Source organism: Longimonas sp., assembly GCF_040409695.1.
In the GTDB taxonomy this organism is placed as follows: Bacteria; Bacteroidota; Rhodothermia; order Rhodothermales; family Salinibacteraceae; genus Longimonas.
On record NZ_JARWGJ010000045.1, the window covers coordinates 1 to 48,871 of the forward strand.

At 60.4% G+C, this 48,871-nt stretch carries 33 protein-coding genes, 1 tRNA gene, 1 pseudogene and 2 riboswitches; of the genes and pseudogenes, 17 read left to right on the forward strand and 18 right to left on the reverse strand.

What is annotated here, in order from left to right; genetic code table 11:
* Nucleotides 1-165 precede the first annotated feature (165 nt).
* From PPP56_RS02435 to PPP56_RS02475, 9 genes are all read right to left on the reverse strand, one after another.
* Nucleotides 166-924, reverse strand: a complete 759-nt coding sequence (locus tag PPP56_RS02435) for a hypothetical protein (protein WP_353562438.1) — start codon at nucleotides 922-924, stop codon at nucleotides 166-168.
* 138 nt (nucleotides 925-1,062) lie between these two features.
* A complete protein-coding gene (locus PPP56_RS02440) occupies nucleotides 1,063-2,325 on the reverse strand; it encodes a hypothetical protein (RefSeq protein ID WP_353562440.1) in 1,263 nt (420 codons plus the stop codon).
* A gap of 75 nt (nucleotides 2,326-2,400) precedes the next feature.
* On the reverse strand, nucleotides 2,401-3,039 hold the full coding sequence (locus PPP56_RS02445) for a c-type cytochrome (RefSeq protein WP_353562442.1): 639 nt from the start codon (nucleotides 3,037-3,039) through the stop codon (nucleotides 2,401-2,403).
* Between the two features lie 55 nt (nucleotides 3,040-3,094).
* A complete protein-coding gene (locus PPP56_RS02450; RefSeq protein ID WP_353562443.1) occupies nucleotides 3,095-3,694 on the reverse strand; it encodes a DUF3341 domain-containing protein in 600 nt (199 codons plus the stop codon).
* Nucleotides 3,695-3,746: 52 nt separating this feature from the next.
* Nucleotides 3,747-5,186 (reverse strand): NrfD/PsrC family molybdoenzyme membrane anchor subunit, encoded by a 1,440-nt coding sequence (nrfD, locus tag PPP56_RS02455; protein ID WP_502912541.1) that lies wholly within the window; start codon nucleotides 5,184-5,186, stop codon nucleotides 3,747-3,749.
* Nucleotides 5,187-5,330: 144 nt separating this feature from the next.
* Nucleotides 5,331-8,486 carry a 4Fe-4S dicluster domain-containing protein gene (locus PPP56_RS02460; RefSeq protein ID WP_353562445.1) on the reverse strand — a complete coding sequence of 1,052 codons (3,156 nt, stop codon included), beginning with the start codon at nucleotides 8,484-8,486 and terminating at the stop codon, nucleotides 5,331-5,333.
* Nucleotides 8,487-8,629: 143 nt separating this feature from the next.
* The gene (locus PPP56_RS02465) at nucleotides 8,630-9,277 is read right to left on the reverse strand and encodes a cytochrome c3 family protein (RefSeq protein WP_353562446.1); all 648 of its coding nucleotides are present in this window, start codon (nucleotides 9,275-9,277) and stop codon (nucleotides 8,630-8,632) included.
* Between the two features lie 406 nt (nucleotides 9,278-9,683).
* The gene (locus PPP56_RS02470) at nucleotides 9,684-10,913 is read right to left on the reverse strand and encodes an FHA domain-containing protein (protein ID WP_353562447.1); all 1,230 of its coding nucleotides are present in this window, start codon (nucleotides 10,911-10,913) and stop codon (nucleotides 9,684-9,686) included.
* A 233-nt stretch (nucleotides 10,914-11,146) separates the two neighbouring features.
* Nucleotides 11,147-12,538, reverse strand: coding sequence for an MATE family efflux transporter (locus tag PPP56_RS02475; RefSeq protein ID WP_353562448.1), 1,392 nt, complete (start codon nucleotides 12,536-12,538; stop codon nucleotides 11,147-11,149).
* Nucleotides 12,539-12,982: 444 nt separating this feature from the next.
* Here PPP56_RS02475 and PPP56_RS02480 point away from each other — a divergent pair, with 444 nt between their 5' ends.
* The 7 genes from PPP56_RS02480 to tenA all read left to right on the forward strand — a co-directional run bounded on the left by PPP56_RS02480 (nucleotide 12,983) and on the right by tenA (nucleotide 21,272).
* Nucleotides 12,983-14,005 carry an acetyl-CoA carboxylase carboxyltransferase subunit alpha gene (locus PPP56_RS02480; protein WP_353562449.1) on the forward strand — a complete coding sequence of 341 codons (1,023 nt, stop codon included), beginning with the start codon at nucleotides 12,983-12,985 and terminating at the stop codon, nucleotides 14,003-14,005.
* Nucleotides 14,006-14,067: 62 nt separating this feature from the next.
* Complete coding sequence (locus PPP56_RS02485) at nucleotides 14,068-14,493, forward strand: acyl-CoA thioesterase (RefSeq protein WP_353562451.1); 426 nt, start codon at nucleotides 14,068-14,070, stop codon at nucleotides 14,491-14,493.
* A 42-nt stretch (nucleotides 14,494-14,535) separates the two neighbouring features.
* On the forward strand, nucleotides 14,536-15,432 hold the full coding sequence (nadC, locus tag PPP56_RS02490; protein WP_353562452.1) for a carboxylating nicotinate-nucleotide diphosphorylase: 897 nt from the start codon (nucleotides 14,536-14,538) through the stop codon (nucleotides 15,430-15,432).
* Nucleotides 15,433-15,613: 181 nt separating this feature from the next.
* Nucleotides 15,614-16,264, forward strand: a complete 651-nt coding sequence (locus PPP56_RS02495; protein WP_353562454.1) for a CBS and ACT domain-containing protein — start codon at nucleotides 15,614-15,616, stop codon at nucleotides 16,262-16,264.
* Nucleotides 16,265-16,317: 53 nt separating this feature from the next.
* Nucleotides 16,318-17,451: an acetoin utilization protein AcuC gene (locus PPP56_RS02500; RefSeq protein WP_353562455.1), complete on the forward strand. Its 1,134-nt coding sequence runs from the start codon at nucleotides 16,318-16,320 to the stop codon at nucleotides 17,449-17,451.
* Between the two features lie 356 nt (nucleotides 17,452-17,807).
* Complete coding sequence (locus PPP56_RS02505) at nucleotides 17,808-20,276, forward strand: S49 family peptidase (RefSeq protein WP_353562457.1); 2,469 nt, start codon at nucleotides 17,808-17,810, stop codon at nucleotides 20,274-20,276.
* Nucleotides 20,277-20,332: 56 nt separating this feature from the next.
* A riboswitch (TPP riboswitch) is annotated at nucleotides 20,333-20,466 on the forward strand.
* 74 nt (nucleotides 20,467-20,540) lie between these two features.
* Complete coding sequence (tenA, locus tag PPP56_RS02510; RefSeq protein ID WP_353562458.1) at nucleotides 20,541-21,272, forward strand: thiaminase II; 732 nt, start codon at nucleotides 20,541-20,543, stop codon at nucleotides 21,270-21,272.
* Nucleotides 21,273-21,384: 112 nt separating this feature from the next.
* Here the strand turns inward: tenA and PPP56_RS02515 are convergent, their stop codons facing one another.
* Entirely contained in the window at nucleotides 21,385-22,239 is an 855-nt protein-coding gene (locus PPP56_RS02515) for a M50 family metallopeptidase (protein WP_353562459.1), read from the reverse strand.
* Between the two features lie 811 nt (nucleotides 22,240-23,050).
* On the opposite strand from PPP56_RS02515, the gene PPP56_RS02520 reads away from it, so the two are divergent.
* The 3 genes from PPP56_RS02520 (at nucleotide 23,051) to PPP56_RS02530 (ending at nucleotide 27,798) form a co-directional block, all read left to right on the forward strand.
* Nucleotides 23,051-25,057: an ATP-binding cassette domain-containing protein gene (locus PPP56_RS02520; protein WP_353562460.1), complete on the forward strand. Its 2,007-nt coding sequence runs from the start codon at nucleotides 23,051-23,053 to the stop codon at nucleotides 25,055-25,057.
* Nucleotides 25,058-25,079: 22 nt separating this feature from the next.
* Complete coding sequence (locus PPP56_RS02525) at nucleotides 25,080-26,294, forward strand: FG-GAP repeat protein (RefSeq protein ID WP_353562461.1); 1,215 nt, start codon at nucleotides 25,080-25,082, stop codon at nucleotides 26,292-26,294.
* A gap of 460 nt (nucleotides 26,295-26,754) precedes the next feature.
* A complete protein-coding gene (locus PPP56_RS02530; protein ID WP_353562462.1) occupies nucleotides 26,755-27,798 on the forward strand; it encodes a peptidylprolyl isomerase in 1,044 nt (347 codons plus the stop codon).
* Between the two features lie 66 nt (nucleotides 27,799-27,864).
* Here the strand turns inward: PPP56_RS02530 and PPP56_RS02535 are convergent, their stop codons facing one another.
* Complete coding sequence (locus tag PPP56_RS02535; protein ID WP_353562463.1) at nucleotides 27,865-28,368, reverse strand: GNAT family N-acetyltransferase; 504 nt, start codon at nucleotides 28,366-28,368, stop codon at nucleotides 27,865-27,867.
* A gap of 282 nt (nucleotides 28,369-28,650) precedes the next feature.
* Between PPP56_RS02535 and PPP56_RS02540 the strand changes: the two genes are divergently transcribed.
* The 3 genes and pseudogenes from PPP56_RS02540 to PPP56_RS02550 all read left to right on the forward strand — a co-directional run bounded on the left by PPP56_RS02540 (nucleotide 28,651) and on the right by PPP56_RS02550 (nucleotide 32,189).
* Nucleotides 28,651-31,185 carry a TonB-dependent receptor domain-containing protein gene (locus PPP56_RS02540; RefSeq protein ID WP_353562464.1) on the forward strand — a complete coding sequence of 845 codons (2,535 nt, stop codon included), beginning with the start codon at nucleotides 28,651-28,653 and terminating at the stop codon, nucleotides 31,183-31,185.
* A 264-nt stretch (nucleotides 31,186-31,449) separates the two neighbouring features.
* A pseudogene (locus PPP56_RS02545) lies at nucleotides 31,450-31,707 on the forward strand (patatin-like phospholipase family protein); the annotation flags it as partial.
* An 83-nt stretch (nucleotides 31,708-31,790) separates the two neighbouring features.
* Nucleotides 31,791-32,189: a hypothetical protein gene (locus PPP56_RS02550; RefSeq protein WP_353562465.1), complete on the forward strand. Its 399-nt coding sequence runs from the start codon at nucleotides 31,791-31,793 to the stop codon at nucleotides 32,187-32,189.
* 210 nt (nucleotides 32,190-32,399) lie between these two features.
* Here the strand turns inward: PPP56_RS02550 and PPP56_RS02555 are convergent.
* Nucleotides 32,400-32,472: transfer RNA gene (locus PPP56_RS02555), tRNA-Gln, on the reverse strand.
* A gap of 262 nt (nucleotides 32,473-32,734) precedes the next feature.
* A riboswitch (SAM riboswitch) is annotated at nucleotides 32,735-32,848 on the forward strand.
* Between the two features lie 180 nt (nucleotides 32,849-33,028).
* Between PPP56_RS02555 and PPP56_RS02560 the strand changes: the two genes are divergently transcribed.
* The 3 genes from PPP56_RS02560 (at nucleotide 33,029) to PPP56_RS02570 (ending at nucleotide 36,675) form a co-directional block, all read left to right on the forward strand.
* Nucleotides 33,029-34,390, forward strand: coding sequence for an O-acetylhomoserine aminocarboxypropyltransferase/cysteine synthase family protein (locus PPP56_RS02560; protein ID WP_353562475.1), 1,362 nt, complete (start codon nucleotides 33,029-33,031; stop codon nucleotides 34,388-34,390).
* A gap of 88 nt (nucleotides 34,391-34,478) precedes the next feature.
* Entirely contained in the window at nucleotides 34,479-35,543 is a 1,065-nt protein-coding gene (metX, locus tag PPP56_RS02565) for a homoserine O-acetyltransferase MetX (RefSeq protein ID WP_353562466.1), read from the forward strand.
* A gap of 31 nt (nucleotides 35,544-35,574) precedes the next feature.
* Entirely contained in the window at nucleotides 35,575-36,675 is a 1,101-nt protein-coding gene (locus PPP56_RS02570; protein WP_353562467.1) for a homoserine dehydrogenase family protein, read from the forward strand.
* A 67-nt stretch (nucleotides 36,676-36,742) separates the two neighbouring features.
* Here PPP56_RS02570 and PPP56_RS02575 read toward each other — a convergent pair whose 3' ends face one another.
* The 3 genes from PPP56_RS02575 to PPP56_RS02585 form a co-directional block, all read right to left on the reverse strand.
* Nucleotides 36,743-39,247: a cation:proton antiporter domain-containing protein gene (locus tag PPP56_RS02575; RefSeq protein WP_353562468.1), complete on the reverse strand. Its 2,505-nt coding sequence runs from the start codon at nucleotides 39,245-39,247 to the stop codon at nucleotides 36,743-36,745.
* Between the two features lie 350 nt (nucleotides 39,248-39,597).
* Nucleotides 39,598-40,356, reverse strand: coding sequence for a flavodoxin family protein (locus tag PPP56_RS02580; RefSeq protein WP_353562469.1), 759 nt, complete (start codon nucleotides 40,354-40,356; stop codon nucleotides 39,598-39,600).
* Nucleotides 40,357-40,438: 82 nt separating this feature from the next.
* A complete protein-coding gene (locus PPP56_RS02585; protein WP_353562470.1) occupies nucleotides 40,439-41,332 on the reverse strand; it encodes a class II glutamine amidotransferase in 894 nt (297 codons plus the stop codon).
* 205 nt (nucleotides 41,333-41,537) lie between these two features.
* On the opposite strand from PPP56_RS02585, the gene PPP56_RS02590 reads away from it, so the two are divergent.
* A complete protein-coding gene (locus tag PPP56_RS02590; RefSeq protein ID WP_353562471.1) occupies nucleotides 41,538-42,194 on the forward strand; it encodes a CCDC90 family protein in 657 nt (218 codons plus the stop codon).
* 52 nt (nucleotides 42,195-42,246) lie between these two features.
* Here PPP56_RS02590 and PPP56_RS02595 read toward each other — a convergent pair whose 3' ends face one another.
* The 3 genes from PPP56_RS02595 to PPP56_RS02605 all read right to left on the reverse strand — a co-directional run.
* Nucleotides 42,247-45,537 carry an efflux RND transporter permease subunit gene (locus PPP56_RS02595; RefSeq protein WP_353562472.1) on the reverse strand — a complete coding sequence of 1,097 codons (3,291 nt, stop codon included), beginning with the start codon at nucleotides 45,535-45,537 and terminating at the stop codon, nucleotides 42,247-42,249.
* Between the two features lie 17 nt (nucleotides 45,538-45,554).
* Nucleotides 45,555-46,706 carry an efflux RND transporter periplasmic adaptor subunit gene (locus PPP56_RS02600; RefSeq protein WP_353562473.1) on the reverse strand — a complete coding sequence of 384 codons (1,152 nt, stop codon included), beginning with the start codon at nucleotides 46,704-46,706 and terminating at the stop codon, nucleotides 45,555-45,557.
* Between the two features lie 176 nt (nucleotides 46,707-46,882).
* A partial coding sequence (locus PPP56_RS02605; RefSeq protein ID WP_353562474.1) for a GWxTD domain-containing protein occupies nucleotides 46,883-48,871 on the reverse strand: 1,989 nt, incomplete at its 5' end.

Genomic DNA, 48,871 nt, shown 5'->3' on the forward strand with positions numbered 1-48,871 from the left:
AACAAAGAGCAACAAAGAGCAACAAAGCATTGACAGACGACCTTGGACGTCGGAGCGCCTCTGTAGCGAAGTGGGAGGATCTGTTTACTCAGCACGTGGCACCGAGTTGGCCCGAGCAAGCGATGCGGCCATTGAATTCCGGATAGCTACACACAGCTACCGGGTTTACGATCCATCCTCATCATTTTGCTCCTGAGTATGTTCCTCAACAACAATGTCGATAGCCCGGTCTATCGGGATGCGATACCGTCCTTCTTCTTCGTCGATCACCTCATATCTTGAGATCTGGCGGCGGCCTTCCACGTTTGTCTGTTCAGCCACAGACGACTGTGTTGCCACTGCTGCTTGCCGGGCCTGCTGCTGCTCTACGTTTGTCCAGGCGAAAAGAACAAACACAGCAATAGTAATCACGACAATGATCGCTACAGCGATGCCTGCAATCTGTCCAGCAGCAATGCCTTCTTCTGCAACCCCCACTTCGCGCTCACGCTCAAACTGCGCTTCGGGTGACACAACGCGTTGGGGAATCTCTTCTTTTGCGGAGCGCACCAGCTCTACAGCTGGGCCCATATCTTCCTCTTTTTCGGGAAGCCCCCCGTATGCACGGGCAGTTTCCGCGTCAGCCGCTACGAAGCTCTCTACACGATCTCCGGTTGTTATCGTATCGCCTTCAATAGTGAGGATACGCCAAAAGAACGTCTCTTCGTTGGTAGGAAAAAAGTCTGCGACCCGGACTGCCGTATGGGTGCCGGTTTCTTCTTCCAGAACAATGGCGTCAAATCGTGCAGACTCAGCTACCTGGAGAATGTATCCATCGGCTTCACCTTCTGCATCCCATTCGAAACGAACGTTATTTCCATCCACAACCGCTGCTTCGCGGGGCGTAATAAGCACAGGGGCGCCGGATGAAGGTTGAGTACTCATTGTATAATAAGGGGGCTTTTCAGCATATCAGGATTATCTGATACGGCATTATTTACTACAAGGTCGAAAGCAAACACGAAGATAAAAACAAAGTAGCTGGCTTGAATCGGGGCAGCCACCTATTTGCCCCCTTCCAGGCTACACGTTTTCAAAATGCATCGACTCGCGCAAGTAAGGGTGCTTGTGAGGCACAAGTGCGTGACGGCTAAGCCGGTAGAGGGCAGCAGCCAGGAAGAGCCCAAGCAGCCCCAGCCAGGTTGTAAAGTCAAGCCAGTGGAAGCCCCCTGCATCGTTTACGTAAGGCACACTCAGCCAGTGCAGGTCAAACCAGTGCATCCCGAAGAGCCATACGGCCATGATGCCAAGCAATACAGGAATGCGCTTTGTGATGCGCGGAAGCAAAATCAAGAAGGGGATGACGAAGTGCATAAGCAGAAGCATCGCGCTGTGCCACTCCCATCCGTATTCCAGCCGGATGCGATAGAATATCGTCACTTCCGGAATGCCCGCATACCAGATTAGCAGGTACTGGCTGTATGCAATATACGCCCAGAAGACAGTGAACCCGAAAAGATATTTCCCAAGGTCATGATAGTGCTCTGGCGTGATTACATCCTTGAGCATACCGCTGCGCTGCAAGCTCGTCGCCGTAATGATCGTGAGTGCGAGGAAAGCCAGCATCCCCCCTGCAAAGATATAAACGCCGAATATGGTGGAGTACCAGTGCGCATCCATCGACATCAGGATGTCGTAGCTTGCAAAGGCGGTGATTACAGCTGTTAGCGGCAGCCCCCATGCGCTTGTAAAGCGGAGATCTTTGACCAGGCTGGCGTCGCCGGTCACGTCTTGCTTGACAGAAGTTGCGTACAGCTTGTACGACAGCAGCGACAGGAGCAAGAAGTAGGAGACCATCCGGATCGACCAGAACGTCATGTTCAGGTAGGCCTCCTTACCTGCAATGATTTCGTCATAGTTTGGATGCCCTTCGATAAAGCGCTCAGGCTGTGCCCAATTGTAGAGCTCCTCCATCCCAAAGAGGATAGGGATGAACAAGATCGCCAGCATTGGGAAAGCCCATAGCAATGACTCATTGATTCGGTTTACGACAATGCTCCACCCTGCCTTTGTGAGATGGTTGAAGTAGAGGAAGAAAAGCGCACCGATGCTGATCGTGAAGCAGAACGTCCAACCAGCCAGGTACGAAACGTAGAACTGCTCGGGATTGACCAGCCACCCAAGGGCACTGATCGCAAGTAGCACCAGCCCAATTGCGGCTGGAGCCAGCCAAACGCGTCGGTCTCCCGTAAACTGAAACTCGGGAGGGGCCGATTCGGAGGTAGAACGCAGCGGATCAATGAGCCACGTGAGCAAAGAGGATGAGCGCGATTCAGGGTCTGACATAACGTAGCGGTCTGGGGTTCGACGGAGGGGCCGCGATCTATGGGGTGAGCGTGAAGCGAGACACAGTAGTGCGAGTTAGTCGACGTTGATGTTCGCACTTCGTCCAGCAGCAATCTGCTGCAAGGCGCTCTCGCTCAAGTCGCCTTCGCGCGCATCTTGGCTACGCTGCAGGGCACGCATGTACGAGACGATTGCCCAGCGATCTTTTACAGCAATCTGTTGCGCATAGCCAGGCATGCTGCGCACGCCATTCGCCACGACATCATACATGTAGCCATCGGGCTCTTCATCGCGAAGACGGTCGCTATGAAAAGTGGGGGCGGGCGTATACCCGTAATCACCCGTCATGATGATGCCCTGACCATCACCCGCAATGCCATGACATACCGAGCAGTAGATCTCGTAGCGCTCTTTACCTCGCTCGAGAAGCGCCCGCGTCACATTTACTGGAGTCGTTTCAACGAATGTGCCTTCCTCATCGCGACCGGTGTAGAGGACAGAGTTTTCGCGCAGGAACCCGCGGGCCACCGTTCCGGGCACAGGCTTCCGCATCGCGGCATTATCAGCAAAGAAAGGATTCGCCTCTTGCGCATTAAAACGCTCCTGGTAGTCCATGTCCAGGTTCGGGTGAATCGGCGGCTTATCCGATTCCATACCCCGGCATCCCGTAAGGATGAGCGCAAGGGCAGCTAAGGAAAGAAGGAGGGTACGCATACGACTGTGCAGGTTAGGGTCAGCCATGAAGGAGGGCGAGGGCGCCAGCGTTGTCTTACGCCTCGACAGCCTCGTCATCATATATGATTTCAATGTATTCAGCTCCGAGATCACGCAGCAGGGCTGCGGTCTCCTCTTCATCAAACTGCTCATCGCTTGCGGCAATGTGCAGGAAGAAGCGGTCGTCGGTCACCTTGCTGAAGCGCTCTGAATAGAACAAGGGGTTGTACGGGCGTGGCAGGCCATTCAGTGCCAACATGGCTCCTACGGTAGCTACAGCAGCTACCACAATAGTCAGCTCAAACATAATGGGCACAGAGGGCTCCAACGAAAAGAAGGGCTTTCCGCTGATGTTGAGCGGATAGTCAACAGCGCTCATCCACCACATCATAAGGTAGCCGCCTGCGCATCCGGTGAGTCCGCCCACAAACGTAAAGTAGCCCACTTTGGAGTTCCCGAGCCCCATAGCGTCGTCCATGCCGTGGATAGGGAACGGGCTGTGCGTATCGAACTGCCGATACCCAGCCTCACGCGTCGCCTCAGCAGCATGCAGAAGCACGCCAGGGTTTGGAAATTCGGCGAGCATTCCGTATGGACCCTCTTCGGCACCATCGTAGATGCCCATTGAGGCCTTGATTTCCTGGATCAGTGTCATGGTAAGAGGGTGTTCAGTTCATCAGTAGAGCAGAGCACGGAGCCGTTCTGCTTTAGGTGCCGCCGTTTGTTGTACCGTCATCGGGCGTATCGTCTCCGTTTTGCTTACCGCCACGGTAGTTACGATAGCCTTGCGAAGGCTTGATGTACGGCGTGTCGTCCTGCGCAGCCGGGGCGTGTCCATCGCCTTCGGCGTCGTAGTAGTGTGGGTCTGACTCGGGCATTGCCGTCTTGACCTCAGCCATAGCTACGATCGGGATGAAGCGGAGGAACAGCAGGAAGAGCGTGAAGAACAGCCCGAAGGTTCCTACAAAGGTGAGGACGTCAATCATTGTGGGTGTGTAGTAGCCCCACGAGCTCGGCAGGAAATCGCGGTGAAGCGACGTAATCGTAATCACGAAGCGCTCGAACCACATCCCGATATTCACAAGGATAGAGAGCCCAAACATGACCGGGATAGACCGGCGCAGCTTCTTGAACCAGAAGAGCTGGGGTGAGATCAGGTTACACGTCATCATGATCCAGTATGCCCACGCATAGGGCCCGAAGGCACGGTTCAAAAATGCGTACTGTTCGTACTCAAGCTGCGAGTACCAGGCAATGAAGAACTCCGTGATGTAAGCAAACCCAACAATCGTACCCGTCACCAAGATGATGATGTTCATCTTTTCGAGGTGGTCGAGTGTAATCAGATTTTCCAGGCTGTAGATCTTTCGAGCAATGACGAGCAAGGTTACTACCATTGCAAACCCGGAGAAGATAGCCCCTGCTACAAAGTAGGGCGGGAAGATCGTAGTATGCCACCCTGGTAGAATCGACACAGCGAAGTCAAACGAGACAACGGAGTGTACCGACAGCACGAGCGGTGTAGCGAGACCGGCAAGCAGCAAATATGCTTTCTCATAGTTGCGCCAGTGGCGGTTTGCCCCCGTCCATCCAAGCGACAGGAAGCCAAGGATACGCTTGCGGAAGAACCCTTTCGCGCGGTCGCGGAAGGTGGCCAGGTCGGGCACCATTCCTACGTACCAGAAGACCAGCGATACGAGAAAGTAGCTCGACACAGCGAACACATCCCACAGCAGTGGACTCTTGAACTGCGGCCACATCTCCATCTGATTAGGGATGGGCAGCGTCCAGTAGATAGCCCATACGCGACCGACGTGGAACGTCGGAAAGATGAGCGCACACATCACCGCGAAGATCGTCATCGCCTCCGCAGCGCGGTTGATTGAGGTACGCCACTGCTGTCGGAAGAGAAAGAGGATCGCCGAAATAAGCGTTCCGGCGTGCCCAATACCGACCCAGAAGACAAAGTTCACAATGGGCCACCCCCAGGCAATAGGCTGGTTGTTGCCCCAGACGCCGACGCCGTTATAGACCTGATAGGCCAGCATGGCGATCAGCATCATGGCTCCGGTTGAAGCCACGGCAAAGGCAGCGTACCAGGCCGTCGGCGTTTTCCGCTCGGCATGGTACGAAACCAGCTCGGTCACATCGCTGAAGGAGAGACCGCCCTTTACGAGCCGGGGCCGCTCGTGAAAATTCTCGCTGCCTTCGGCAGGCCCCTCACTATGTTCGGTACGCTTGTCCACGGATTTCTACGCTTGATTCGACAGGGTGAGCGTGGAGGCCGGAGGTTACGCCGTTTCGGCAGGTGCGTCTGCATCTGCCAGTCGCGGGTTTGGATTCCGGACGCGCCCCAGATAGGAGAGGCGCGGTTTTACATTCAGGTAGTCGAGCATTTCGTAGCGTCGGCTGTTGTCGCGCTTCTGCACGAGCTCGCTTTCGGGATCATTCAGATCGCCGAAGGTAATTGCGTTGGTTGGGCAGGCCTGCTGGCACGCCGTCTGGACCTCGTCGGTCTGCATCGGACGATCTTCGTTGCGCGCCTGGCGCTGCGTAGACCGCACGCGGTGGATGCAGAAGGTGCACTTCTCCATCACGCCACGCGAACGAACCGTTACACGCGGGTTCTGCGCCATCTGCACCTGCGTAGGCAGCGTACCTACCCAGTTGTAGTAGTTGAAGCGACGCACCTTGTACGGACAGTTGTTTGAGCAGTAGCGCGTGCCGATGCAACGGTTATAGACCATCTGGTTTGTGCCATCCGGCGAGTGAACCGTTGCTGCCACCGGACATACAGCCTCGCACGGCGCATTCTCGCAGTGCTGACAGGTTACCGGCTGCATAACCATCTCTGGACTCTCGTCATTCGCATCCTCACTCACATAGTAGCGATCCATGCGCATCCAGTACATGTGGCGGCCGTTGCCCACTTCTTCTTTGCCAACTACCTGCACGTTGTTTTCGCTTGTGCAGGCAATGACGCAGGCATTACAGCCGGTGCAGGTGTTGAGGTCGACGACCATGCCCCACTGGTTATCATAGTACCAGTTGTCCTTCATCTCGGGCTGCTCAGACGGGTGGTTGTCTGCCCACAGCTCGGGGTATTCTTCGTAGGAGTCTTCGCGGTAGCCGGGCACCGGCTCGCCCATCTCGCGGATGCGCTCAGGGTCGTTGCGATGCTCTTCAAGCGTCGACCAGCGCGCAATCGGGCGCCCTTCCATGGAGCCATGCTCCTGAGTCGACACAATCTTATAGCCGGAGTCCACCTTTGTAACTGTGGCGCCCGAAGCAACGCGGCCATTGTTGCTTCGAATTGGTGATACGTTGGTTCCAACCGGCGTGTAGGGCGTGCCGTCTTCGTTTACGCCTCCGGCCAGTGGGCCATCGCCATAAATATCGGTGTACTCGTCGGTATTCCAGAACGGGGTGCGGCGCTTCGAGCGGCGCGTAGAGAGCGAACGACCATACCCCAGTGTAACTCCTATGGAGCCATCGGGAAAACCGGGCTGAATCCAAATAGGGATCGTAACCGATGCGCCGTTGGCTTCAATCGCAATACGATCGGCGCGAAACACACCGGCGTCGTACGTGACCTCTACGTCGAGGTCTTCGGCAGTCGCCGGGCTCATGAGCGCCACGTTGTCCCACACAATTTTTGTTGTCGGGTCGGGCAGCTCCTGCATCCACGCGTTGTTCGAGAAGCGCCCATCCAACAAAGTGGGGTCGAGGCGGAAGACGACCTCGTAGCCGTCTTCGCTATAGGTATCGACAGACTCGGGGAGCGACACATCTGCTGGAACCACCGAAGCGTACTGGCTATCTGCCAGATACCCGTCGTGCAGTGCCCGGCGCCACGTGCGCTCAAAGTCGCTTTCTACGCGCCCACGCCACACGTCGCGCACCAGGTCGTACCCGGCGGCGTCGGTACCCGTTGCGAGCGCATTTACAATCTCGAGAAGGGAGTGTGCATCTTCGTAGAGCGGATCGATGAGCGGCTGGATGATGGAAAGCGTGCCGTCGTAGCTACGCCCATCGCTCCAGGCTTCGAGGTAGTGGGCCTGTGGCACGTGCCAGTCGGCAGCACGCGCTGTTTCGTCGACATGCAGTCCAGCATGCACAACTGTACCCACACGCTCTGCCGCTTCCGCAAAGCCAAGCGAAGCCGGAGCGTTGTACATCGGGTTCACGCCCAGCATAATGAGCGTATCGATGTCGCGGTTATTCATGTCTGCCACCAGCGCGTCGAGCGCTTCGCTCTGTAGCGTGGGGGCTTCGTCCTCTGTGTCGAAGAACGAAACGGTTTCGCCAAGGCTACCGAGCTGCTCGTTAATGGCCATAGCGAGCGCGTGGATCTCGGGCGACTGCGTCTCGCCGGCCACCACAACGCTCTGCGGACCCGCTTCCTGCAGGTCGCGCGCAATTTCTTGAACGTAGCGCTGCTCGTTCGCTGTAAGGCTGCCTGTGGGGGCTACATTCACGCCAAGCTCTGCAGCCAGCGCCGTCGCAAAATGAGGGATTCGGCGCGCTTGCATTCGCAGGCGGTTGTCGGCCATGCCGCCGGTGATGCTATATGCACTCTCGACCGCATACAGACGGCTCATATCGTCGCTCGGGTCTTCTACGCGACGATGCTCCGCAAACGACTGGCTGTTGTGGAGGAAGTTGGGCGCGGTGCCATCAAGAAAGTCAGCATCCAGGCTGAGAATGACATCGGCGGCTCCGAAGTCGTACTCAGGACGCAGCGGTTGGCCAAACGCCAACTGCATGCCCTGGGCAACGGCATCGTCGCCTTCAGCAGCGTATGTTACCCACTGCAGGTTGGGGAAACGGCTCTCCATGCGCTCTCGCATCGCCTGCATGGTTGGCGACGACGTAGGCGGCGCCATGACGGCAACAGACTGCGTATCCGCCCGGTCGCCGAGCGAACGACAGAAGCTCATGAAATCGCTCCATGATGCGTTGCTCCCATCCTCAAGCACGCGGCGCGAACGGTCGGGGTCATACAGGTTGAGCACCGACGCAATTTCGTACGGACTCGTGGCCCCCTGACTGTACGGATGATCGGGGTTGCCGTCGACCTTTGTGGGGCGCCCGTCGCTACTTTTTACGAGAAGCGGCCGCACGATCCCACGGAACGGCATCGCGCTGGCATATTCGTTCGGAACGCCCGGGATCACCTCCTCAGGCTTTCGTGCATAGGGAAGAATCTTCTCGACCGGGCGGCGGCACGCGGTCAATCCGCCCATGGCCATAGCAGCCCCCATAAGCTGGAGAAACTGCCGGCGCGAGGCGCCGTCGGGGGGCGAACTCATGCCATCGCGAAACTCATCGCCCGAGTTGGAGCCCGTGGGCGCATCCATCTGTACCGGACTCCGCCAAAAATGGGGACCCGACTCTTCATCGCGAGACTTCGCCGAATGATCGTTTAAGACGTCAAGCTCGATCATGGAAATCGATGGGGTAAAACCGTTCGTAAAGAAAAGTGGCAAAGCGCGTAAGAGGCGCCTCAGTTATCGGACAGCTCCGCTACCGGCGGATCCGTTATGGGCACAGCGGCCTACAGCTTGCCAGTTCGAGGGTGCCAGCCGGTTTAGTAGTGACAGGCCGAGCAGTTTGTAGGCGGCTGAATCCCTTCGCGGCGCACCTTCTCAAGGTTGCGGTCCACAAAGTCAGCTGGCTGCACGTAGCCCATGGTCGTCACCTCCTCGGTAGGGCGCAGGTAGAGCTCAGGCTGCCGGTGGCACTCCAGACACCAGCCCATAGAGAGCGGCTCTGTCTGCGCAACTACTTCCATCTGGTCAATACGACCATGGCACGTCTCACAGCCCACCCCTGCTTTCACGTGCGAAGCATGGCTAAAGTGTGCATAGTCTGGAAGATGGTGCACCTTCACCCACTGAATCGGGACGTCGTTCTCCCAGCTATCACGCACCGTCTGAAGCTGCGGCGAGTCTGTCTTGATCTGATTGTGGCAGTTCATGCAGGTTTGCGTGGCTGGCACGTTAGAGTGCGAGGCTTCCTCGACCCAGTTGTGACAATACCGGCAGTCCATTTCGAGCTGACCAGCATGAAACTCATGGCTGAACTCTACGGGCTGCTCAGGGCGATACCCGACATCCGTAAACTCAGGCGAGAAGTAATACCACACGAGAAATACCACGACGACAAACCCAAAAACCGATGCCCCGAGAGACAACAGCGGGAGTGCGTTTGCTTGTTTTGGAAATATCTGTGCCATAACTACGGTATATGCAAGGGACTACCGGAGCGCCGTAGGAGATCGTGCACATCTACAATGCAATCGTACAATGCAAATGCAATCGCACAATGTGATAGGCCCGACTCCTTTAACGTATGAGGTTTGACTGTAACGCGATATGCCTTTCAGGGAAAGTTGCTCAAAGGATACGTAGCGTTCGCGTCAAACGGATACGTAACATACATCGTAGCTTCTCCGAACGCCACCGCTCTGCAAGACTTTCCACCAAACTTAACCTGATTTCGGAAAGGCTTCACGGTAAACTGCGAGTGAGTGTTAAAATGATGTTCTAAACAAATGCGTTACAAGTATACTTTGTTTCTCGTCTTTCTCCTTCTCTGCAGGACGCCTGCGCGGAAGCGTACCTGCTATTCGCCCCTGCTGGTTAGGACGCGTTTTCTTGTTCATCAGTCTTTTTATCTTTATCGCGGCACAACGGCGACGTTAGCGCATCCCGGGGGGCCTGCATATGCGCCTGGTACGTGCTCAGAAAAGCAGGTCGAAACAGCTTTTGCTCTACATGCCCCCAGTCGCTATGGTAGAGCTTGCGCCACTGTCGCTCCAGCCGCTCCCATCCCACATCGCTGTCTTTGCCCCCAAATACGCGCATGAAGACCCCCGTTTTGCCTGGATTCGGAACGGATTCGCGCGGACTGATCCGTCGCAGCAGCGCCTGCCCCCCTTCTTCGATGCTATCCTGGTACCCGTGCAGCAGCGCATAGTGGTGTACAACCACGTATTGCAACGCGCGGCATAGCTGCATGAATAGCTCATCGCCCCCGTGCTCCCTACGCTCTTCCAGCGCGCTGCGCACCCCATCGGGCGTGGATGCGCGCAGGAAGATGTTATCCTGCACAGGGGGCGGCGTATCGAGATGCTCCCAGAGCACAGACGGAAGCGAAAGCACGTCGTCCATAATCGATGGCAACGCGCCCCACGCGTCTTGCTCAGGCTCTTGCCCAGCTTCCCGTTCAGAACCCTCTCCGCCCAACATGGCCTCCTCCGGCCGATCGCCCCGGGGCCGTCCCTCTCTCTCCTCACGACGACCGGCGAGCGATGGACTCGAAGCCACGATTCGTTGGAGCGCCGCCCACGCTGCTGGACGTGTACGCAGATGATCTACCACACCCGCCAGGGTCGCACGTTCGGTGCTTTCGCCGTTCGCCCCCGCTTCAGCGTTAACCTCGCGGGCCAATGCAATAAGACGATCGGCCAGCGCGCCGGCTTGCTCATGCCACGACCTGCTTTCTGCATCGCCTTCAGCGCGGGGCGCTCCACGGGTACGTTCAGCGGTGGCTGGCACCAGGGGCGTATATGTAATGACCGTATCGCCTACCTGGATTTCAGCGTTGGGGACCAGAAGCGTAGGGGTCGGAGGCGCAACGCGCTTCTCATCGATGAACGTGGCGTTTTTGCTCTTGCGATCGCGTATTACGTGATGGCCGGTTGCAGCCAGCTCGATCGTTGCATGCTCCTTGCTCACTTTCGGGTCGAGCACCACCACGTCATTACTTTTTGCCCGCCCTATCGTAACCGTCTGCTGGTCAAAAAGCAATGACGTGGATGCCGAAGTAGGCGAGGCATCGGCGGGATGTATGGTAAGCTGATATGGCATAGGGTAGCTGGAAGACCACAAGACCAGGTGCGAAAGACACGTGAAGGGAAACGCACGTCGAAGGCAGGCAACGGCGACGTAATTGGCTCCTACTTAGTACAGGGGGCAAGGTATGGAAGCGGTGCCAATAAGTAAACACCCTATTGTGAGATGGCTAAGGGTTCTCCAAAGCAGCCTGCACAGACGTTTCGCGCAATTCTGGGTTCGAAACACCCACAGATGGAGCAGCCGACTCATGCATGCGGTGTTGAAGAGGCCGTGATGTCGCGCGTTTCAACAGCGTGCTCCACATTCTGATGGAAGCGAAGCGTAAGCCAGATCGAAGCCGCAACCAGTCCGAGCACGAGTCCCCACCAGAGCCCATGGGCCCCCGCATCCCCCACAACACCAAACAAGTATCCGCTGGTTAGTCCGATACCCCAGTACGTAAGAAAAGCAATCACCATCGGGATGCGGGTGTCCTTGAGTCCGTGCAGAGCGCTTCCCGCGGCTACTTGCACGCCGTCGAACACCTGAAAGACCGCTGCAATAAGCAGCAGCGATGCCGCCAGCGGGGCAACGGCCTGGTTTTCGGGAGCGGCTGGGTCGATAAAGAAGGAGACGATCGCATCGGGGAAGATCCAGAACAGCAGTGCCGACCCCATCATGGTCGCGGTGGCGCAGCCCATTGCGGTGAAGCCAGCCCGCCGGGCTCCGGCCGCATCGTCACGTCCGGCCGCCTGCCCCACGCGCACCGACCCGGCAATCCCAATGCCGAGCGGCACCATAAACGCAAGCGAAGCACACTGCAGGGCGATCTGATGCGCCGCAAGCACCTCGGCCCCCAGCAGTCCGGCCATGAGTGCCGTGATTGTGAACAGGCCCGCCTCTACGCCCCGCGCAATGCCGATCGGCCCCCCGATGCGCAGCAGCTCCATAAAGTAGGCGGGGTCGGGCGTACGCAGAGCAGCAAAGATTTCGTAGTCGGCAAACGGGGGCACGCGGTAGACGAAGAGTGCAAGCATAGCAAAGATCGCCCAGAACACGATCACGCTGGCCCAGCCGGTGCCCACGATGCCAAGAGCCGGCACGGGGCCCCAGCCGTACATCAGGAATCCGTTGGCCACAACGTTTACGCCCACCCCAACAGCAGCAATGACCGTTACCGGTAGCGGATGCCCCAGCGCCTCTACGAACCCGCGCATCCCGACAAACCACAGCGCCGGTACGAGCCCCCACAGCATAGCCCGCAGGTAAGCAACGGCTGCCGTCACCGTTGCAGGTTCCTGTCCGGCCCACAGCAGCACCGGCTCAATAAACCACAGCACACCCATCGCCAGCACGCCCAGCACCGTACCCAGCCAGAGGGCCTGCCGCACGCTGCGCACGATGGGCGTTCGGTCGCCTGCTCCATAGGCTTGTGCCACCATCGGGTTGACCGCCTGCAGCACGCCCGAGGTCACGATAAAGAGGAAGAAGAACACGGAGTTGCCCAGGGCTACCGCCGCCAGGGCTTCGGATCCGAGACGGCCCACCATTACAGTATCGACGAACCCGAGCGACGCCAGCGCCATCTGCGCTGCAACGACGGGCGCGGCAAGCTTAAGGGTAGGACGAACGTCCTGGAGCAGTGAGAACGTGGGCATGCAAGCAGAAGGGGCAGAAGAAACAGATGAAGAAAACGAACAAAGAAAACGGACAAAGACAGCGGGCGCTTCTGAGAATCTCTCAAACGCAAGCCAATTGCGAGAGCGTCGGCCACACGGTATTGGCCACATTGACCATGCATCTGTATACATGTGGGCACATGTTGGGCCACCATGAAGCGAATGGCTACACGCGCGAAAGGCTCTCGTTTTCTGTGGAGACCCTTCGCAAAACGAGCATCGCTCCTACGAGCAGGCAGGGGCGGTAGATGCATGAGGCGACGGCTTCTGCGGAGATAAGCCCGCGCATCCGCCAAAATATAGCCAAATCATATGTGAACGTAGCCAATCTGTTACGCGAACCCCTCCTGTGCATTGCCTTTTACATACGCAACCTGCATGTTAAACCCTTGCATTCGTTGTTGCTGATAAACCCGCCGGACCATGGCCGACGACACGTACCTCCTTGATTTTGAGAAACCGCTGCACGAGCTGGAGCAGAAGCTCGGTGAGATGCGGACGCTCAACCGCGACCACGCTGAAGACCTCACTGCCGAAATCGAAGCCCTGGAGGAGCGCGTAGAGCAGCTTCGGGTTTCGATCTACCGCAACCTGACGCGCTGGCAGCGGGTGCAGATTGCGCGGCACCCGCACCGTCCGTATACGCTCGACCACATCAAAGCGCTTACCGAGGACTTCGTGGAGCTGCATGGCGACCGGCGCTTTGGAGACGACCGCGCCATCGTGGGCGGGTTTGCGCAGTTTCAGGGCGCGCAGTATGGGCACCGCGACCGCACGGTGATGGTCATTGGCCACCAGAAGGGACGCGATACCAAAGAGCGCAAGTTCCGCCGCTTTGGGATGCCCAACCCCGAGGGCTATCGCAAGGCGGAACGCCTCATGAAGCTGGCGGCCAAGTTCAACAAGCCGGTCGTTACGCTGCTCGACACGCCCGGCGCCTATCCGGGACTCGAAGCCGAGAAGCGAGGCCAGGCCGAAGCCATTGCACGCAACCTCTTTGAGATGGCCCGCCTGCCCGTTCCAATCATCGTTGTGATCATCGGCGAAGGGGCTTCAGGCGGCGCTCTCGGGCTCGGCGTGGGCGACCGCGTGCTCATGCTCGAAAACGCCTGGTACTCGGTTATCGCCCCCGAGAGCTGCTCGCAGATCCTGTGGCGCTCGTGGGACTACAAGGAGGACGCCGCCCGCGCCCTCAAGCTCACGGCTACCGACCTGATCGACGTGAACGTGATCGACGAGATCGTGCCCGAGCCTGTTGGCGGTGCGCATCGCAACACCGAAGCCACCTTCAACGCGGTCGGCAACGCTATTGGCGCCGCTCTCAACACCCTCGAAAACATCCCGACCGATGCCCTGCTCGACCAGCGCCTGGCCCGGCTCGACCGCATCGGCGCCTACGACCAGCGCACCCCGCAGGCATCGCCCATGCCGACCGACGCTGCGTAATGCCCGTGCATCCCGCCTGATTTCGCGCTCTGCTGTGCTCCTGCCGCTACGCCCCTGCTGCCATGGACGACGTCGCGCACGTATACACCCACACCCATCGCGTTCGATACCGCGAGTGCGACCCCATGAGCGTGGTCTACCACACGCACTACGTTGACTACTTCGAGATGGCGCGCACCGAAGCCATGCGCGACCTGGGCCTCGCCTACCGCACGCTCGAAGACGATGGCATCATCATGCCCGTCATCAACGTGTCGGTGCAGTACCACGCACCGGCCTACTACGACGACCTGCTCGCCATCGAGGCCCATTTCGGCCAGATGCCCACCGTACGCGTCCCCATCGACTACGTCGTTAAACGCTCTGATGACGACCGCCGCATCGCATCCGGGCATACCGATCTTTGTTTTATGGATGCGGACACACGACGCCCCATTCGGCTGCCTGATCGCGTACACCGCGCATTCGCATCGGTCTTGCCCACGTAAATCTCTGTTTGCCTGCTTCTGCCCTCACCTGCCTCCGTTCGGATGTCGACGCTCCCCCCGTACCTCTCCGACACCGACCTCGACGACCTCATTGCACGTGCCCTGCGCGAAGACGTGGGCTCGGGCGACGTAACCACGGCTGCTACTGTGCCGGCAGGCGCTACCGCTCAGGCCACCCTGCAGGCCAAAGCCCCCGGCACCGTGGCCGGCCTCTACGTGGCGGCACGCATCTTCCGGCAGAGCGGCTCCGACGTGTCGCCCCACTGGCGCGTCTCCGATGGCGATCGCGTTGCCCCCGGCGCCGTTGTGGGCACGCTGCGCGGCCCCGCCGCTGCACTTCTTACCGCCGAGCGTCTTGCGCTCAACGTGATGCAGCGCATGAGCGGCATCGCCACCGCCACCCACCGCATGGTCGAAGCCGCCCGCCCGCACGTGCCCGACATCCTCGACACCCGCAAGACGGCTCCTGGACTGCGCGCGCTCGACAAGTGGGCGGTGCGCCTGGGCGGGGGCACGAACCACCGCATCGGGCTGCACGACCTGTTTCTGATCAAAGACAACCACATCGCCGCAGCAGGCGGCGTTGCCGAAGCGCTCGACGCCGCCCACGCCTACCGCGATGCCCACAGCCTGAACCTTGGCATCGAACTGGAAGTGCGCACCCTCGACGAGCTCGACGCGGCCCTCGCCCATGGCGGCGCCGACATCCTGCTGCTCGACAACATGACCCGCGTCATGAGCGATGGCACGGTCGATGTGTCGATGCTCCAGACCGCCATCGACCGCGTAGACGGCCGGTGCCGCACCGAAGCCTCTGGCAACGTCACCCTCGACACCGTGGCCCCCATCGCCGCCACCAGCGTTGATGCCATCTCCTCCGGCGCGCTCACGCACTCGGTTACGGCACTCGACCTCTCGATGGAGCTTGCGTTGGCGTAAGAAGCCCTCTATTCTTCTACTCTTCTACAGCCCCCGTGGCACATTCTGAATGCCCGGCACAGTTCATATCTGTAGTTCACGTCTCTATTGCGTCCTATCCCTGTCGTTTGGTATAATGTTGGTGTAATGACAGTAGGTTCATCCGCCAACGTTTTGCTCCTGTACCTTTCCCGCCTCGGCTATGCTCATTCAAGACATCATGCACCATCCGGTGGTCACCATTCAGGCCACGGACTCCATTAGCGCTGCTTTCGACCAGATGCATGAGCACAGCATCCGGCACCTGCCGGTTATGGATGCAAAAGATACACTGGTTGGCATACTCACCGATCGCGATATCCGGTACGCCACCAGTGCCCTCACCGACAAGCCGGTTGCTCGCAACGATGCCGTGTACACGGTAATGTCTAAGCCCCCAATCACCGCCGGGCCCCGCGACCCGGTCGAGGAAGCCGCCCGTACGCTTCGCACCGAGCGCATCGGGGCCCTACCTGTTGTGGAGGGCGATGCACTCGTGGGCATCATTACCGGCACCGACCTGCTCGACGCCGTGCTCCGCCTGACTGGCCTCGAAAAGCCGGGCAGTCGCCTGGCAGTGGCTCTGCCCGACAAGCCCGGACAGCTGGCCGCGCTCACCGCACGCGTGGCCGACGAGGGGCTCGACATCCACTCGGTGCTTAGCTACTACGAGCCGTCGGAGGACGAAATGCCGGCGTCGCACCTGAACGTCATCTTGCGCGTCGACACCATGAACGTCCGCCCGATCGCGGCGGCGCTGCGTGAAGAGGGATTTGCCGTTCGCTGGCCGCTCGACAAGCCCGCGGGTACGTGATGCTTTAGCTGCCTGCCCGGTCCTCGCACTCCCGCATCCAGCCCGCCCTGCGCATGCCCACACCCCTGCTCTTCGACAACACCTACCTCGACTACTTCTTTGGCCCCGAGCATCCGTTTAGCCCCGACCGGCAGCGCATGCTGTGTAGCCTGCTGGAGGCGCTTCCGATTGATGCGTCGTTCACCGCACCGCCCCCGGCTACACGCGAAGAGGTCTGCACCGTCCACGACGAAGCGTTTGTGGAGGCGGTCGAGCGCTGCTCCACGGGCGACCTGCCCGCCACCGTGCGCGACTTCGGGCTTAACACCGCCGACGTGCCAACCTTCGACGGCATGGATGCCGCAGCCCGTGCGCTCTGTGGCGGGGCGCTGCATGGCGCCCGCTTAATTGCTAACGGCACTGCCGGTCGTGTACTTCAGCTGGGCGGCGGGCTGCACCATGCTCACCCGCGCAGAGCCTCGGGCTTCTGCGTCTACAACGACCTGTCAATCGCCATTCAGGCGCTGCGCAGCGAAGGGATGCGCGTAGCCTACATCGACATCGACGTGCACCACGGCGATGGCGTGCAGGCCGTGCATGCCACCGATCCCGACGTTCTCACGCTGAGCCTGCACGAGTCGGGACGCTACCTCTTTCCGGGCACCGGGCACATCCACGAAATGGGGCGAGGCGCCGGGGAGGGCAGTGCGCTGAACATCCCCCTGGAGCCGTTTACCGAGGACGAAAGCTACCTGGAGACGTTCGAACGGGTGGTGCCGTTTGCCATTGAGCGCTATGCGCCTGACGTGCTGGTAGTGCAGTGCGGCGCGGATGCGCACTTCAGCGATCCCCTGGCCGACCTGTTGCTCACCACCCATGCGTACGACACCGTCTTTCAGCGCCTGATTGCTCTCTCTGAATCGCACACCGAAGGGCGGGCGCTCTTCACGCTTGGCGGCGGCTATCAGCCCGATGCCACCGTGCGCATCTGGGCGCTCCTTGCGCATCGCCTGCTCGACGCTCCGCTACCCACCGACCTGCCCACCTCGTGGCTCGACCGGTGGTCTCACAAGGCCGAAGGCACGCTCACGCCCACCCTGCACGATGACGAGCGCTCCTTCCAGGTCGAGCGCCGCGACGCCGTAGAAACCCAGAACCGCCAGGTCAGCAAGCGCGCCCTGGAGCGCATTGCCCCGATGTGGTATTGAGAACCTGTTCGGGGTTGTAGGCGCGAGCAAGCGTCGCTGCAGCGAAAATTGGACTCCGATGGAGGTCCCCAGCTCGGGCTACGGGCCGACACGAAGGCGCAGCCGCTCTGCATCTGCCCAGAAGCGTATTCAGGGGGATGCGAAGCGCACATGCTGCTACGCACATCCTTATGCCGCCTCCACAGCCTGCAGGCGTCCCGGCACCTGCCATCGCGCAGGCGCAAAGTCCCCATCCGTTTCCGGAGTCGTTACGCGCTTGAGCAGCAAATCATTGATATGCCATTGACATGCATGCGTGGCGCTTCGTATTCTGATGGTGCGATACGTCCCTCCCACCCTCATCGCCCCCTGCTGCCATGCGTTCCCTTCGCTCTATCGGGCTTGCCCTGATCGCAGTTCTGTCTCTCTCTGTAGCATCGCCCTCTGCCCAGGCGCAGCCAATGGCGTCGTACTATGCGCAGTACGACTTCCTGTCGGCCCCGCCCGCCGCATTCGATGAAGGCCTGCTCGGCTTTGCGAACCCGGCGCTGCCTGCCGTGCAAGCGAACAGCCTGCAGCTGCTCTGGTCAACCGACGGACGCGACCATGGCTCGGTTCAGAACTGGGGGGCGTTCACCTCGCTCGGCGGGTTCAGCGGCTCCGTGACGCGAATCCGTGCAGCTGGACTGCAGTCTACTGGCTACCACGTCGGACTTGCGGGCGGCGATCGGCGGTTTGCTGTAGGCGTAGGCTACCAGGGCTTTACTGGCGACAGCCGGGCCCTTGGACGCGTGAACCGTCTCACAACAGGCTTTGTGTCGCGTCCGAGCCGATACCTCTCTGTCGGCGGCGTCTACAACATCGGGCTCGAAACGAGCGATCGCGAGTTCGTCGCCGAAGTAGGCGTGCGTCCGTTGGGCTCACCCCGCCTTACCGTCTTTGCCGATGCCGCTCTCTTCGAGGGCGATGCCATTCAAGACGCCCCGTGGAGCGTAGGCGCGTCCGCTGAGGTTATCTCCGGACTGGAGGTGGTCGGCCGCTACTTCGAGAACGAAACGTTCACAGCCGGACTCCGCCTGAGCCTGGGCCGCCTGGGCGCAAGCAGTCAGGCGCGCTTCGACACCGAACAGGACTACGCCTCCAGCACGTACGGCATCCGGCTCGGCTCGCACGTGCCCAGCGCGATTAGCGACGCCATCGACCGCGACCGCTCCCACGTTACCCTTGAACTCACAGGTTCGGTTCGCTACCAGCAGAGCCGGCTCGCCTCGTTTTCGGGCGACGCGCCCCCACGCTTCTACGAGATCCTGCGTGTTATCGAACAGGCCGCCGCGTCCGACCGCGTACGTCAGGTGGCGCTGAACCTGTCGGGGCTGCAGATCCAACCTGCGCTCGCCTGGGAGCTCCGCGAATCCCTCAAAGCCCTGCAGGCACGCGGGAAAACGGTGCTCGTGTACATCGACAACGCTGGCATGAACACTTATCACATTGCCAGCGTGGCCGACCACGTGATTATGGATGCGACCGGGCGCCTCACCCTGCCCGGCTACGCCGCCAGCCAGACGTTCTTTGCCGAAACGCTCGACCAAATCGGGCTGCAGGTCGACGACTGGCGGCTCTTTTCGCATAAGTCTGCCCTCGAATCGTTCGACCGTACCGACTTCTCGGAGGCCGAGCGTGAGCAGCGCCAGGACTATATCGATGCGTTCTACGAAACCGTGCGAAGCGATGTGATCGACGCGCGCGGACTCAGCGCCGATGCCTTCGACGCGCTGGTCGATACGCAGACCATTCTGTGGGCTCGCGAGGCTGAAGAGGCCGGCCTGATAGATGCGACGGGCCGCTGGGAGGATGGCAGCGAACTGCTGAGCGAGCACGCCGGAGTGGAAACCTCGCCCCTCTCGTCGAGCGACCTCAACGAAATTCAGACTGCTACGCGCGAGTGGGGGGCGCCGCCGGTGGTGGCCGTTGTGTACGGCATCGGCGGCACGTCGCTCGACAGCGGGATGCGCGCCCGTGCCCTCCGCGAAACCATCCGCGACGCCGCCGAACGCAGCGACGTACGCGCTATCGTGTTTCGGGTCGACTCGCCCGGCGGCGATCCGCTCGCAGCCGACCTCGTCGCCGAAGCGCTCCGCGATGCGTCTGAGAAAAAGCCTGTCATTATCAGTCAGGGACAGGTCGCGGCCTCGGGCGGCTACTGGGTGTCGATGTATGGCGACGAGGTGTACGCCAGCCCGACCACCCTCACCGGCTCCATCGGCGTTGTAGCCGGCTGGTTCTACGACGACGGCTTCAGCGAGCGCGCCGGCTTCGACTACGACGTGGTGCAGCGCGGCGACCGTGCCGATCTCTTTACCGGCTACCAGCTGCCTCTGCTGGGCGTGCAGATTCCTACGCGCCCGCTGAGCGATGAGGAGCGCGAGCGTGCCGAAGCCCAGATCATGGCGCTCTATGATGACTTCGTTACACGCGTAGCCGAGGGCCGCGGCCTGTCTGAAGACCAGGTGCGTGATGCCGCCGAAGGCCGCGTATGGACCGGCCCCGCCGCGCAGGATCGCGATCTCGTAGACACCATCGGCGGACTCGACACCGCCATCGAGGCCGCCCACCGCGCAGCCGGCCTCGACCCGGCACGCACCGTCGTCCAGGAGGTGAACGCCATCAGCGGATTCTTCGGCTTCGGGCGATTCATTCCCGCTCCTATCGACAGCTGGCTACGCCCCGACCCGCCCGCACTCGACCGCGACGACCCGATGGTCGAGTACCTGCGCCTTATGATCGAGCATCAGCCGCATCCCCTCGTGCTCATGCCGCCGAGCATGATGCCTGTTTCGGACTCGTAGCGCCTGTCCGGGCCGGCGGTTTGCATGCCGGTTGCACGTTTCATATACTTTCAGATGAGCGAAGCTGGGAGTGCCCGGCTGTGTGAGCGGATGGTGGTCGTCAAACCACGCTGCACAGACGGTCGGGCTGAGATGATCCCTTGAACTTGATCCGGTTCGCACCGGCGGAAGGAAGCTTCGAGCAGCCCATGCGCTGCGCATCCCTGCATTTCTCCTGGCTTCGCTTGTCGGTATCCCTACGCATCCAAACCACAAGCACGCCTTATGTCTGTTACCACCAATCTCTCGTTCTCCGACGTATCCGTAGACCGCGCCTACCCGGTGCCGCCGTTTGCCGCGGCCTGCGTAGATGCCGCCCGCGACAGCTGGGGAGCTTCGTTCGACCACCCGTTCGTGCAGGCGCTGGCCCAGGGCACGCTGCAGGCGGAGCGCTTTCGCTTCTATCAGATGCAAGACGCCCGCTACCTGGAGGCCTTTTCGGATGCGGCTGCGCTCATCTCGACGCGCTGCCCCGACCCCGACGACAAGCTCTGGTTCATTGATGCGGCCCGCATGGCGCTCGTTGTAGAGGGCGAGCTGCACGCTGGATACGGGGAGCAGCTCGGCTACGACGCCGACGATATCGCTGCGCTCACGCTCACGCCCAACAACCGCGCCTACCAGGATCACATGATCAGCGTCGCCCAGCGTGGTTCGCTCGTAGAGGCCGTGGCGGCGCTCACGCCCTGCCCGTGGCTCTACATCGAGCTGGGGCAGCGCATGGAAGCAGAGATGGGCGCTATTCCCGACGATCACCCCTATGCCGACTGGCTGGCCATGTACCGCGACCCGGAGTTCAACGACTACATGGCCAACCTGCTGAGTCGCCTGCAGCGCTTTGCCGATGCCGCAGATGGGGCGGCGCGTTCTCGTGCCAAAGAGGCCTTCCAGACCAGCATCCGCTACGAGTGGATGTTCTGGGACCAGGCCTGGACGCAGCAGACGTGGCCGGTGTAGACCGGTGTGGAGGATGGCATGATGATGCCAACGCTGTCTATTTACCCATACGGGCCCCTGTAGCAACGTGGTGCCGTAGCGCGGCGACCCCTGGCTTTGTTACAGGGGCGCCTCATTGGCGCCAGTACCGCACGAATGCGATACCGACAGCTATTACACCCAATAGCCCCCACGTAAGCGCCCAGAACTCCGGCGGCAGCCCCGTCAGCTCCGCCATGGTCGCTGCATCGTTGTGCGAATGCCCTGATCGTGTCAGATTCCAGAGCGTCTGGATGCTGTTGAGTCCATCGAGTGCGAGCTGCACCCCCAGAAAGATAACCGCGCCCTGCTGCCAGCGCGGGGAGGCGTAGGTCGCAACCAGCAGCAGCGCCAACGCCGCCAGTCCGCCTACCATCCACGAAACCAGCCCACGGGTGGCGAACATGTAGACAAGCGCTCCGCCTACCAACAGCAATCCGCCACCGTACAGCAGCCGCGTGAGCAGCGAGTCGCTTTTCGGAGCCCCGTTGTGCGTACGTGACCATGCATGAGCCCGGTCGATCAGCACGAGTCCGGCGACGAACGCCCCAAACGCCACGAGCGACGCCCCGTATCCGCTAAACACGACCGTCACGATAAGCAGCCCTGCAGCCATGATGAGAAGCGTTGCGCGAGATCGCTTCTGCACGGCACCCGCCATGAGCAGCGCCGCCCCCACGCCGACTGAGGCCAGATATCCGGCAGACGTTGCGATCAGAGGAGCTCCGCCTCTGTAGCCCACATACCCGCTGGTATCCAGGCGCACCACAAAGCGATCCACCGTTCCCCCGGTACCAACGGCGGCCAGTGCGTGTCCGGCCTCGTGTACGAGCGTGCCCACAAGCTGAAACGGATAGATCATCCACATGCCGTACGGCACCACCATGCATACAGCCACAACGAACGTAGCTGCGAGCAGAAAGAGGCGGGCAGTTCGTTGCGAAGCCATAGCGTGCTGGAGGGGTCGAAAAGGGGGAAAGCAGGCGGTAGAGGGATGCGTACGGACGGTGCTTGCATGCTAACCCGCAGCCGAACAGGATGTGTCCTACACGGCGTGCCGCAGGTCGATTTGGGGGCGGGTGCCCGAACATGCCGAGGAAATCCCACAACCTTGTCATTGCGAGCGGAGCGACGCAATCTCATTGCTTTCAGGTCGGATGCAGCCACTCAGGACAAGGGGTACTCGTTCGATGCGCTCACAGCGCCACGTCGGTCGCAAGGTCTTCCTCGCAAGGTCCTCCTCGCAATAACAATTCTGAGCTATACCATTCAAGTATGACACAGCACTACGTTGTCTGCGAGTCGTGATCTGCCACTGCAGCACCGGCACATACACAGAACCTTGTCTCGCCGTTCGAAACGTACGCCCGGCCCATAGGTACAGGCTTATCCGCAAGCAGCCACACGCGCTGCGATATTTGGATAAAGAAGAATCTGCAACCTATACCTCAGGGAGCTTACCTCCAGGACTGGCCGGCAGGCCTCACCGCCCGGCGTGCGGAGACGCACCCTCATCGCGCCACGGCGGCTATGCATCAGGTGCTTTACAGATGCATAGATAACAGTGGACGTCGAAAGGCTCTGGGCGGCTACCCACATTGTCAAAGAAGAGGTTCTTCTCCCCTGATCGTCCGCGTGTGCTGCTTGCATCCCTTGTGCCCCACCTGTGCTGCCCGTGTGGCAACGCGGTGGGGCTTTTCTGATGCTGCCCGCTGCCCTACCCGGCAGTCAACACCGCGTATCCAACTACCCCTGCGCTCATGATTCACCTGCAGAACGTCTCCGTTATCTTCGGCGGCACCCCGATCTTCACCGACCTGTCGTGGGCCATCCCCGACGAGGGGCAGCGCATTGGGCTGGTTGGCCCGAACGGGGCAGGAAAATCCACGCTCTTACGTGTGATTACGGGCGAGCAAGAGGTGGAGTCGGGGCGTGTAGACCGTGGTGCAACCACGATTGGCTACCTGGAGCAGAGCCTGAACGAGCAGCCCGGCGAGGCGACCGTGCGCGATGCCGCCCTGCAGGCCTTCGACGAGGTGTTGGCCCTTGAGGCGCGCGAGGAGAAGATCACCAGGCAGCTGGAGCAGGCCACCGACTACGAGAGCGACCGCTACGCGAAGCTGCTCGACCGCCTCAGCCGGGTGCAGGAGCAGCTCAACGCCCGCGATGCCCACCGCATCCGCTCGCAGACCGAGGCCACACTGGCCGGACTCGGCTTCGCTCCCGACGACATGGAGCGCCCCCTCCGGTCGTTTTCGGGGGGATGGCGCATGCGCGTGGCGCTGGCGAAGCTGCTTCTGCAACGCCCCGACGTGCTGCTGCTTGACGAGCCAACCAACCATCTCGACATCGACAGCATCGCATGGCTTGAGACGTACCTGGAGTCGTACAGCGGCACGGTGGTGCTGGTGAGCCACGACCGCTATGTGCTCGACCGCATGGTCACACAGATCGCTGAGCTGACGCGCGGGCGGCTCAGTCTCTACGACGGCTCGTACTCGTATTACCTGGAGGAACGGGAGGAGCGACGGGCACAGTGGCGGGCCGAGTACGAAAATCAGCAGAAGCGCATCAACGAGATCGAGGAGTTCATTTCGCGCTTTCGCTACAACGCCTCGAAGGCCGCGCAGGTACAAAGTCGGATCAAGAAGCTGGAGAAGATGGAGCGCATCCCGCCTCCCCCTGATACCGAAGACCGCATCTCGTTTCGCTTTCCCGACCCGCCACGGTCTGGGCGCGTAGCCCTGGAGCTCTCTTCGTTCTCGAAAACGTATGCCGGCGAAAACGGCCCCGTGCGCGTCTTTGACGATGCGGGTCCGCTTGCGGTAGAACGCGGCGACACGATTGCACTCGTCGGCCCCAACGGCGCAGGAAAATCTACGCTCGCGCGTATCTTGCGTGGCACAGAGGCCTTTGAGGGCGAACGCAGCGAAGGACACAACGTGCAGCTGGCGCACTTTGCTCAGCACCAGGCCGACGCGCTTCCGATGGATGCCACCATCATAGAGACCGTACGCGGCGTATCCCCAAGCACCCCCGACACCACGCTCCGCACCCTGCTTGGCGCGTTTCTGTTTACAGGCGACGACGTATTCAAAGAGATCCGCGTGCTTTCAGGAGGCGAGAAAAGCCGGGTGGCGCTGGCCTGCACGCTGCTCTCGCCTGCAAACGTGCTGATTCTTGACGAGCCTACGAACCACCTCGACATCCAGTCGAAAGATGTGCTCATCGACGCGATTAGGCAGTACAGCGGCACCTGCATTATCGTGAGCCACGACCGCTACTTTCTCGATGAGGTCTGCTCGCACGTGTGGCGCGTAGGAAACGGCGATGTGCGCGTGTTTCACGGCAGCTACTCCGAGATGCAGTGGCAGATTGAGCACGGCTCCGCAGCCGCACTCAACCCCGAACCCTCTGGGTCGACACCGTCTTCCAACGGCACGGCTCCGCAGAACGCCCCCTCCGAAACGTCGGGCGCCGCAACGACACCTACTTCTGAGCACGCGCCGCAGCGTCCCGACGACGCATTTGCGGATCTCAACTCGTACCAGGTGCGCCAGAAGATGGAAGCAACGGAAACGGAAATCATGGAGCTGGAAGCACAAAAAGAGGAGCTGGAAGCGCAGATGGCGCAACCCGATGCCCTTGAAGACGGTGAGATGCACAAGCTCACCGAGCGCTACCAGCAGCTCGATGCCCAGCTTGCCGACCTCTACCCCGACTGGGAGGCGCTCAGCGAGCATGTTATGGCCATCGATGCCACATAGACCTGCTTCCATGCCCATGCCTATGCGTCTGTTTGCTTCCTGCTTCCCTCGCCTTCGATCCCTCCTGCTTTTCGTCGGACTGCTTGGGCTGGGGGTGCTACCGGCCGGTGCACAGATCACCACGCTGGCTCCGCCCGACTCGGTCGAAGCGCTGGGATTTGGCGAGTCCGTCGATATAGATGGCAACCATGCCGTGATCGGGGCCCCAAGTGAGCAGGTGTGCGGCATGCAGTCGGGCGCGGCCTATCTGTACGAGCGCGACCCGGAGTGGGGGCAGTGGACGCCCGTTGCACGCCTTACCCCCACCCCCTGCCGCGAGAATGCGTTCTTTGGCAGCGCCGTATCCCTTCAAGACGACCGGGTACTCATCGGCGCAAGCAGCGAGTTCTTTGCCGATCCACAGTCGAATGCCGCTTTTGTCTTCGAGCGCCGCAGCGATTCCACCTGGACGCAGACCGCTATGCTCACAGGCGATGTCAATCTCCAGGAAGGCCCCTTTGGAGCAGATCTCGCGCTGAGCGGAGACCGCGCGTTTGTCTCTACCACCGGCGACTTCCAGGGCCGCTTCGGAGGATCTGTATACGTGTTTCGGTATGACGCGGAGACCGATCAATGGCAGCGCGAGGCGCGACTCACCTCCGACCGCGACCTCGGTCGTGGCGTGCTTGGCGGATCGCTCGCTGTAGACGGAACGCGGGTAGCCGTAGCCGCCTCAACGTACTTCGCGCGCCAGCCCGGTGCTGTCCACCTGTTTGAGCGCCCCAGCACTGCCTCTCCAGAATGGACCTCCACCGCAATTCTGGCTGAACGCGACGACTTCTTTCTTCCTCTCGACCTGCACGGCAACCAGCTTATTGTCGGAGAAAGCCGCGCCGAATCCGACAACTCGGGCCGCGCTACCCTGTACAGCCGTGCTCCTACCGGAGCCTGGCGTAAAGACGCCGTGCTGCGCCCCGACCGCCCATTTGCCGACGGTGCCTTCGGATCGGCGGTAGCCATAGAAGAAGACTGGGCGCTGGTCACCGGATACGACGAGCAGCTCCAGCAGGACGTGAACATCGATCGTGTTGTGTACACGTTTCAACGCGACGACGAGGGGACCTGGCACCAGCGCCGCTTTATCGATGTGGGGCGGATCGACTTCGGCGCCGCCCTGGCTCTCGACAACGGCGTAGCACTGATTAGCTGGGTCCCGCCTCAGGGTGAGGGTCTCGTCTACAGCATCACGCTGCAGTGACTTATGTCATTATAGACCGGTACTGTCAGAGACCGGTACGGCCAGCCGCCTAAAATACCGACAGCACATAGAAGAGGCGCTGACCCAAGGGGGGGGGCAGGAGTGGGTCAGCGCCTCGAGGGGACTTGTTGCAGCATGAAAACTGCTTTTTGCTTCTCTACAAAAAAGATCTATGCTCACGTCTTGAGTTTCGCATTAACTCGCATTTTACAAACGAGCTTTTTCGGACCTACCGAAGCACAGTATATCCATACAGATAAGGAAGCTGCTCATTTCCCTTCCGGTTCACATAGCATTCTGCGCGCGTCTCTGTGCGCGCTACAGCATCGAAACGTCCCGCCAGCAAGACCGCATCTTATACCCACGTAGAAACACCGGCGTGTGCATAGCGTGCATGCAACCGTTCTGTAGCTTGGCATCGCAATGCCCGGTTAATATACTTTTGGTAACAGATTGACTTATGACTACTCTACGTTCTCTACGGCGCCCGTCTGGCATCTTAGGCGGGTTCCTGGCGCTTTTGCTCGTACTCGTCGGATGCGGTGAAAACGGCGCATCTAACGGCGAAAACGGCGACGCTTACCCCATAGAATCGGACATCAGCGACCCTGAAGTTGCGGCGATTGTGTCGTCTGACTATGGCACCGACACGCTGCGTACCGACGAGTTTCAGCAGCAGATGCAGTTCGCCATGCAGTCGATGCCGCCTCAGCAGAGTGGCGACCAGATGAACGAACTGCATCGCATGATGCTCGACCAGTACGTGGGTGATCATGTGCTGCGGGGCGAGGCCCAGGCACGCGGCGTGGAAGCTGATGCCGATCTCGTTGACCAGCAGATGGAGCAGCAGCGCAGCCAGTTTCCAAGTGAAGAAGAGTTTCAAGATGCGCTCGACACAGCCGGTATCACCATCGACTCGCTGCGAAGCATGATCGCTGAGCAGGCGCAGGTACAGCAGCTTCGCGATGAACTGGCCGCCGAAGCCGCCGCCGTTGAGCCCTCTGACGAGGAGATTGCAGAATACGCTGCTGAACAGCGTAACCTGCGTGCTCGCCACATTCTGATTCGCGCCGACGAAGGGGCGCCCGAAGAGGAGGTTGCGGATGCGCGCCAGCGTGCCCAGGATCTCATTGATCAGCTCAACGATGGCGCCGACTTTGAGGAGCTTGCCCGCGAGTACAGCGACGGTCCTACCGGCGAGCGTGGGGGCGACCTCGGATACTTCACCCGCGACCGCATGGTTGAGCCTTTCGCTGATGCGGTGTTTGCCCTTGAAGAAGATGGGGAGCTCGTTCAGGAACCGGTACGCACCCAGTTTGGCTTCCACGTCATCCAGCTGGTTGACTACGGCGAGCCTATGGATACCGACCAGGCCCGCCAGGCACTCATGCAAGATCAGGAGCAGGAGGCCTTCGACACTGCGCTTGACGATCTTAAGGGGCAGGCCCAACTTCGCGTGAACCCGGAAGTTATCCCGCTGTCTGATCCCGACGACCAGGAATAAACTCCGATAAGCTCCGAATGGACCGTCCCCGTACTGGTTACGCTATTCCATCTGGCGTATGGCGTCTTACGACGACGCTTCGCCGGTTCCACCTACCGCCAGCGAAGAGCCTGAGCGTTTAGCGGAAGAAGACGTACCGGTCCGGACCATCGCTACATGTGGTATGCCCGCTTCGGTGAAGCGCTCGCCTGTCGAGACAAAGCCGAAGCGGGCATAGTACGTTTCAAGGCGAGCCTGCGCATGCAATTTCTGCGTTTCAAATCCGGCTTGCCGCGCATCCTCCATAACGTACTGTACGAGGAGCGTACCAATGCCCTCGCCACGATGCGGGGCCCGTACAGCAAAGCGCTCAAGCTTGGCCGCTAACCCCTCGTCATGTGGCACCGTGCGCCAGCGCGCCGTGCCAACGGGTGTACCATCCTCCAGCCGTGCAAGCACGTGCCGCGCCGTATCGTCGTGGCCATCCCACTCCTCTTCGGGCGGACACTCTTGTTCTTCAATAAATACCTCCGTTCGAATAGCGCGCACTTGCTCAAAATCGTCGGCGCTCGTTACAGGAGCAATAGTCATAGGTCAAATCGTGTCGTCGTATCAGAAGCTTTGTGAGTTGCGGTACAGCGTGTATGGCATTCAACGTGTTCAATGCACACCCATTTCCGCGGTAACGCATTACACACGTTCTTGCCACACCCTTCACATTTTTTACCTATCTCTATGTAGACTCAGTCTAAATTAAGGCTTATGTTGGAGTCGAATCGCTGATAAACGACGGGTTCTGCGTTCCAATCAACGGAAACGCAAGACGAATTGCTCGCTCTTTTACCACTACGTTTTTTGATAAGCATCTAATTTATGAGTACGGACAGACAGAGTTACGCGTGGAAACGTCTCGTTGTCGCCATAGCACTGGTGATCGGATGGGCTGGGGTTGGCACCGAGGCGTTTCCCGCGTATGGACAGAGCGCTGACACAGCAACCCTGAGCGGAACCGTGCAAGAGGAAGACGGCACGCCGCTTCCTGGGGCTAACGTCATTGCCGAGCCCACATCCGATGACGGCACATCTGCAGGAACTGCCACCGATGCGGAGGGCGCATTCACGCTCTCGCTGACGCCTGGCACGTATCAGATCGAAGTATCCTCGGTAGGATTCGAACGCGCTACCGAAACCGTAGCCGTAGCCAGCGGCGACACGGAATCACTCTCCATTACACTCGTGCCTTCGGATGTTACGCTCTCTGAGGTGCTCGTGCGACGCGCCTCGCTCACCGGCGGCCTTCGCAACCTCGATGGCATTCCCGGATCGGCTCAGTACATCGGCCCGCAAGAGCTTGGCGTACACGAATACACCGACATCCACCGCCTGCTCGACGGCGTGCCCGGAGTCTATACCGTCGATGAGGAGGGCTACGGACTGCGGCCTAACATCGGGATGCGTGGCACCGGTGCCGAGCGCAGCAGCAAAATCACTGTGATGGAAGACGGCGTGCTGGCCGCTCCTGCGCCCTACTCAGCCCCCGCCGCCTACTACTTTCCCACGATGGGCCGCGCCCACGCGGTGGAGATCCGTAAAGGGTCGAGTCAGATCAAAACAGGTCCCTTTACAACCGGAGGCGCCCTCAACTTTCTTTCAACGCCCATCCCTGATGAGTTTGGAGGCCGCGTCAATGCGCTCGCCGGCAGCGACCAGGAGCGCCAGCTCCATGCGCACGTAGGCGACTCGTTCGAAAACTTCGGCTACCTGGTCGAAACCTTTCAATCACGGGCCGACGGCTTCAAGTCCATCGACGGGTTTGCCAATGCCAACGCTGGACTCGACTACAGCACCGGCTTTGACAAGCAGGACTACCTCGCCAAGGCACGCGTCAACACAAGCCCCGACGCACGCCTCCCGCAGTCGCTTACCCTCACGGCATCGCGCACTACCGAGACCTCGAACGAGACCTACCTCGGACTGACGCAGGACGACTTTAACCGGTCTCCGTTCTCCCGGTACGCCGGGTCACAGAATGACGTCATGAATACGGAGCATAGCCGCCTGCAGGCCCAACATGTCATTCAGCCAACCGCCAACCTTGATATCACGACAACGCTGTACCGCATCGATTTTCAGCGCAACTGGTATAAGCTGGATTCGGTGAATGGCGTTGGCATCAGCAGCATTCTCGCCGACCCCGACACATATGCCGATGAACTTGCCCTTACACGAGGAGACCAGACCGGCGGCAGCTTGCTCGTTAAAAACAACAATCGCGAGTACTACTCACAAGGGATTCAGACGGCTATTGGGCTGCAGTTCGAAACCGGCAGCTTCGCGCATGAAGTTGAAGTGGGCGGCCGCTACCACCAGGACGAGATCGACCGCTTCCAGTGGGAGGATGACTACCGCATGGGGGCGCGCGGCGTCATGGAACTGCAGCGCGAGGGCATACCCGGCGAGGAAAGCAATCGCGTTCAGGATGCAACCGCCTTGGCCGGATACGTACAGTATACGCTGGAACGCGGCCCCTTCACGGTTACCCCCGGACTCCGTGTCGAAGACTTCGAACTGAACCGTACTGAGTGGGCTACCGACACGGAGGAAGGGCGTGCCCGCACAGCTCCGCCTACCGGCACGCGCCAGAATTCCGGCACGGTCTGGATTCCGGGCATCGGCGTCGACTATGACGTAAATCCCGCCTGGAGACTGTTCGCTGGTGTGCACCGCGGATTTGCCGTGCCCGGATCCAACCCCGGCGCACAGTCTGAAAACAGCGTCAACTACGAGCTGGGAACGCGCTACGAAGCACAGGGGCTCCGTGCTGAGGTCGTTGGCTTCTACAACGACTACTCAAACCTGCTCGGACGCGATCTTGCAGCCATCGGCGGCGACCCTTCGGGCGACACCTTTAACGGAGGCGATGCCCGTGTCTTCGGGGTTGAGTTCACTGGCGGGTACAACCTCGGACTGCCCCTGAACACGTCGTTCTCTATTCCACTGGAACTGACGTACACGTACAACAACGCAGAATTCCAGACGACCTTCGATAGCGATTTCGGAGCCTGGGGCGAAGTTGAGGAAGGGTTCAAACTTCCGTATCTCCCCGACAATCAGCTCGCCGCTAACATAGGCGTTGACGGACTTCATGGACTCAGTATGCGCCTTACCGGACGCTTTGTAGACGAAGTTCGCACTGTAGCAGGCGCTGGCACCCCCGCTCCGAATGAGCGAATCGACAGCTTCTTTGTGATGGATTTCTCTGCCGAGTATGCCATCTCCGCAAACACCCGTCTGTTCGGGAGCCTACGCAACCTCACCGACAACGAGTACGCCGTCGCCCGGCGTCCGGCTGGTGTGCGCCCTGGCATGCCCCGCACCTTCCTCGTCGGTGTAAAGACGACCTTTTAGCGAGCAGGGCGGCATCGCGATACCCCAGCGGCTCTACAACAGCGGCTACATGATAGCAGCTGTACAATCAGGCGGCTTCTTTGTATGATGCAGGGAAGCCGCTTCTGTGTGGCTGCTGATGTTCTTGCTCATGTTTTTTACGCCCTGCTTTACTATGGTGGATGCGCACCGCACCGCATGTCAGCACATTGGCCAGCTATCCGCCTTGCTTGCTGGCCTGCTGATGGTCATTTTTCTCCTCAGGTCCACAGTCAGCCCGCCCCGCTGCTATTTCCGCATCCCGAACATGAAGACGTGACCATTGGCATTGCGCTGAGCGGGGGCGGTGCAAAGGGATTCGCACACATCGGCGTGCTGAAGGCGCTTGAAACCGCCGGCGTTTCAGCAGACGTGGTAGCAGGCACGAGCATGGGGGCCGTTATCGGCGGACTGTACGCAACTGGATATTCTTCTCGCCAGTCAGAAGAGATAGCGCGTGAGCGGAACTGGCTTGAGGCATTCAGCGACACGCCACCACGGCGCCAGCGGCTTCTTGAACAGCGGTACTATGAGAGCCTGTTTTGATTTCTTAATTTGGGCTGCGAGCGGCTCCGCTGGGCTGCAAATTGTCCTCGATATCGGCCCGTAACCCCGGCTACGAACCTCTATCATGGTCCAATTTTCGCCACAGCGGCGCTCGCTCTCGCCATCAAACCAAAACCCAAACAGGCTCTGACGAACGGCTGCTTGGCTATCAGGTGCAACAGAAGAGCAGCCCTCATCTACAACGAATCGGGGCCGCCCTGCAAGTCCAGGTCCGGGATGATGCGTACGTAAAAGCCCAGTGGAACGCTGCCCGCACTCCCGATATATGGACGTTCGTCGCAGACCCTGCTGCGTTTGATCACGGAGGTGGACTTATTCTTGGGGCCGACACCTTCATCGGTCCCATGCGCATGGCCATCATGACATCGGCGGCTGCAGGTCCGTATGTAGCTCGCATAGCACTCGGGCCTTCATTCTGAACTACATCCGTCTGTGTCCACAAAGATCAACGTCCAGCAGGGCCGGGACTACGGCGTACAGGTTTTCCGGCCTATGCGTAGGAGTCAGGCAGACGGGGGAACCTGAGAGAGACCTCACGGGCAAAAACAAGCTGCAGCTTGAAACCCACAGAGCGAAAGCCACGACTCGACTGCGTAGCAGATTCGATAGAGAGAGGTGAGAAAAGAGTGCTGCCCCGGATGGACTCGAACCATCAACCCTCTGGACCAGAACCAGATGCTCTGCCAATTGAGCCACGGGGCAGTGTTTTTGCAGGGATACATTAAGCCTTCTTCGCCGCACGGTTCCGCCACATGCCACCGGATCGGAGCTGTTGACCGATGCTTCACTATCTTGTGTAGCGCTTTCCCCCAAAGGCCCTGTACGCCTACCCGTTCTGAGCCGAAAAAAGTCATGAGTGCAACCCCACTCTCTTCGTATCTACTTCTTCACATCAAGATACTTGACTTTCCTTCTGTTTGCTCTTTAAACTTGATGGTACTATGACATACTGTTGTTGTTAGCACATTCATCCAGAAGGGTGGAGGGAGTAGGCCCTGCGAAACCCTGGCAACCGCCATAGCCTCGGCTGTGGAAAGGTGCTACCTCCTGCCTCGCATTACGCGAGGAAAGATGAGTGGATTGCGTCATCTGTCTGCATATCGCAGCTTTGACGCTGATTCCCCATCTGCTCCTTGCGGTTGGGGATTTTTCATGTCCCGCCGCACTGGCAGATCTCGAATCCGGACTCCGCGCTCCGCCCCGCTCGCTCTGGTCTTCTGGATGGCTCTCGATTTTCTCGATTCCAACCCCCAGAGCCATGAGCACAAACGGACATTCAACCGCCGCGTCCTCGCCCGAACCCTCTTCCGAGCGCACACCGCGCTTCGAAACGCTACAGCTGCACGCCGGGCAGGAGCCCGACCCGGCGACCAACGCCCGCGCTGTTCCTATCTACGCCAGCACGTCGTACACCTTCGACGATGCCGAGCACGGCGCCGATCTCTTTGCGCTGAAGGAGTTCGGCAACATCTACACGCGCATCATGAACCCCACAAATGATGTGTTCGAGAAGCGCGTGGCTGCCCTCGAAGGCGGCGTTGCAGCGGTGGCTACTGCGAGCGGACAGTCAGCACAGTTTCTCACGTTTAACGCGCTGGCTAAAGCAGGCGACAACATCGTGGCCACCAGCTACCTGTACGGCGGCACATACAATCAGCTTAAAAATGCGCTGCCCCGTCTGGGCATCGAAGGCCGCTTTGCCGATGGCGATGATCCCGACTCCATCGCGTCGCTGATTGACGAGAACACGAAGGCTGTTTACCTCGAAGCCATTGGCAACCCGCGCTTCAACATCCCCGACTTTGAACGCATCGCCGACATTGCCCACGACCACGGCGTACCGCTCGTTGTCGACAACACCTTTGGCGCAGCCGGCTACCTGTGCCGCCCCATCGACCATGGCGCCGACATCGTCACCGAGAGCGCTACCAAGTGGATTGGTGGGCATGGCACGACCATTGGCGGCGTCATTGTGGATGCGGGCACCTTTCCGTGGAATAACGGACGGTTCCCTGAATTCACCGAACCGAACCCGAACTACCACGGACTCAAGTTCTGGGAGACGTTCGGTCCCGATGGCGTGCTCGGCGCCAACGTAGCATTTGCCATTCGTGCTCGGGTAGAAGGCCTCCGCGACTTCGGTCCGGCCCAGAATCCGTTTGGGTCGTTCCTGTTGCTGCAAGGCCTCGAAACCCTCTCGCTTCGCGTGCAGCGCAGCGCCGACAATGCTCTCGCGCTCGCCCGCTGGCTCCAGGATCACGACGCCGTTGACTGGGTCAGCTATCCCGGACTCGAAGACCATCCGTATCACGAGCGCGCCAACCGCTATCTGCAGAATGGATACGGGGCCGTGCTCAGCTTTGGCGTGAAAGGAGGCGCCGAAGCCGGACAGGCGTTCGTCGAAAACGTCGAACTGGCCAGCCACCTCGCCAACGTGGGCGATGCCAAAACGCTCGTCATCCACCCGGCCTCTACCACGCACCAGCAGCTCACCGAAGAAGAGCAGAAAGCCTCGGGTGTGGAGCCCGACCTGGTGCGCGTGTCCGTCGGCATTGAGCATATCGACGACATCACCGCCGACTTTGCGCAGGCCCTGGCGAAGCTACCGGTCGCCGCGTAATCGCGCCCTCTCTACTTCACGCACGCAGCGGAGTGGTCTCTTCGGGGGGCGCTCCGCTGCCGTGGGTGGTTCTAATCCAGCCAGTGCCATGCCTTCTACGTACATCCACCCGACCTTTACCACCGAAGCAGGCACCACACTCCACGATGTGCCCATTGCCTACCGGACCTGGGGGCGCCTCAACGCCTCGGGCACCAATGCTGTGATCGTCTGCCACGCACTCACGGGAGATACGAACGTCGACGACTGGTGGGGGCCCCTGCTGGGCGCCGGGCGGGCCCTCGACCCGGAGCGCGACTTTATTCTCTGTGCGAATGTGCCCGGCTCGCCCTACGGCTCGGTGTCGCCAGTGACTCCCGACCCGGAAACCGGTAATCCTTACGGCGCCGACTTTCCAGCGCTCACCCCACGCGATACCGTAGCCCTGCATCGTCACCTGCTCAAGCACCTGGGCGTGCAGCGCGTGCGCTATGCCATCGGCGGGTCGATGGGCGGTATGCATGTGCTTGAGTGGGCTTTTGAACGCACCAAAGCGGGTGATCCGCTGGTAAAGCGTATCGTGCCCATTGCGGTGGGCGGTCGCCACACGCCGTGGCAGATCGGGTGGAGCGAGGCCCAGCGCCAGGCTATCTACGCCGATCCGAAGTGGAACGGCGGCGCGTACGACCCGAACGACCCGCCACGCAGCGGACTCGCTGCAGCACGAACCATGGCGATGGTGTCGTATCGCTCGCATGCCTCATTTCAGGAGCGATTTGGACGCACGCGTCAGTCGGAGAACGGCACGACCAACCCACCCTTTGCGGTGGAAAGCTATCTGCGCTACCAGGGCGACAAGCTCGTAGATCGGTTCGATGCCAACTGCTACGTGCACCTCACCCAGCAGATGGATGCGCACGATGTGTCGCGGGATCGTGGCGCCTACCCCGATGCGCTAACCCGCATCGAGCAGCCCGCCCTGGTCATCGGCATCGACTCGGATGTGCTGTATCCGCTTGCCGAGCAGGAGGAGTTGGCCGCGCATCTGCCAAACGCTGAACTGCAGGTGCTATCGTCTCCGCACGGACACGACGCGTTCCTCATTGAGCTGGAAGATCTGAACGCGATGATTACCCAGTGGCAGGACACGCACGCTTCCGCTTTAGCCCGCTAACTTTCGTTTGCCTCACTACTTTCGTCTCTCTATGCCAATATCACGCACCGCCCCATCCCCAGCACGACCTGCCCAACGCGCTACCAAACCACTTTCCCTCTACCTTGCAGGCGTCGGATCGGTAGGCACGGCATTGCTCTATCAGCTTACCGAATTACAAGGGGATGCACAGCGTCCCCGCCTCATCGGCGCCTGCACCTCCACCCACGCCGCCTGGACGCCCCCTCATCCTACGCCAAGTGCGGTCGAGCATCACCTTGAACACGGCAGCACGCTGCACTGGCCCGCTGTGCTGGAGCGCCTCATTGAGCATGCCCCGCGTCCACTCGTGTTCGTGGACGCCACCGGCCATCCGGATGTGGCCAACCACTACACAACGTTGCTGGAGGCGGGCATCCATGTTGTGACGCCCAGCAAGCTGGCTAACACCCGCTCTCAGGACACCTTCGACCGGCTTCATAGAACGGCCACCCAGCAGAACGTGCAGTATCGCTACGAGACCACCGTAGGTGCCGGACTGCCCGTGGTGCGCACGGTGCGCGATCTGCGTGCCACCGGCGACCGCATCCAGACCATTCGCGGTGTGGTGTCGGGCACCCTCACGTTTGTGTTCAGCCGGATGCGCAAGGGCGACTCCTTCAGCGAGGCGGTGGAGGCCGCTATCCAAAAAGGATACGCCGAACCGGATGTGCGCGACGACCTGTCTGGGGAAGATGTCGCCCGCAAGTTTATGATTCTGGCACGCACGGCGGGTGCCTCTATTGAGCGTGATGACGTGGAGGTGGAGTCGCTCGTACCCGACAACCTCCGTGACCTTCCCCTTCTGGCGTTTCGCAGGCACCTCGGCACAGTGAACGAGCAGTGGCAGGAGCGGGTCGCAGAGGCAGCCACTCGTGACGCGGTGCTCCAGTACGTCGGCGAATGGGTTCCTGGCTCCGGCATCCGCGTGGGCGTAGAGGCCGTGCCTTCGGATGCCGAATTCGGGCGTCTGGATGGCCAGGACAACCTGTTCCACATAACCACATCCCGCTACAACGAATCGCCCCTCACTATAAAAGGACCGGGCGCCGGCCCGGCCGTAACCGCTGGCGGCGTACTGGCCGATGTGCTGGCGGTGCAGCACGTACGATAGGCTCACAGGTAAACGCGCTGTGTGTTAAGAACCCGCAGCAGCCTTACACGACATGTATTGCGTCTCCTTAGCCCTCCACGGGCACGGTTCGGGTATGCTCCAGCAGCAGCTTGCGGGCGCCTTTGGACGTTTCAGCGGTGCGTAGCGCCTCAACGACCTCTTCGGTCTGAATGAGCTCCGCTGCTGCAGCCAGGCGCTGCAGGTACGCATCGGTCGGCACCGTACGGGGTACGAGCAGCACGAGCACGATGTGAGCCGGCTGGCTGGTCTGCTTTGGCGATACACCGTCTGCGCTGATGCCCACCAGCAGCGAGGTCGTCTCGACGTGGCGCGTGTGCGCCGCATACAGCACCACACCGGGGCGCAGCTCAGGCGCGTAGCCATCCGCGTCGAGCAGCTTGGGAAGCACCGCCTCAATAGTGTCGGGCTGATTGCCCAATGCGCAGCGCATGATGTGGCGCAGCACGTCGGGCGTCGTCTCTTGCTGCACGCCCATTACGACGCACTCGGGACGCACGGCCTCTGCAAGCACAGCCGGGTCGACCCGTTCGAGACGTCCGGACTGTCCGGGCCGGAAGGCTTCTTCAGACATGTAGGCTGTCAGAAACGTATGCTCTTCGAATCGCTGCGCGATGACCCCTGGCAGTCGGTCGAGCCCCGGCCGCCAGGCGATCGACCCCTCACGCTCGTTCATAAGGACCAGCAGGTCTTCTGGCTCTACGATCTCATCCAGTTTTGAGACCAGTTGCGCCCAGCGGTCGATGGAGACCGATGACCAGGGCAGCGAGGGTTTAGTCGCATCGATGCGCTTTGCGAGCGGACGCATTGACGCTTCGGCAGCAACCACCACCAGTTCAAGTCCGGCCTGATTGCAGAGCACCTTGAGGGCGCGCATGGCATCCCCAAAGCCCGATTCGCGGTCGGCGTAGGGCGGCACGGCCAGCACCATGCGCGTGTGGGTGTTCATCGGCTGCTTGAAGCGGCTCACAATAACCATCTGACGAGTGCGCTCCAGCAACTGGTCGAGAATGCTTCCAAAGATGTACTCGCGTGCCGAGCTTGTGCCCTGCCATCCGATAACGACCGTGGAGATTCGCTCCTCTTTGATGGCGCGCACCATACCATCAACCACGTTGTAGTCGACCCGTGTACTCGGCACAACCGGCACCTCGGCAGCCGCTGCTTGAATGACGGCCTTGCTCAGAATCGACTCGCCCCGGGCTACCCCTTCCTCTACGTTGGGCCCATCTCGCACTACAGTAGTCGGATAGATGGGCTCATCGGAGGTCCCCGAACGCAGCAGAACGGCCACATCCATTAGATCATCGGCCGACTCCGGATTTGACAGCGGCACCATGATGCGCTGGGGCACCTCCGACGGGGAATAGGCTTCGCGTTCAGCCTGCAGAGCAAGCTCGCGTCCGTACTTTTCGACAAGCGATGGACCGAGCACACTGGTCGCAACGATAAGCAGGATGACTGCGTTGACCAGCGCCTCATCAAAAAGTCCGATCTCGAATCCGATGAGCGTAACCGCCAGTGTTGCAGCGGCTTGCGGTGTTGACAGTCCGAAGATCACCCAACGCTCCGTGCTCGAGTAGCCGTAGATCCATTGCACACCCTGTGCAGCAAGAAACTTACCTGCCCACACCATAAAGGTAAGCACAATCGCCATAATCCACACGTCGAGTCCCTGCACAAGCACCGCCGCATCCACCAGCATACCGACCGAGATCAGGAAGAAGGGGATAAACAACGCATCCCCCACGAACTTGATACGCAGCATGAGCGCGCTGCGCTCGGGCACCAGACGGTTGAGGGCGATACCCGTCATGAACGCCCCGATAATGGGAGCCAGGTAGACCAGCTCGGCAGCGTAGGCCGCAACGAATACGATTGCCAGCAGAAAGATGAACTCCATGTCGGCCTGGCGATCAGAGCCCTGGAAGAACCATCGTCCTATGCGCGGAAGCACGAAGAAGATGACGAGTCCATAGGCCACTACCAGCGTTGCAAACTGTGTCCAAAACAACACGCCACTTTCGCCCGAAACCAGAGCCGACACAATAGCAAGTATGAGAAGCGACACAAGATCGGTTACCATGGTGCCCCCCATGGTCATGGTCACAGCCGGGTTCTTCGTGATGCCCAGTCGCTCCGCAATGGGATACGCCAGAAGCGTATGCGAGCCCACCACTGCCCCTACCAGCAGAGCCGTCATGACGTCCCACCCGAGCAGCATCGTACCAATACCCAGCGCCAGAAGCTGTGGCATCAGAAATGAGATAAGCCCGAACACAAAGCTACGCGACTTCTGCTGCGCAAACTGGTTCAGGTCCATCGACAGCCCTGCCGTGAACATGAGGTAGAGCAGGCCAACCGTGCCCAGTAGCTCGAACGTGTCTCCCCGCTCCAGCAGACCGATGGCGTTGGGCCCGACGACGGCTCCTGCAACGATAAGCCCCACAATACCGGGGAGCCCCAGCCGCCGAAACAGAATCGGGGCCAGAAGCACGATGAGCATCACCGTAGCAAAAACAAGAACCGGATCGGTGATTGGCAGGCTAAACATAATTGGCGGACTGTAGGTGGGGCGAAGACGTGCGCCATATAGCGCATTTTATAATAGGCACTGCCTTCGACTATGACAGAACGCCCGACACGACGCTTTGGTGAAGATCTGAACATCATTTCTGCTATTCATTCGGCTCCTTTTGTGGACGGTCTACAGCGCACCACCAGTGATGTCCCCCTGAAGGGTCTGAGGAGCGAGCGTTCCCCACCCGTCCTATCTCGCCTTTTCAGGGCGCAAGGTGGCGTAGAACGTACAGGCTGTACTCATGGAATGCCCCTCAGAGGAGCGGGATGTATAGAAGTAAAAAGGAGGCATTCCACACTCGCACGCAATGCGCACGTATACAGCTACCGGTGTTCGGGGTTGGGGTGGTCGAATCGGCACCCGGCCTCCCACTCCGAGCGCTGATTACCGTGAGCCGGAATGCCACCGGCTTCCTTGATCATGTGAGCCATGTGCATCAGATTCCACGTCATGAACGTGGTGTTGCGCTGCGTGAAGTCGTTGTCCTCACCAGCGCGCGTGCCGTCGTCGCGCGCGTCCCCGTAGCTGAGTCCGGGCCCGGCTTCACCGATCCATCCGGCATCGGCCTGTGGCGGAATCACGTATCCCAGATGCTGAAGCGCGTACAGAATGCCCATCGAACAATGCTTGATGCCATCCTCGTTGCCTGTGATGAGACATCCACCCACACGGTCGTAGTAGGCATACTGGCCCCGGCTGTTGAGCTCAGATGAGGTAGCATACAGCCGCTCAATCACCTGCTGGCAGACCGATGACTTTTCGCCCAGCCAGATGGGCGACCCCAGCACCAGGATGTCTGCCGCTTGCACCTTTGCGTAGAGCGCGGGCCAGTCATCGACCGCCGCACCGTGCTCCTTCATGTCTTTGTAGACCCCCGGCGCCAGGTCAAGATCAACCGGACGCACGATATCCACCGCCACGTCGTTTTCGCGCATGATCTCCGCCGACACATCGATCAGGCGCCGCGTGTGCGAGGACGCGGGAGAAGGTTTGAGCGTGCAGTTTAGAAAGAGTGCCCGCAGTGTGCTGTAGTCGAATGGACTATCGTCGCAGAGAGCCTGCTGGGTTTTATTAAGTGTCATAGCGTGGTAGGTGTGCTGTGTGTATGTAAAAGGGATTCGAGGCGGTGCTGGGCAACACAGGAGGGTACTACCCAGAGGCGTTTCATGCCAGACGCAGAGGCTCGTAGCGAAATCGACCGGTTGCATCCCCGTGCATGACTGACTGAAAGACCACCCCGTTAGGCACAGCTCGCCAGTCTTCGTCGGTGATACGCTCGGACGCGAGCACAGTGGCACGATACCCGTGCGGGGCGGCGCTGGTGTGTGTGGTGTTGCATATGGGACACCGATGCGGTGCGTCGCGCCCCACACGCCAGAGCGTGCGGTTGAGGCGCGATCCAGCCAAGACGGAGCCGTCGTTCCAGAGAAGGTTGAGTGCGAGCGTGCCATGCAGTACATCGTCGGGCACCGACTCCAGGTCGGCAAACGACCGCTCCGACACGCCTGCGTATACAGAAGCCTCGACTTCACGGCACCACCGCTGCACATGCAGCACAGCCCGGCGCGTGACCTCAATGGACGAAGCCTCGGGCGCTTCGTTGCGCAACTGTAGAAGCAACGCCAGCACATGTTCGCTGTCGGTACCGCCCTGAATGGCAGCACAGCGATCTGCGCTCAGCCGCTCTCTCAGCCGCGGACGCACCTGCTCAAACGCAGGGATATGTCCGTTGTGGATCAGCAGCGTATCGCCATGCCGGAACGGATGCGTATTTTCTGGGGCAGGCGTTCCGACCGTAGCCCGACGCACATGGGCCATCAGCGTTGTGCCCCGTAGGGAAAGCGCCTCGCTCCGATAATCTGCGCTTTCCCATGCAGGTCCAACCTGCCGGTAGCACGCAGCCGTACCGTTGTGCACCCGGGCCATCCCCCATCCATGTGGATTAGCGAGTCCGCGCGCATCTTGTTGGCTCTGGTCGATGAGCGCGTTTTGCGCATCCAGCAGTTCGCACGTCGCAGCCGTCGGATGCGAGGCGTGCAGCCCGTACAGTCGGCACATAGTACAGCAGGAGCGATGAGAGACAAGCATGCGGAATTATGCGTGTAAGGGCGCTATCTATCGTTACAGGTCGCCCTCATTAGGAATCGCAAGCCCCCTTCAGAAGGGCTTTCGGCACGCAAACCGGACGCAAGGGCTAAGGTGAACCTCTGTGCGGAAACGAGCGTTTGTAATGATATGATGCTCAACATCCTCCCTCTGCACTATGCCGATCGACACCCTTAAATCGAAACGCCGTCTGGTTGAAGAGTACGGCCTGGATGAGCGGCAAGCGGAAGGCATCGTGGAGCTCATCGCTCAATCCGAGGAGCGTGGTGCCACGGCCAGTGACATTGAGGCCGCACGGCGTGAGCTCTCACTCCAGATGGAAGCGGTTGAGGAGCGGCTTCTTGCCAAGATAGAAGCAAATACCGACCGCATTGTCTCCGCTGAGCATCGCCTGGCCAATCAAATTGACGCGCTGCAGGAAGAGCTGGAAGCAAAGATCCAGACATCCGAAGAACAGCTCGAAGCGAAGATCCAGACATCCGAAGAACAGCTCGAAGCGAAGATCCAGACATCCGGAGAACGGCTCGAAGCAAAGATCCAGGCATCCGGAGAACGGCTCGAAGCAAAGATCCAGGCATCCGGAGAACGGCTCGAAGCAAAGATCCAGACATCCGAAGAACGGCTCGAAGCCAAGATCCAGGCATCCGAAGAACAGCTCGAAGCCAAGATCCAGGCATCCGAAGGGCATCTCGATACAAAGATCGGGGAACTGCGTCTTGAGATGGAGAAGATGCGCCGCCAGACCTTGCAGTGGATGTTCGCCGTTGCCGGATTCATCGCTGTGCTGCTTGCGTTGTTTGAGTATGTGCTGTAAGCGCCGTGCAGCTGGGCACAAGCCCCGCGTCGCCTGCTTCAGCGCATCTGCCTCATGTCTTTTCTTCTTCGGGAGCAGCGGGCGTAGGTACGGGTCCAACAGATCGCCCGTCGCCGGCTGAAGGTGCCGGGGTTCCAACCAGCCAAGTCTGTATCCGCTCGGCCCATCCGATGATGATGCAGTAGAGACACGGTACGATAAAGAGCGTAAGCGCCATCGCGACCAGCAGCCCGCCCACCACGGCGAGCGCCAGGGGCTGCATCAACTCAGCTCCGGCCCCGATTCCGATCGCCAGGGGGAGCATACCGCAGACCGTTGTGAGCGTCGTCATCAGAATCGGACGGAAGCGAATACCGCCTGCTTCGACCACAGCATCCACCATATCCAGCGACTGCTCGCTGCGTCCGATCTCGATATACTCGACGAGCAGAATCGCGTTGTTCACAACAATACCAACCAGTAAGATGACTCCGAGCAGGACCGGGGCGCTGAGCGGGGTGCTCGTAAGGTAGAGCATGCCTCCTACACCGATCAGCGCGAGGGGTACCGCCGTGAGGATCACAAGCGGATTCGCGACCCGCTCGTACTGCACGGCCATCACGACAAACACAAGAAAGAGCGCCAGCAGCGTAACCAGCATGAGCGTGCGGTTCGTTTCCTCGATGGCCTCCTCTTCCCCACCGAAGATCAGGCTATATCCTTCGGGGAGCTCCAGGTCGGAGAGGTTCTGCCGCAGCTCTTCATTGACGGTGCGTACGTCGGTTACCCCGCGGTTTACATCGCCGTTGACGCGTGACACGCGCGCCTGATTTTCCCGGGTGATGTGGGCCGGGCCTTCGCCCAGGGTGAACGAGGCCACTTCGCTCAGCGGCACGGGCGAGGCGTCTTCCCGAAAGATGAGCAGGTTGCCGAGCTCGTCGGGCGTGGTGCTGTGGCTGCGCGGTAGCTTAACGCGGATGTCATACTCGGCCGATCCGGTGCTAAAGCGTGTGGGTACCGTGCCGTCTACCGCCGTGCGAAGCGTCTGCCCGACCTCCGACACGTTCAGGCCAAGCGAAGCGGCTCGCTCACGGTCGACCTGTGCAGAGAGTAATGGACTCCGATCGTCGCGTGCCAGCTCAAAGTTGGTGAGGCCTTCAATGTTGGCAGCGCGCTCCATGATATCGCGTCCGATCTCGTCGAGCTGTGCCGGGTCATCGCCTACGACAGCGACGGATACATCGGCGCCAGCCATAGAGGTGCGGATGCCTGGCAGGCTTGGCGGCGAGGCTGAGGCACGCCCCCCCGGCAGGTCGAGCCGGCTCAGACGCTCTTCGGCCTGCCGTACCCACTCGGTGGCTGGCATGTCGCGCTCAGAAGCGGACGTCAGCTGGATGGTCCAGCGCGCGGTGCCGGGGCGCTCAGAGATGACGCCCCCCGACAGGTGCCCGCCGATAAGTGCAAACATGTTTTCGACGTGCGGCATGTCTTCAAGCGCAGCTTCAACCTCGCGCGAGGCCTCGTTCAGCACCTCGGGCGTCGTGCCCGGTGGCAGACGCACATATGCGCCTACGCTTCCATCATCCACCGGCGGAAGAAACTCGTTGCCCAGCTCCGCAGTCAGTACGTACGTGCCAGCCAGCAGCGCTACACCGGTGCCCACCGCCAACCACCGATACCGCAGCACCCCGCGCAACAACGACTTATACTGGCCCGTCAGGTGCCGTATCCACCGGTTAAACCCCTGGTAGAAAGCCGACTTGTCGAGTCCGCTCTCGAACCGCACCGAGGCCAGCAGCGCCGCCCCCATCGGCACCAGCGTAAGCGCTGCACCCAGCGAGGCAACGATCGCGAACGAGATCGTGAGCACGAGCTCCTCAAAGATCAGCGCGGTGAGTCCGGTGATGAGTAGAAACGGCACCACAGCCGCCAGGTTGGTCATGGTAGAAGCAACAACCGCCGATGCAACCTCGCGGGCGCCCTCGTGCGCAGCGTCCGCATCCCCCTTCTTGAGCTCCTCGCGGTGGCGCGAGATGTTTTCGAGCATCACGATGGAGTTGTCGAGCAGGAGCCCCACGCCGAGGGCCAGCCCGCCCAGGCTCATTACGTTGAGCGTAAGCCCTCCAACGCCCATCATGGCAAAGGTAGCGAGGATGGCGATGGGGATGGAGAGGCCAATCACGAAGCTCTTTCTCAGGCTGCCCAGGAAGAGCAGCACAACAAGCATTGCGAGCACGCCCCCAAGTAGCGCAGCAGTGCTTACGGCGTTCAGCGAGCTGCGCACAAAGAACGCCTGATCGGTCGTGGCCTCAAACTGGATGTCGTCGGGGATGAACCCGCTCTGTTCGAGGCGCTCCAGTTCGCTGCGCACCTCCTCAACCACCGCCGCCGTGTTCGCATCCGGCAGTTTCATGACGGAGAGCCGTGTGGCAGGCGTGCCGTTGAGGCGCACAAAGAGGCGCTGCTCCTGGTGGGTGTCTTCGACCTCGGCGATCTCGCTCAGGGGGATGCGGTCGGATGTCCCCGGAATGGTGAGCAGGATCGCAGCGATGTCTTCAGCTGACTCAAAGCGTCCGTCGGTCTTCGCCATCACGTCGAAGGTCTCCGACGTAACCTGTCCGGCCGCGAGCTCGGTGTTTTCGGCGGCGATCGCATCGGTCACATGCGACGCAGTGAAGCCGTAGTAGGCCATACGCTCCTGATCGAGCAGCACCTGCATCTCGCGTACGAGTCCGCCTGCCACCTCGGCGGCGCCCACGCCCGACACGCTCAGGATCTGCGGGGCCAGCTCGTTGTCGAGCCAGTCGCGCACCTGCAGGGGCGTGCGCGTGTCGGAGCTAAACCCGGCCTCGTAGACCGGCGCATCGGTCGGGTCTTGCTTGTAGATGCGTGGCGGATCGATGTCGGACGGCATCTGCGTGCGTGCGCGCTCCAGGTTGCGCGAAGCGTCTTGCAGGGCCAAGTCAAGGTCCGTGCCGAGCTCAAAGAACAGGTTCACGTTCGTGCGGCCCTCCGAAGCCCGGCTGGTGAGATCCGACAGGTTCTCGGTGGCTGCCAGATTGCGCTCCAGCACCCGCGTAATCTGCTGCTCCATCACCTCAGGCGCGGTACCCGGGTAGTTAACCGTCACCCGAATCTGCGGATAGACGATATCGGGCAACAGGTTGATGGGCAGGCGATCCAGAAAGAAGAACCCCAGCACGACCACCACCGCTGCAAGCGAGATGGTGCCGATGGGCCGACGGATGGCCCACGAAGAGACCCCACCGCGCTCTCCCGCATCGATGCGCCCGTTGGCCTCAGGCGATGTGTTAGGGGATGTCTCGTTGCTTGACGTCCCGTTGCTCGAAGCATCAGAATCCATAGCGGCAATCGATTGCGTTATTCGTCGGCAGCAGTCGAGGCGGTTGCGTCGCGGTCTACAGCACCGGGCGCATCATCCGGGTCAGAGGGATGCGCGATCAAGTTGCTGACACGAACGCGCGTACCGGGCTGTAGGGTAGCCGGATTAGATGCCACGACCTGTTCTCCGTCGCGGAGCCCCTCCCGGATCTCCGTCCAGCCGCCCCGGTCAACACCTCGGGTTACGGAGCGGCGCTCCAGGGTGTCGTTGGCAATCACAAACACCGCCGGGTCGCTACCTGAGCCGAGCAGCGCTTCGGAGGGTACAGCATGCACACCAGCGCGCTCGTCTACCGTTAGTTGCAGCCGCGCCAGAAAGCCCGGACGCGCTCGCTCGCGGGCGTCTTCATCAAGGGCGACCTCTACACGTACACGGCGGTCGTCGTCGGCATGCGGGAAGATGCGGCGCACCGTCCCCCTAAAGACATCGTCGGGATAAGCGTCGAGCCGCAGTTCCACCGGCTGCCCGGCCTCCATACGCGGGATATGTCGCTCCGAGACACCGACGCGCACAACCAGCGTTGAAACATCGGCCAGCGCAAAGAGCGCGTCGTTCGAAGAAACGGCCTCGCCCGGTTCGGTGTGGCGCGCCGTTACAACCGCGTCGGTCGTGGCACGAATCTGCCCCATCTCGACCCGGGTCTCCCAGAGCTCAACCTCGCTGGCCGCAACGTCGCGCTCGGCCTTCTGCGACTCGTATTCCTGCTGACTGCTAAAATCGCGCTCGCGCAGCTGGCGGACGCGCTCGTAAGCGGCCTGTTCGCGGCTCAGGCGCGCCTGGGCCCGCTGCAGCTCGGCTCGCTGCTCACGCACGTCCAGCTCGGCGAGCAGGTCGCCCGCTCGCACCCGGTCGCCTTCGGTAACGTGCACCCGGCGGATTGTGCCCGTGGTGGGCGAGGCCGGGCGGACGGTGCGCATGGCCTCAACCGGATTCGACGCTGAGATGCGCTGCGTGAGCGTGCGCGGGCGAACATCTACCGCCGCCACAGCCAGCGACGGCTCTTCTTGAGCCTCCGCGCGCTCCTCACCTGGCTCAGAGGATCCGGCGTCAGAGCAGCCGAGCATGCTTCCCAGAAGAAGGCTTATCCCAACAAGCAGCAGCCACGTGCGCGGATGCAGAAGACGTATCATCACGCAGTATTTGGTTTAGGAAAATGTCTTTTATACTCTTTACAGTACAGGTATCGTGCACAATGCATGCACCAACGCGCTCGTTTCCAGAAAACCGCCGCCATGTTGTGAGTCCCTGCTCACCGGTACAGGTGGATGCGTAGCCTTCTGCAAAGCACCGAAGACCCCGACGCGAACTACCGAGTCTCTTCCAGATCGAGCCTGAGGGAACGCTCGCGCGTGTCGCCCCGCACTTCGTCGGTTACACGCACGGTGATGGTAACTTCCTCGCGCGCCGCGATGTCTTCCCAGGCACTAATATCAATCAGGAACAGCTCGTCGACCCGCGCTCGGTCAGTTTCGTTTGTCGTGGTGGTGGTTGTCTGAAGCGATTCATCGCTGCGCAGCCACCGGGCCACCCCGCTACGCGGCTGTGTACGGTCTACTTCAAGATCAACGGTATAGCGGGCCTGTCCGTCGGCATCAGCCTGCAGATGGTAGATCTCGAAATAGAGTCCTATCGGCGTTGTCGTGCTGACCTGCCGACGGGCGTAGGGCGTCAGGTCGCTGTATGCGGTTCCGGCCGCCAGCGAATCAGCATTTGCCCACACGGGCTTAATGTCACTCATCTCCAGCCTATCTGCATCCGCATGTAAGCTACGCAGCGTGTCTACGCGGGCCGTCGACTGCCGTAGCAAGAAGTTGCCGGCCTCTTCAGCTGTAGCGCCCAGGCGCTGGTCCCACTGCACACCTACGTGAAACGGATCGGTGGTGGACTGTATGACGGTGGTCTGCGGAATGAGCCAGCCGTCGATGGTCTCACTCGCGGAGGTCACCTCAACGCTTTGCTGGACCCGCAGCCCGGCGCGGTGGTCGCGATCCTCAACGCGCATACTGGTTATGATCCGCGAGCGCGCAGGCAATGTAGACGGGTCAACATCCAGTACCGAAGTGTCGATTACATCGACCGGGTCAAGGTCATCGGTTGGCGCGCTCCAGTACATTTCGGTGCGTGTGTGGCCATCCTCCTCCAGGAAGCGTGCCCAGCGCTTTTCAACCTCTATCGGCACCTGTTCCTCTTCGATACGTGAGCGACTGGCTCCGACCGATTCTCGACGTACACGCTGGAGCCGGTGATCTTCTCTTGTGCTTTGCTGGTTTACGCGTACTGCCTGCTCGGCAGGCGTCTCGAAGTTGACACCTCCGCCTGTCTGAAGATATGCGATATAATTTTCGACCTCGGCATAGCGCTCCATGTAGCGCGGGTTGTAGACGGAGAGCTGTCGGAGCGCAACCTCCATGCTTCGTAGAAACGAGTAGGTGTTCTGACGGGCCCGCCTGCTCTGTCCTGTAAAGTTGCTTCGTATCTGGCGGGGTATCATATCGAGCACGGTAGCCGGTTCGTACACGCCTTCACGCTCTTCAACGAACAGGAAGTGGGCTTCCGTGCCGATGTTGTCATACTCCCAGTAGAGCCCCGGCGAGAAGTCGAACGAGGAGATCGTATTTGAGAACCGGATAATCTCGCGCTGAATATCTGGGTTGTCAGCAAAGGTAACGTCGAGCGTGATCGGCGGGGGACCCAGCCGGATGTAGACCCGTCCGCGTGCATCAACATACCCATCGGTCATGTACGCGTCGCGTGCGTGGGCTACCCGGGTTAAATGCTCCATCAGCCGCTCGTTGGAAGGACTTGCCACACGGGCGTCTTGCGTGCGCCACCAGGCGGTCAGGATCTGCCCTGCCTCTGTGTACAGTGTCAGGTCGGTGGTCTCTTTCGGGGCTGTGGCGGGGTCGATTCCGATGCGCTGTTTGATCTGAGCAGGCAGGATGAATGCTGCTTCCAGCACATGCTGAAGTATCTTTTCTCTTACGCCCCCTTCCAGCTGTTCGCTCTTTTCTGCCTGTTCAAGCAGGGTAAGGTATGTCTGCGTTGCGACTTCGTAGTAGGTGTGGGTACGGGTTGCAAACGTGGTGCGGATGAGCGCATCCGCCGGGGCAATCCACTCTGGATCTTCGGTACTCAGCGCCGTGATCGTCTGGTGCCACACGCGCAGTGCTCCCCGATCGGCTCCCATCTCGTAGAGTGCATGCCCCAGCCAGTACCCCACGGCACCTTGATCTGTAGTAAAGCGTCGGTCTTCTTCAAAGACCGATGCCAGCAGCCGGGCCCCTTGCTCGTAGCG

Excerpts from the sequence above, each read along its gene's own strand:
- PPP56_RS02470 (WP_353562447.1), bottom strand. The coding sequence starts at position 10,913 with ATGCCATATCAGCTTACCATACATCCCGCCGATGCCTCGCCTACTTCG.
- PPP56_RS02460 (WP_353562445.1), bottom strand. The coding sequence starts at position 8,486 with ATGATCGAGCTTGACGTCTTAAACGATCATTCGGCGAAGTCTCGCGAT.
- PPP56_RS02515 (WP_353562459.1), bottom strand. The coding sequence starts at position 22,239 with ATGGCTTCGCAACGAACTGCCCGCCTCTTTCTGCTCGCAGCTACGTTC.
- PPP56_RS02525 (WP_353562461.1), top strand. The coding sequence starts at position 25,080 with ATGCGTCTGTTTGCTTCCTGCTTCCCTCGCCTTCGATCCCTCCTGCTT.
- nadC (WP_353562452.1), top strand. The coding sequence starts at position 14,536 with ATGTCGACGCTCCCCCCGTACCTCTCCGACACCGACCTCGACGACCTC.
- PPP56_RS02485 (WP_353562451.1), top strand. The coding sequence starts at position 14,068 with ATGGACGACGTCGCGCACGTATACACCCACACCCATCGCGTTCGATAC.
- PPP56_RS02465 (WP_353562446.1), bottom strand. The coding sequence starts at position 9,277 with ATGGCACAGATATTTCCAAAACAAGCAAACGCACTCCCGCTGTTGTCT.
- PPP56_RS02440 (WP_353562440.1), bottom strand. The coding sequence starts at position 2,325 with ATGTCAGACCCTGAATCGCGCTCATCCTCTTTGCTCACGTGGCTCATT.
- PPP56_RS02495 (WP_353562454.1), top strand. The coding sequence starts at position 15,614 with ATGCTCATTCAAGACATCATGCACCATCCGGTGGTCACCATTCAGGCC.
- PPP56_RS02475 (WP_353562448.1), bottom strand. The coding sequence starts at position 12,538 with ATGCCCACGTTCTCACTGCTCCAGGACGTTCGTCCTACCCTTAAGCTT.
- PPP56_RS02530 (WP_353562462.1), top strand. The coding sequence starts at position 26,755 with ATGACTACTCTACGTTCTCTACGGCGCCCGTCTGGCATCTTAGGCGGG.
- PPP56_RS02590 (WP_353562471.1), top strand. The coding sequence starts at position 41,538 with ATGCCGATCGACACCCTTAAATCGAAACGCCGTCTGGTTGAAGAGTAC.
- PPP56_RS02520 (WP_353562460.1), top strand. The coding sequence starts at position 23,051 with ATGATTCACCTGCAGAACGTCTCCGTTATCTTCGGCGGCACCCCGATC.
- PPP56_RS02595 (WP_353562472.1), bottom strand. The coding sequence starts at position 45,537 with ATGGATTCTGATGCTTCGAGCAACGGGACGTCAAGCAACGAGACATCC.
- PPP56_RS02575 (WP_353562468.1), bottom strand. The coding sequence starts at position 39,247 with ATGTTTAGCCTGCCAATCACCGATCCGGTTCTTGTTTTTGCTACGGTG.
- PPP56_RS02560 (WP_353562475.1), top strand. The coding sequence starts at position 33,029 with ATGAGCACAAACGGACATTCAACCGCCGCGTCCTCGCCCGAACCCTCT.
- PPP56_RS02480 (WP_353562449.1), top strand. The coding sequence starts at position 12,983 with ATGGCCGACGACACGTACCTCCTTGATTTTGAGAAACCGCTGCACGAG.
- metX (WP_353562466.1), top strand. The coding sequence starts at position 34,479 with ATGCCTTCTACGTACATCCACCCGACCTTTACCACCGAAGCAGGCACC.
- PPP56_RS02585 (WP_353562470.1), bottom strand. The coding sequence starts at position 41,332 with ATGTGCCGACTGTACGGGCTGCACGCCTCGCATCCGACGGCTGCGACG.
- PPP56_RS02450 (WP_353562443.1), bottom strand. The coding sequence starts at position 3,694 with ATGACACTGATCCAGGAAATCAAGGCCTCAATGGGCATCTACGATGGT.
- PPP56_RS02435 (WP_353562438.1), bottom strand. The coding sequence starts at position 924 with ATGAGTACTCAACCTTCATCCGGCGCCCCTGTGCTTATTACGCCCCGC.
- PPP56_RS02580 (WP_353562469.1), bottom strand. The coding sequence starts at position 40,356 with ATGACACTTAATAAAACCCAGCAGGCTCTCTGCGACGATAGTCCATTC.
- PPP56_RS02570 (WP_353562467.1), top strand. The coding sequence starts at position 35,575 with ATGCCAATATCACGCACCGCCCCATCCCCAGCACGACCTGCCCAACGC.
- PPP56_RS02505 (WP_353562457.1), top strand. The coding sequence starts at position 17,808 with ATGCGTTCCCTTCGCTCTATCGGGCTTGCCCTGATCGCAGTTCTGTCT.
- PPP56_RS02500 (WP_353562455.1), top strand. The coding sequence starts at position 16,318 with ATGCCCACACCCCTGCTCTTCGACAACACCTACCTCGACTACTTCTTT.
- PPP56_RS02600 (WP_353562473.1), bottom strand. The coding sequence starts at position 46,706 with ATGATACGTCTTCTGCATCCGCGCACGTGGCTGCTGCTTGTTGGGATA.
- tenA (WP_353562458.1), top strand. The coding sequence starts at position 20,541 with ATGTCTGTTACCACCAATCTCTCGTTCTCCGACGTATCCGTAGACCGC.
- PPP56_RS02445 (WP_353562442.1), bottom strand. The coding sequence starts at position 3,039 with ATGCGTACCCTCCTTCTTTCCTTAGCTGCCCTTGCGCTCATCCTTACG.
- PPP56_RS02540 (WP_353562464.1), top strand. The coding sequence starts at position 28,651 with ATGAGTACGGACAGACAGAGTTACGCGTGGAAACGTCTCGTTGTCGCC.
- PPP56_RS02535 (WP_353562463.1), bottom strand. The coding sequence starts at position 28,368 with ATGACTATTGCTCCTGTAACGAGCGCCGACGATTTTGAGCAAGTGCGC.